The sequence below is a fragment of the Erwinia sp. PME.40.26/001 genome (assembly GCF_055556675.1).
Map to the genome: position 1 here is coordinate 400,191 of NZ_JBVHNP010000002.1, position 57,671 is coordinate 457,861.

At 56.9% G+C, this 57,671-nt stretch carries 53 protein-coding genes and 1 other RNA gene (1 of these 54 only partly in view); 40 read left to right on the top strand and 14 right to left on the bottom strand.

Annotation, left to right across the window (positions count from 1 at the left end; all coding sequences use genetic code 11):
* The 5 genes from rsmE to metK form a co-directional block, all read right to left on the bottom strand.
* On the bottom strand, positions 1-732 hold the full coding sequence (gene rsmE / locus ACZ3HG_RS09350) for a 16S rRNA (uracil(1498)-N(3))-methyltransferase (RefSeq protein ID WP_191933858.1): 732 nt from the start codon (positions 730-732) through the stop codon (positions 1-3).
* Positions 733-785: 53 nt separating this feature from the next.
* Positions 786-1,499, bottom strand: a complete 714-nt coding sequence (gene endA, locus ACZ3HG_RS09355) for a deoxyribonuclease I (RefSeq protein ID WP_191933859.1) — start codon at positions 1,497-1,499, stop codon at positions 786-788.
* A gap of 123 nt (positions 1,500-1,622) precedes the next feature.
* Positions 1,623-2,135 (bottom strand): SprT family zinc-dependent metalloprotease, encoded by a 513-nt coding sequence (locus tag ACZ3HG_RS09360; protein ID WP_465332732.1) that lies wholly within the window; start codon positions 2,133-2,135, stop codon positions 1,623-1,625.
* A gap of 184 nt (positions 2,136-2,319) precedes the next feature.
* Positions 2,320-3,717, bottom strand: coding sequence for a sugar porter family MFS transporter (locus ACZ3HG_RS09365; RefSeq protein WP_191933861.1), 1,398 nt, complete (start codon positions 3,715-3,717; stop codon positions 2,320-2,322).
* Positions 3,718-4,095: 378 nt separating this feature from the next.
* Complete coding sequence (gene metK / locus ACZ3HG_RS09370) at positions 4,096-5,250, bottom strand: methionine adenosyltransferase (RefSeq protein WP_191933862.1); 1,155 nt, start codon at positions 5,248-5,250, stop codon at positions 4,096-4,098.
* 810 nt (positions 5,251-6,060) lie between these two features.
* On the opposite strand from metK, the gene speA reads away from it, so the two are divergent.
* The 16 genes from speA (at position 6,061) to ACZ3HG_RS09450 (ending at position 22,553) form a co-directional block, all read left to right on the top strand.
* Positions 6,061-8,037, top strand: a complete 1,977-nt coding sequence (gene speA / locus ACZ3HG_RS09375) for a biosynthetic arginine decarboxylase (RefSeq protein WP_072277432.1) — start codon at positions 6,061-6,063, stop codon at positions 8,035-8,037.
* Between the two features lie 100 nt (positions 8,038-8,137).
* On the top strand, positions 8,138-9,058 hold the full coding sequence (gene speB / locus ACZ3HG_RS09380; protein ID WP_191927632.1) for an agmatinase: 921 nt from the start codon (positions 8,138-8,140) through the stop codon (positions 9,056-9,058).
* A gap of 777 nt (positions 9,059-9,835) precedes the next feature.
* Positions 9,836-10,159, top strand: a complete 324-nt coding sequence (locus ACZ3HG_RS09385) for a Rieske (2Fe-2S) protein (protein ID WP_191936264.1) — start codon at positions 9,836-9,838, stop codon at positions 10,157-10,159.
* On the top strand, positions 10,159-10,467 hold the full coding sequence (locus tag ACZ3HG_RS09390) for a recombinase-like helix-turn-helix domain-containing protein (RefSeq protein ID WP_465332733.1): 309 nt from the start codon (positions 10,159-10,161) through the stop codon (positions 10,465-10,467). The genes ACZ3HG_RS09385 and ACZ3HG_RS09390 overlap by 1 nt, the downstream gene beginning before the upstream one ends.
* Positions 10,468-10,481: 14 nt before the next feature.
* Positions 10,482-11,507 carry an aromatic ring-hydroxylating oxygenase subunit alpha gene (locus tag ACZ3HG_RS09395; RefSeq protein WP_191936263.1) on the top strand — a complete coding sequence of 342 codons (1,026 nt, stop codon included), beginning with the start codon at positions 10,482-10,484 and terminating at the stop codon, positions 11,505-11,507.
* Positions 11,507-12,256 carry an SDR family oxidoreductase gene (locus ACZ3HG_RS09400; protein WP_191933881.1) on the top strand — a complete coding sequence of 250 codons (750 nt, stop codon included), beginning with the start codon at positions 11,507-11,509 and terminating at the stop codon, positions 12,254-12,256. The genes ACZ3HG_RS09395 and ACZ3HG_RS09400 overlap by 1 nt, the downstream gene beginning before the upstream one ends.
* A gap of 15 nt (positions 12,257-12,271) precedes the next feature.
* Positions 12,272-13,060, top strand: a complete 789-nt coding sequence (locus ACZ3HG_RS09405; RefSeq protein ID WP_191933882.1) for an IclR family transcriptional regulator — start codon at positions 12,272-12,274, stop codon at positions 13,058-13,060.
* Between the two features lie 92 nt (positions 13,061-13,152).
* Positions 13,153-14,073, top strand: coding sequence for a VOC family protein (locus ACZ3HG_RS09410; RefSeq protein WP_191933883.1), 921 nt, complete (start codon positions 13,153-13,155; stop codon positions 14,071-14,073).
* Positions 14,070-15,269, top strand: a complete 1,200-nt coding sequence (locus tag ACZ3HG_RS09415) for an NAD(P)/FAD-dependent oxidoreductase (protein ID WP_465332734.1) — start codon at positions 14,070-14,072, stop codon at positions 15,267-15,269. The genes ACZ3HG_RS09410 and ACZ3HG_RS09415 overlap by 4 nt, the downstream gene beginning before the upstream one ends.
* 15 nt (positions 15,270-15,284) lie before the next feature.
* Positions 15,285-16,523 carry an MFS transporter gene (locus tag ACZ3HG_RS09420; protein WP_191936261.1) on the top strand — a complete coding sequence of 413 codons (1,239 nt, stop codon included), beginning with the start codon at positions 15,285-15,287 and terminating at the stop codon, positions 16,521-16,523.
* A gap of 13 nt (positions 16,524-16,536) precedes the next feature.
* Positions 16,537-17,073 (top strand): cupin domain-containing protein, encoded by a 537-nt coding sequence (locus tag ACZ3HG_RS09425; RefSeq protein WP_191933886.1) that lies wholly within the window; start codon positions 16,537-16,539, stop codon positions 17,071-17,073.
* Complete coding sequence (locus tag ACZ3HG_RS09430) at positions 17,070-17,852, top strand: alpha/beta fold hydrolase (RefSeq protein ID WP_191933887.1); 783 nt, start codon at positions 17,070-17,072, stop codon at positions 17,850-17,852. The genes ACZ3HG_RS09425 and ACZ3HG_RS09430 overlap by 4 nt, the downstream gene beginning before the upstream one ends.
* Positions 17,836-18,630, top strand: a complete 795-nt coding sequence (locus ACZ3HG_RS09435; RefSeq protein WP_191933888.1) for an SDR family oxidoreductase — start codon at positions 17,836-17,838, stop codon at positions 18,628-18,630. Before ACZ3HG_RS09430 ends, ACZ3HG_RS09435 begins: the two co-directional genes overlap by 17 nt.
* Positions 18,631-18,638: 8 nt before the next feature.
* Positions 18,639-19,418 (top strand): aspartate dehydrogenase, encoded by a 780-nt coding sequence (locus ACZ3HG_RS09440; RefSeq protein ID WP_191933889.1) that lies wholly within the window; start codon positions 18,639-18,641, stop codon positions 19,416-19,418.
* Positions 19,419-19,429: 11 nt separating this feature from the next.
* Positions 19,430-20,899 carry an aldehyde dehydrogenase gene (locus tag ACZ3HG_RS09445; RefSeq protein ID WP_191933890.1) on the top strand — a complete coding sequence of 490 codons (1,470 nt, stop codon included), beginning with the start codon at positions 19,430-19,432 and terminating at the stop codon, positions 20,897-20,899.
* A gap of 19 nt (positions 20,900-20,918) precedes the next feature.
* Positions 20,919-22,553 (top strand): thiamine pyrophosphate-binding protein, encoded by a 1,635-nt coding sequence (locus tag ACZ3HG_RS09450; RefSeq protein WP_465332735.1) that lies wholly within the window; start codon positions 20,919-20,921, stop codon positions 22,551-22,553.
* 95 nt (positions 22,554-22,648) lie between these two features.
* Here ACZ3HG_RS09450 and loiP read toward each other — a convergent pair whose 3' ends face one another.
* Positions 22,649-23,401, bottom strand: a complete 753-nt coding sequence (gene loiP, locus ACZ3HG_RS09455; RefSeq protein WP_191933892.1) for a metalloprotease LoiP — start codon at positions 23,399-23,401, stop codon at positions 22,649-22,651.
* 289 nt (positions 23,402-23,690) lie between these two features.
* Here loiP and tkt point away from each other — a divergent pair, with 289 nt between their 5' ends.
* On the top strand, positions 23,691-25,682 hold the full coding sequence (gene tkt, locus ACZ3HG_RS09460) for a transketolase (RefSeq protein ID WP_191936258.1): 1,992 nt from the start codon (positions 23,691-23,693) through the stop codon (positions 25,680-25,682).
* Positions 25,683-25,758: 76 nt separating this feature from the next.
* On the opposite strand, the gene ACZ3HG_RS09465 is transcribed toward tkt, so the two are convergent.
* Positions 25,759-27,627: a sulfatase-like hydrolase/transferase gene (locus tag ACZ3HG_RS09465; protein ID WP_191933894.1), complete on the bottom strand. Its 1,869-nt coding sequence runs from the start codon at positions 27,625-27,627 to the stop codon at positions 25,759-25,761.
* Between the two features lie 379 nt (positions 27,628-28,006).
* On the opposite strand from ACZ3HG_RS09465, the gene epd reads away from it, so the two are divergent.
* The 6 genes from epd (at position 28,007) to ACZ3HG_RS09495 (ending at position 34,194) form a co-directional block, all read left to right on the top strand.
* Positions 28,007-29,026 (top strand): erythrose-4-phosphate dehydrogenase, encoded by a 1,020-nt coding sequence (epd, locus tag ACZ3HG_RS09470; RefSeq protein ID WP_191933895.1) that lies wholly within the window; start codon positions 28,007-28,009, stop codon positions 29,024-29,026.
* A 49-nt stretch (positions 29,027-29,075) separates the two neighbouring features.
* A complete protein-coding gene (gene pgk, locus ACZ3HG_RS09475) occupies positions 29,076-30,242 on the top strand; it encodes a phosphoglycerate kinase (protein ID WP_191933896.1) in 1,167 nt (388 codons plus the stop codon).
* A gap of 81 nt (positions 30,243-30,323) precedes the next feature.
* Positions 30,324-31,403, top strand: a complete 1,080-nt coding sequence (gene fbaA, locus ACZ3HG_RS09480) for a class II fructose-bisphosphate aldolase (protein ID WP_062744306.1) — start codon at positions 30,324-30,326, stop codon at positions 31,401-31,403.
* A 182-nt stretch (positions 31,404-31,585) separates the two neighbouring features.
* Positions 31,586-32,461, top strand: coding sequence for a small-conductance mechanosensitive channel MscS (mscS, locus tag ACZ3HG_RS09485; protein ID WP_465332736.1), 876 nt, complete (start codon positions 31,586-31,588; stop codon positions 32,459-32,461).
* Between the two features lie 230 nt (positions 32,462-32,691).
* Positions 32,692-33,306 carry an arginine exporter ArgO gene (gene argO / locus ACZ3HG_RS09490; protein ID WP_191933898.1) on the top strand — a complete coding sequence of 205 codons (615 nt, stop codon included), beginning with the start codon at positions 32,692-32,694 and terminating at the stop codon, positions 33,304-33,306.
* 162 nt (positions 33,307-33,468) lie between these two features.
* Positions 33,469-34,194: an oxidative stress defense protein gene (locus ACZ3HG_RS09495; RefSeq protein WP_062744349.1), complete on the top strand. Its 726-nt coding sequence runs from the start codon at positions 33,469-33,471 to the stop codon at positions 34,192-34,194.
* Between the two features lie 79 nt (positions 34,195-34,273).
* Here the strand turns inward: ACZ3HG_RS09495 and ACZ3HG_RS09500 are convergent, their stop codons facing one another.
* Positions 34,274-35,173, bottom strand: coding sequence for a LysR family transcriptional regulator ArgP (locus ACZ3HG_RS09500; protein ID WP_062744303.1), 900 nt, complete (start codon positions 35,171-35,173; stop codon positions 34,274-34,276).
* Between the two features lie 202 nt (positions 35,174-35,375).
* On the opposite strand from ACZ3HG_RS09500, the gene rpiA reads away from it, so the two are divergent.
* Entirely contained in the window at positions 35,376-36,035 is a 660-nt protein-coding gene (gene rpiA / locus ACZ3HG_RS09505; protein ID WP_062744302.1) for a ribose-5-phosphate isomerase RpiA, read from the top strand.
* 335 nt (positions 36,036-36,370) lie between these two features.
* Positions 36,371-37,609, top strand: a complete 1,239-nt coding sequence (serA, locus tag ACZ3HG_RS09510; RefSeq protein WP_191933899.1) for a phosphoglycerate dehydrogenase — start codon at positions 36,371-36,373, stop codon at positions 37,607-37,609.
* A gap of 80 nt (positions 37,610-37,689) precedes the next feature.
* On the opposite strand, the gene ACZ3HG_RS09515 is transcribed toward serA, so the two are convergent.
* The 3 genes from ACZ3HG_RS09515 to zapA form a co-directional block, all read right to left on the bottom strand.
* Complete coding sequence (locus tag ACZ3HG_RS09515) at positions 37,690-38,277, bottom strand: 5-formyltetrahydrofolate cyclo-ligase (RefSeq protein ID WP_191933900.1); 588 nt, start codon at positions 38,275-38,277, stop codon at positions 37,690-37,692.
* 93 nt (positions 38,278-38,370) lie between these two features.
* Positions 38,371-38,555: non-coding RNA, 6S RNA (gene ssrS / locus ACZ3HG_RS09520), on the bottom strand.
* 41 nt (positions 38,556-38,596) lie between these two features.
* Entirely contained in the window at positions 38,597-38,926 is a 330-nt protein-coding gene (gene zapA, locus ACZ3HG_RS09525) for a cell division protein ZapA (RefSeq protein WP_062744299.1), read from the bottom strand.
* Between the two features lie 169 nt (positions 38,927-39,095).
* Between zapA and ACZ3HG_RS09530 the strand changes: the two genes are divergently transcribed.
* From ACZ3HG_RS09530 to ACZ3HG_RS09565, 8 genes are all read left to right on the top strand, one after another.
* On the top strand, positions 39,096-39,674 hold the full coding sequence (locus tag ACZ3HG_RS09530; RefSeq protein ID WP_062744298.1) for a YecA/YgfB family protein: 579 nt from the start codon (positions 39,096-39,098) through the stop codon (positions 39,672-39,674).
* A 57-nt stretch (positions 39,675-39,731) separates the two neighbouring features.
* Entirely contained in the window at positions 39,732-41,048 is a 1,317-nt protein-coding gene (gene pepP, locus ACZ3HG_RS09535; RefSeq protein ID WP_191936256.1) for a Xaa-Pro aminopeptidase, read from the top strand.
* Positions 41,045-42,223 (top strand): 2-octaprenyl-6-methoxyphenyl hydroxylase, encoded by a 1,179-nt coding sequence (gene ubiH, locus ACZ3HG_RS09540; RefSeq protein ID WP_465332737.1) that lies wholly within the window; start codon positions 41,045-41,047, stop codon positions 42,221-42,223. Before pepP ends, ubiH begins: the two co-directional genes overlap by 4 nt.
* A gap of 13 nt (positions 42,224-42,236) precedes the next feature.
* On the top strand, positions 42,237-43,439 hold the full coding sequence (ubiI, locus tag ACZ3HG_RS09545) for an FAD-dependent 2-octaprenylphenol hydroxylase (RefSeq protein ID WP_465332738.1): 1,203 nt from the start codon (positions 42,237-42,239) through the stop codon (positions 43,437-43,439).
* Between the two features lie 449 nt (positions 43,440-43,888).
* Positions 43,889-45,001 (top strand): glycine cleavage system aminomethyltransferase GcvT, encoded by a 1,113-nt coding sequence (gene gcvT / locus ACZ3HG_RS09550; RefSeq protein WP_191933904.1) that lies wholly within the window; start codon positions 43,889-43,891, stop codon positions 44,999-45,001.
* A gap of 19 nt (positions 45,002-45,020) precedes the next feature.
* Positions 45,021-45,404 carry a glycine cleavage system protein GcvH gene (gene gcvH, locus ACZ3HG_RS09555; protein WP_191933905.1) on the top strand — a complete coding sequence of 128 codons (384 nt, stop codon included), beginning with the start codon at positions 45,021-45,023 and terminating at the stop codon, positions 45,402-45,404.
* A 78-nt stretch (positions 45,405-45,482) separates the two neighbouring features.
* Positions 45,483-48,344: an aminomethyl-transferring glycine dehydrogenase gene (gene gcvP / locus ACZ3HG_RS09560; protein ID WP_465332739.1), complete on the top strand. Its 2,862-nt coding sequence runs from the start codon at positions 45,483-45,485 to the stop codon at positions 48,342-48,344.
* Positions 48,345-48,424: 80 nt separating this feature from the next.
* A complete protein-coding gene (locus ACZ3HG_RS09565) occupies positions 48,425-49,168 on the top strand; it encodes an SDR family oxidoreductase (protein ID WP_465332740.1) in 744 nt (247 codons plus the stop codon).
* Positions 49,169-49,269: 101 nt separating this feature from the next.
* Here ACZ3HG_RS09565 and ACZ3HG_RS09570 read toward each other — a convergent pair whose 3' ends face one another.
* Complete coding sequence (locus ACZ3HG_RS09570; protein WP_465332741.1) at positions 49,270-49,878, bottom strand: HD domain-containing protein; 609 nt, start codon at positions 49,876-49,878, stop codon at positions 49,270-49,272.
* A 209-nt stretch (positions 49,879-50,087) separates the two neighbouring features.
* On the opposite strand from ACZ3HG_RS09570, the gene trhA reads away from it, so the two are divergent.
* The gene (gene trhA, locus ACZ3HG_RS09575) at positions 50,088-50,741 is read left to right on the top strand and encodes a PAQR family membrane homeostasis protein TrhA (protein WP_191927638.1); all 654 of its coding nucleotides are present in this window, start codon (positions 50,088-50,090) and stop codon (positions 50,739-50,741) included.
* Positions 50,742-50,756: 15 nt separating this feature from the next.
* Here the strand turns inward: trhA and ygfZ are convergent, their stop codons facing one another.
* Positions 50,757-51,743 (bottom strand): tRNA-modifying protein YgfZ, encoded by a 987-nt coding sequence (ygfZ, locus tag ACZ3HG_RS09580; protein WP_465332742.1) that lies wholly within the window; start codon positions 51,741-51,743, stop codon positions 50,757-50,759.
* Positions 51,744-51,969: 226 nt separating this feature from the next.
* Here ygfZ and sdhE point away from each other — a divergent pair, with 226 nt between their 5' ends.
* From sdhE to creD, 5 genes are all read left to right on the top strand, one after another.
* Entirely contained in the window at positions 51,970-52,236 is a 267-nt protein-coding gene (gene sdhE, locus ACZ3HG_RS09585) for an FAD assembly factor SdhE (RefSeq protein ID WP_191933910.1), read from the top strand.
* Positions 52,217-52,630, top strand: a complete 414-nt coding sequence (locus ACZ3HG_RS09590) for a protein YgfX (RefSeq protein WP_191933911.1) — start codon at positions 52,217-52,219, stop codon at positions 52,628-52,630. The genes sdhE and ACZ3HG_RS09590 overlap by 20 nt, the downstream gene beginning before the upstream one ends.
* Entirely contained in the window at positions 52,623-53,318 is a 696-nt protein-coding gene (creB, locus tag ACZ3HG_RS09595; RefSeq protein ID WP_465332743.1) for a two-component system response regulator CreB, read from the top strand. Before ACZ3HG_RS09590 ends, creB begins: the two co-directional genes overlap by 8 nt.
* A complete protein-coding gene (gene creC / locus ACZ3HG_RS09600; RefSeq protein WP_191933913.1) occupies positions 53,318-54,742 on the top strand; it encodes a two-component system sensor histidine kinase CreC in 1,425 nt (474 codons plus the stop codon). The genes creB and creC overlap by 1 nt, the downstream gene beginning before the upstream one ends.
* A gap of 82 nt (positions 54,743-54,824) precedes the next feature.
* On the top strand, positions 54,825-56,186 hold the full coding sequence (creD, locus tag ACZ3HG_RS09605; RefSeq protein WP_191927641.1) for a cell envelope integrity protein CreD: 1,362 nt from the start codon (positions 54,825-54,827) through the stop codon (positions 56,184-56,186).
* A 97-nt stretch (positions 56,187-56,283) separates the two neighbouring features.
* On the opposite strand, the gene fldB is transcribed toward creD, so the two are convergent.
* Complete coding sequence (fldB, locus tag ACZ3HG_RS09610) at positions 56,284-56,802, bottom strand: flavodoxin FldB (protein ID WP_191934052.1); 519 nt, start codon at positions 56,800-56,802, stop codon at positions 56,284-56,286.
* A gap of 180 nt (positions 56,803-56,982) precedes the next feature.
* Between fldB and xerD the strand changes: the two genes are divergently transcribed.
* Positions 56,983-57,671, top strand: the 5' portion of a protein-coding gene (gene xerD / locus ACZ3HG_RS09615; protein ID WP_191933914.1) for a site-specific tyrosine recombinase XerD. Its footprint extends 205 nt past the window's final position; 689 of the gene's 894 nt are visible here — the first part of the coding sequence; the start codon lies at positions 56,983-56,985; the stop codon falls past the right edge of the window.

Genomic DNA, 57,671 nt, shown 5'->3' on the forward strand with positions numbered 1-57,671 from the left:
TTAGCCCAGGTCGCCAAAACGTACCTGCAGGGCGGTAATTGCCGTCAGTGCCGTTGTTTCTGTCCGCAGTACGCGCGGCCCAAGCAAAATATCGGTAAATCCGAACTGCGCCGTCATACTGATTTCATCAGCCGTCAGTCCCCCTTCGGGACCAATCAGCAGTCTGATCCGCTCTACCGGCAACGGCAGCGTGTTGATGCTGTGTTCAGCCCGGGGATGAAGATTTAATCTTAACCCGCGATCCGCTTCGGCACACCAGGCGTCAAGTGCCATAACGGGACGAATTTCCGGAATGACATTACGTCCGCACTGTTCGCAGGCGGCAATGGCGATTTTTTGCCACTGCTGCATTTTTTTTAACAGACGTTCTGCATCCAGCTTTACGCCACAGCGTTCAGAAAACAAGGGGGTAACGACATTTACCCCCAGTTCAACGGCTTTCTGGATGGTGAACTCCATCTTTTCACCGCGCGACATGACCTGTCCCAGATGCAGATGAAGCGGAGACTCACGGCTGTCGGCGCGGCTTGCGGTGATTTTCACGCGCACATTTTTTTTATCGGCCTGAGTAATCTCGGCGGCAAAAGTCAGATTTGTGCCATCGAACAATTCCAGGGGCTGGCCTGGCACCATGCGCAGTACGCGACCAACGTGATTGGCGGCGTCTTCGCACAGGGCCGTTTCGCGGCCTGTCTCTAACGGTTCAGGGTGATAAATGCGGGGTATACGCATGGCGATCCTGTCAAATGTAGTGCACGAATGCTGTGCAGTGTAGGTCAGTGATTTTACCGCTGGCAAGCCTGCTGTACATAGGGGTTATGATTCCCCTGCACGCGGGCAATACGCCGATCGCGTTCGCACTCCCAGGGCGTGGCCGGATATTGCTTGCTCCATGCGGTCATCAGCTGGGTCTGCTGTCTGGACATTTGCAGCTGGTACTGGTCGCGCATATAGAACCAGGTACGGGCAATGGCCCCACGGGCGCGAACCGGCGGCTCAGCCAGCTTGCTTTTGAAGTCGACTTTCATCGCGCACTGGCCATACTGGGGTTCGCCGCCGTTCCACTGGCTGTACATAAAGTTACCCCGGTCACCGTTCACTTCTCCGATGGACGGCTGCAGGTTGTGCAGGTCGGTTTCCATGCGGCGGTAGTCATCATCCTTCGCACAGTTTTTACGTCCGCCGTTTTGCCAGCACTGACGCTGATGGCCGAAACTCCAGGCCGGAACCACGTGCTCCCACTCAATGCGGCTGGCACGATTGGCATTTTTACGCACCTGATAACCGCACGAGGCAAGGTCAGGAACCCCTTTTTTTCCCTGCCAGTGAATTTTGCAGCCACAGTAGAACGTGCCGGGCGCGCCATTGTTAATCTGCGCGGCATAGGCTTTCGCCTGGCTGAAACTGTTCTGGTGATAGTTATCCAGGCTGAGGGCGTGGCTGAAAAAGGCGGGTAACAGCAGGGCAAGGGCCACAGTGGCCAAAATTTTGCGAGACATATTCCAGAAAATCTGTAATCCATGAAAGAGGCGTGGGAGAGTAACAGATATCGTGGATATTACGAATCACTGGCAGAGATCGATGGCTTAAATCGCCTGCTTTTCAGCCACTTTGCCGGTTTTTTAAGACTCCAGGAAGTCCCCGGCCCGAAGGATATCGCCGCAGTGCAGGCAGCGGTATTCGCTTTCACCGCGAACCACCCGGTTATGACGCCTGACGGTCAGCTGATGCTGCTGGCAGCGGCAGAAATAGGGGAAGGCCCGGCTGCGCACCGAGGCGATTTCAAACTGGTGAGTGCGGCGGGCCGGCACGTCCAGCACATTCTCCATCATCCATTTCCACTCTTTACCGTGCGGGGCGACGCGGCCGAAATGTTTCCATACCAGCAGGTGTGCCAGCTCGTGAGGAACAACCTCATCGATAAAGGCCTGCTGATTTTCCAGCAGCAGCACCGGATTCAGCCGGATTTCCCAGCGCTGAAGCCAGGCGGTGCCTGCTGCGGTGCCACGCTGCTGATAAATCAGGACCGGTTCAGGATAGTCGCGCTTCAGCCGCTGGTTGGCCTGCTGCAATTTTTCACGCAGCTGACGCATGACGGCCTGTTGCAGGGCGATAGGAAGTCTGAGGGATTTCATGCTGGCAAGAATACGGGCCGACAGCGGGCAATTCAAGGGGCAGGCGCATCACGCAGCGTGCCTTTTGCGTCACAGTTGCAGGCAGTCCGCTTACGCGTTGCAGGGATGACGACGAAGGCAGGGGAGTGACGGGGGCCTGAAGAACGTCGGTACGGTGAGCCCCGTACCGACGAGTGGTCATTACTTAGTTACGCTGACCGATGTTACGCAGTTTTTTACCGGCTAGCAGGTTACGCTCGATGTGCTCCAGCGAAACATTTTTGGTTTCCGGGATCAGCCACAGCGTCAGCACGATGAAGAACAGGTTCAGTGCGCCGTACACCCAGAAGGTGTTGGCATTGCCCAGGTTGTTCAACATGGTCAGGAAGGTTGCCCCGACAATCATATTCGCGATCCAGTTGGTGGCTGTAGAAACGGTAATACCGAAATCGCGTCCTTTCAGCGGCTGGATCTCTGAGCACAGTACCCAGATCAGCGGGCCGGCGCTCATGGCAAAGCCTACGATAAACATCAGCAGCATGGCTACCGCGAAGTACTGCGCGCTCTGAGAATGAATACCCACATGGAGCATGGTACCCAGAATGCCCATACCCGCAGCCATCACAATAAAGCCTAAGATCAGCGTTGGCTTACGGCCCCAGCGGTCCACCAGACCGATGGCGATAAAGGTCGCCAGCACGTTGATCAGACCAACAATTACCGTTCCCCACATCTGCTGAGTGGTGTTAGTGAAACCGGCAATCTCGAAGATTTTAGGCGCGTAATACATGATGACGTTCATCCCGGTGAACTGCTGCATCACCTGCAACAATACGCCCAGATAGACGGCACGACGGAAGTTGCTGTTGTCTTTAAACAGCGACCAGCCGGACTGTTTGATCTTCAGGCTTTCACGAATCTCATCCAGTTCACGCTTTGCCTGTTCACTGGTATCACGCAGACGATCCAGCACGCGCTGTGCGCTGCGGAAGTCGCCTTTCGCCGCCAGCCAGCGGGGGCTGTTCGGCAGGAAGAAGACGCCGACCAGCAGCAGCAAGGCAGGGATGGTGATCACGCCCAGCATCCAGCGCCACTCGCCGGTATAGCTGAAGGCCGTATCTGACAGGTAAGCCCCGAGAATACCGATGGTAATCATCAGCTGATACAGCGAGATCATGCTGCCACGGATTTTCTCCGGGGCAATCTCGGACAGATAAAGTGGGGCCGTATAAGAGGCGACACCGACCGCCAGGCCCAGCAGGACGCGGGCAACGATCAGCATTTCCGGGTTAGGCGCAAAGGCTGACCACAAGGAACCGATAACGAACAGCACGGCCCCGATCATCAGGCTTTTTTTACGTCCGAGATAGGACGACATCCAGCCGCTGCCGACGGCACCAATTGCCGCACCAAACATCATTGAGCTGACAATCCACTCCTGCTGGTGCGGTGTCACATTGAAGTCTTTGGCGATGAAGGGCAGTGCGCCGGCGATCACGCCGATATCGAGACCGAACAGCAGTCCCGCCAGTGCTGCGAGGAAACAGACAAACAGGGTCATAGCCTTGTTAGATGTCCGGCTCCGTTTTTTATTTTCAGGCATAGTTGCCTCCATTAAGTAGTCCCACTTGTTGTTGTTATAGATGTTAGGTAACCCTGGCGCAGCAGACTGTGCTTCAGATCACATTGGTGTAATCGCTTACACGCCTGAAATCGCAGAAAAACACTTTTTATCATGCTGTAACGCTTTGTAACCAGTAACTCATAGCAGTTTATAGCTTTAACTATTTTCCCCCTGAACCACTATCAGACAACGCTGAAAATAGCGCATTTTAGGAATAAGTTTATAAAGAGGGTTATCATAATATAATGAAATATAAAGATTTATTTAATGTAATCGTTATCATTCCCGGCCAGTTAGCACGTTGTTACACGCGTAAAAAAGGGCACCCGAAGGTGCCCTGATGCAACCGGCTGAAAATTACTTCAGGCCGGCGGCGTCACGCAGCAGTGCCGCTTTGTCGGTTTTTTCCCACGGGAAATGTTCGCGACCAAAGTGACCGTAAGCGGCGGTTTCGCGGTAGATCGGGTGCAGCAGATCCAGCATCTGGATCAGGCCGTAAGGGCGCAGGTCAAAGAACTCGCGCACCAGTAGCGTCAGCTGTTCAGTAGAGATTTTTTCCGTACCGAAGGTTTCCACCATGATGGAGGTCGGTTCAGCCACACCGATGGCGTAGGAGACCTGAATTTCACAGCGGTCAGCCAGGCCGGCAGCCACGATGTTCTTCGCCACATAGCGTGCCGCATAGGCCGCTGAACGGTCGACTTTTGATGGATCTTTACCTGAGAACGCCCCGCCGCCGTGACGGGCCATGCCGCCGTAGGTATCGACGATAATTTTACGTCCGGTCAGGCCGCAGTCGCCCATCGGGCCGCCGATGACAAAACGACCGGTCGGGTTGATGTGATATTTGGTGCTGGCGTTGATCCACTCTGTCGGCAGAACCGGCTTGATGATCTCTTCCATCACCGCTTCCTGCAGATCTTTCTGCGAGATATCTTCCGAGTGCTGAGTCGACAGCACCACCGCGTCAATACCGACGATTTTACCGTTGTCGTACTGGAAGGTGATCTGGCTTTTCGCATCCGGGCGCAGCCATGGCAGGCTGCCACTTTTACGCACTTCAGCCTGACGCTGTACCAGACGGTGTGCGTAAGTGATTGGCGCAGGCATCAGCACGTCGGTTTCATTGGTAGCATAGCCAAACATCAGGCCCTGGTCGCCTGCGCCCTGTTCCAGCGGATCGGTGCGGTCAACGCCCTGATTGATGTCAGGGGACTGCTTGCCGATGGCACTCAGTACGGCGCAGGAATTGGCATCAAAGCCCATATCGGAATGAACATAACCGATATCACGCACGGTCTGACGAGTGATCTCTTCGATATCAACCCATGCGCTGGTGGTGATTTCACCGCCGACCAGCACCATACCGGTCTTCACATAGGTTTCACAGGCCACACGCGCTTTCGGATCCTGCTCGAGGATGGCATCGAGCACAGCATCAGAAATCTGGTCGGCGATTTTATCAGGATGTCCTTCTGATACGGACTCGGATGTAAAAAGGTGTTTAGCCATTTTATTCTTTACCTTGACTCTAACGGGTTGAAAATCGACTGCATAGCGTGAAGACTGGGAACCAGCCTGGAAACTCAGACTTGACGCCCCCCACAGGCAAAGCCATGAGCAGTAATACAGGACGCTTGGAAGTTAACCAGTATAGACGGATTAACTTCTGGACGTCTATTTTAGGTTACTCAATAAGCGGATTGCCAGCGTTTTTTGCTCAATAAAGTTTTAAGTAATGTAAAGAGTGGCAAATTATCCTGACAGAGAGCCCATTCAGCACATTTAGATTTTGCATTTACCCCTTCCGGGCTGTATAAAACGCCGCTGCCCGTTGTTGTTCTCTCCCGGTGCAGCAGATGCCTGTCAGTGACGAACCCTTTCGTGCTGGCCTTCACCCTCAGTCTCAGGTTTTCCATACGCCACTGCGGTGTGTGTGGAGGTGATAGCAGTAATGAACCATGATGTCGTTTCATCCGGTCAGTTACGCCATTCGGGCGTGTTCAGTTTCCCCTCATTTATCACGACTCCTTGCCCTTTGAGCCGAAGCGATTGCTGCGTTGGTCATAATCCCGACACCTGCGGCGGTTAAGCTTTCTATACTCACAGCGGTGCTCTCAGATTATCCTGAGAGTGGTCCTTATTACTTCTCTGACCCGTTACCCGGAGTCCGCGACGTGTCTTACAATGTTATACTTAAGAATCCGCGCTTAATGGCCTTTCAAGCTCCAGGGCTGAAAATACCGGCGGGGAATGTGTTATTGCTGCAGGGGACGCCTGTAGCGGATTGCTGTTTTGCATCATTACAACTTGAGGTTCGCGATGTCTGACGACATGAAGACAATTAAGGGTTCGTCAGCAGGCGAACAGGGTGTACTACGCTCCATGCAGGAGGTCGCCATGAGCGATCAGGATGCCAGCAAAATGCTGCGTACCTATAACATCGCCTGGTGGGGTAATAACTACTATGACGTCAACGAGCTGGGCCACATCAGTGTCTGCCCCGATCCGGATGTACCGGAAGCCCGCGTTGACCTCGCCAAACTGGTTAAAGAGCGCGAGGCCGAAGGCCAGCGTCTGCCAGCCCTGTTCTGCTTCCCACAGATTTTACAGCACCGCCTGCGCTCGATTAACGCCGCCTTTAAACGCGCGCGTGAATCCTATGGCTATCGCGGTGATTACTTCCTGGTTTACCCGATTAAGGTTAACCAGCATAAGCGCGTGATCGAGTCGCTGATTAACTCCGGCGAACCGCTGGGCCTGGAGGCGGGCTCTAAAGCCGAGCTGATGGCCGTACTGGCTCACGCAGGTATGACCCGCTCGGTGATTGTCTGTAACGGCTATAAAGACCGTGAATATATCCGCCTTGCGCTGATTGGCGAGAAGATGGGCCACAAGGTCTATCTGGTGCTGGAAAAAATGACCGAAGTGAAGCTGGTACTTGAAGAAGCGGAGCGCCTGAATGTGGTGCCGCGTCTGGGTATTCGCGCGCGTCTGGCCTCCCAGGGTTCCGGCAAATGGCAGTCAAGCGGCGGTGAAAAGTCGAAGTTTGGTCTGTCAGCCACTCAGGTGCTGAAGCTGGTGGAGATCATGCGTGAAGCGGGTCGGATGGAAAGCCTGCAGCTGCTGCACTTCCACCTGGGTTCGCAGATGGCCAACATTCGCGATATCGCCACCGGCGTGCGCGAATCGGCACGCTTCTACGTTGAACTGGCAAAGCTGGGCGTGAATATCCAGTGCTTTGACGTGGGCGGTGGGCTTGGCGTTGACTACGAAGGCACGCGCTCCCAGAGCGACTGCTCGGTCAACTACGGGCTTAACGAGTACGCCAACAACGTCATCTGGGCGATTGGTGATGCCTGCGATGAGCACGACCTGCCGCACCCGACGGTGATCACCGAATCCGGTCGTGCCGTTACTGCACACCACACGGTGCTGGTGTCCAATATTATCGGGGTGGAGCGCAATGAGTTCAGCGAGCCTCAGCCGCCGCTGGAAGACTCCCCGCGTCCGATTGTCAGCATGTGGGACACCTGGCAGGAAATGCACGAACCGAGCAACCGACGTTCGCTGCGCGAATGGTTGCATGACAGCCAGATGGACCTGTTTGATATTCACACCGGCTACTCGCAGGGTACCTATGACCTGACGCAGCGTGCGTGGGCAGAACAGCTGTATCTGAGCATCTGTCACTATATTCAGCAGCACCTTGACCCGAGCAATCGTGCACACCGCCCGATCATCGACGAACTGCAGGAGCGCATGGCGGATAAGATTTACGTCAACTTCTCGTTGTTCCAGTCAATGCCGGATGCGTGGGGTATCGATCAGCTGTTCCCGGTGATGCCGCTGGAAGGCCTGAATCAGGTGCCGGAGCGTCGTGCGGTGCTGCTGGATATTACCTGTGATTCTGACGGCACTATCGACCACTATATTGACGGTGACGGCATTGCCACCACCATGCCGATGCCTGAATACGATATCGATAACCCGCCGATGCTCGGCTTCTTTATGGTGGGGGCGTACCAGGAGATCCTGGGTAACATGCACAACCTGTTTGGCGATACCGAAGCGGTTGACGTGTTTGCCTTCCCTGACGGCAGCGTGGAAGTCCAGCTTTCTGATGAAGGCGATACCGTCGCCGATATGCTGGAGTACGTGCAGCTGAATCCGGCAGAGTTGCTGACCCACTTCCGTAACCAGATCAAACAGAGCGATCTGGATGAAGAGCTGCGCGCGCAGTTCCTGGAAGAGTTTGAAGCGGGCCTTTACGGATACACGTACTTAGAAGACGAGTAAAAGCGGAGCGATAACCTCCGGCTCTGTTTCTGAACCAGCAAATCCCTTCCTCGTCGGGTTAACGACGCGGTGGGGATTTTTTTTAACTATAGGAGTTGCTATGAATAACACCCTGGGTAATCAGTACGATAACTCGCTGGTGTCTAACGCCTTCGGTTTTATGCGTTTCCCGGTCAATTTCCAGCCTTACGACAGCGATGCCGAGTGGGTGATCACCGGCATCCCGTTTGATGCCGCGACCTCTGGTCGTCCCGGTAGCCGTCTTGGGCCGGGCGCTATCCGTCAGATCTCCACCAACCTGGCGTGGGAAGGTTGCCGCTGGCCGTGGGAGTTCAACCTGCGTGAACGCCTGAACGTGATTGACTGCGGCGATTTGGTTTATGCTTTTGGTGATTCTCAGGATCTGAGCGATAAACTCCAGGCGCACGCCGAGAAATTGCTGGCCAGCGGCAAGCGGATGCTGACCTTCGGCGGGGATCACTACATCACGCTGCCGCTGCTACGCGCCCATGCAAAAACTTTTGGTAAAATGGCGCTGGTTCACTTCGATGCGCATACCGATACCTATTCAAATGGCCCGACCTTCGATCATGGCACCATGTTCTATACGGCGCCAAAAGAGGGATTGATCTCACCTGAACACTCCGTTCAAATTGGTATCCGTACCGAGTTTGATAAGTCGCTGGGCTTCAACGTGCTGGATGCTGCGCAGGTCAACGACCGCAGCGTAGAGGACATCCTCGCTCAGGTGAAGCAGATTGTGGGTGACCTGCCTGTCTACCTGACCTTTGATATCGACTGCCTCGATCCGGCCCATGCGCCGGGAACCGGTACGCCGGTGATCGGCGGCCTGACCAGCGACAAAGCCAGCAAGCTGGTACGTGGCCTGCAGGGCATGAACATTGTCGGGATGGATCTGGTGGAAGTGGCTCCGGGCTACGACCAGTCTGATATTACCGCGCTGGCGGCTGCCAGCCTGGCGCTGGACATGCTGCACGTTCAGGCAGCCAATAAGGGCTGATGAGCTGACATTCCGACGCCGCTACCGACGGCGTCGGGATATTTCCCGATGTCAGCCTTGCCTCTCACCTGACGTACTTCGCAGGGTAAATGTTTACCGTCACATCTAGTAATTAACTTCCAGAAATTATCTCAATATAATCAATAAAAAATAACAGACATGACGTTATCGCCTGTCTGCTACAGATAACATCACGTAATATAAGAATAATCCCGTCAATCATGAAGCCTGATACTTCCCCTTCTTCATAAAGCTAATGTGAATCTAATACCAATAAAAAACCAAAAAAGCCAGTAGTGATCATTTAATGAACAATGTGAGCGTTAGTTTTATGGGTGAAACTTTTTTAATTTTTTTTTAGTATTATTTACAGTTTTTTTTAAATTATTTTTTAATCCTTCTGATCTGATTTTTGTTTTAAGTAATTGATTTTATTATTTTAATTATTGGGTTTTAATCGATTACTACATCTCATAACACATTATCCCTATTGTTTTTTAATTGTTATTTGTGGTGCGTCAGTTTTTCTCTGTTGTTCTGGTGGAGTCTGAATTCAATCTGAGAGGATATTCTTTGTTTTTCTTGCAAAAGGATTCTTATCAAATTTATAGTAAATCTTATTTTTCGTGATCGTCTGCACACTTACCCTAAATAAAATGATATGCAAATCCATTTCGCCAATATCGCCTATTGACGCATTGATTATCACTTCTATATTGAGCGTATTAGATAAGGAACAAAGTTTCATATTTGAAACAAATGGCAGGAGTAATGTGAATGAGCTGGAATAATGTCTGTAATATTTCGCAGATACAGGCTGACTTTCCTTTCGCCGCTAATATCGAAGGCCGTGAAATAGGGGTTTATCTGGTCGACGGAGAGTATTACGCGCTGGAAGATGTCTGCCCGCATGCGTACGCCCTGCTGAGTCAGGGTTTTGTTGAGGATGGCAAGGTGGAATGCCCGCTGCATGAGGCGGTCTTTGATATTAAAACAGGTCGCTGTCTGCGTGAACCTGGCGAACGAGATTTGACGCGTTATCCCCTCCGGGTGGTGGACGGGCAGATTCAAATCAATGTGGTGACAGAGGACCAACCGTAATGAGCAATCAATCCGCGTTTAATCCGCAGCTGCCTGAAAGCCGCCAGTTTACACCGCCCAAAGAGGGCGGGAATGGGGCCATCCATGTCCCGGGCCAGTACCAGAATATTATCTGGCAGACGCGCCGCCGGGAGCCGGACCCTTTTGAAGTGACGTTAATTACTGAGCTGGAAGCGCTGTTCAGCCAGGGCATCGCCACGCTGGCACAGCTGGTGCCAGCGCTTAATCAGCAGCGGGTCTTTGACCGCAGCGGCACGCCATGGACGGAAGAGAGCTTCCGGGATTTCCTCCGGGTCAACGGCTACTGAACAGGGAGTGAATAATGAATGTAAAACAGTATCTTGATGAAGGTCTGCGCGGGCTGTGGTATCCGGTTTTGGCCAGCTGGGAGGTGCATTCCGCCCCGGTAGGTATTACCCGACTGGGGCAGCAGATTGTGGTATGGCGTGATGCACAAGGTCGCCTGCAGGCGCTGGAAGACCGCTGTCCGCATCGCGGTGCACGACTGTCGATGGGCTGGAATCTGGGGGACCGCATTGCCTGCTGGTATCACGGAGTCGAAGTCGCAGGAAGCGGAACGGTGACCGATGTTCCGGCGGTGGATCGCTGCCCACTGGTCGGCCAGAAATGCGTCCGCACCTATAGCGTGCAGGAAGCGCATGGGGCGATTTTTATCTGGTTTGGGGTGACCCATGACGAGGCTGCTTCCGAGCTGGTGTTCCCGCAGGAGCTGGCTGACAGCGAGCACTACAGCCATTTCCTCTGCACGGCCGCATGGAACTGCAACTATCAGTATGCGCTGGAAAATGTGATGGACCCGATGCACGGTACCTATCTGCATTCGTCGTCACACTCGATGGCCGAAGGCGATCGGAAAGCGGATATGGTCCTGGCGCTGACCGACACGGGGTTCCTGTTCCAGAAAGAGGGACAGAAAGGCGTCAACTTTGACTGGGTGGAGTTTGGCGAAAGTGGTGCCCAGTGGATGAGGCTGTCCATTCCCTATCAGAAGCGTTTTGGGCCGGGTGGCCCGTTCTGGATTGTAGGGATGGTGGTGCCGGAAGACACTGACCACTGTCGGGTATTCTTCTGGCGTATTCGTCAGGTTGACGGCTGGCAGCGTGATATGTGGCGCTTCTTCTACCGCAACCGCCTGGAGGGGCTGCACTGGGACGTGCTGGAGCAGGACAGAGTGATCCTCGAGTCGATGGCTCCGGCAGCCCGCGATCATGAGTATCTCTACCAGCACGATGTCGGGCTGTCGCGCCTGCGCCGTCTGATGCAAAAGGCGGCGAAACAGCAGCTGGCAACGCTGGCAGAGAACGCTGCCGCACCGGAGCCGCGCTGATGGCCGGGCTGTTGGCCGGCCGGCGTATCGTGGTGACCGGTGCTGCGCGTGGACTGGGCTGGCAGTTTGCCCGGGATATGGCTGCGCAGGATGCACGAGTGGTCATGCTGGATATCCTCGCGGATGAGCTTGAGCAGTGCGCCACCCAGCTGCGTGAGACCGGTGCGCAGGTGGAGCACCGGGTACTGGATATTGCCGATCCGCAGGCGATTGAACGCACCTTTACCGCACTGGGTCAGAGCGGGCCCATTGATGGATTAGTCAATAACGCCGCCCTCGCCACCGGTGTGGGTGGCAAAAATATGCTGGAGTACGACATTGATCTCTGGGATCGCGTGATGCAGGTCAACGTGCGCGGCAGCTGGCTGGTGTCAAAAGCCGCCGTGCCGCTGATGCCCCCGGGGGGGAAAATCGTCAACGTGGCATCCGATACTGCCCTGTGGGGCGCGCCGAATCTGATGGCCTACGTGGCCAGTAAGGGGGCCATTATCGCGATGACGCGCTCAATGGCGCGTGAGCTGGGCGAGCGGGGACTTTGTGTCAACGCTATTGCGCCCGGGCTGACGCGGGTGGCGGCGACAGAGTATGTGCCGGCCGCCCGCCATCAGCTTTATGAGCAGGGACGGGCGCTGCGCGGAGCACAGCATCCTCAGGATGTCAGCGGTAGCGTGATCTGGCTGCTGTCCCCGCTGGCGGACTTCGTTACCGGGCAGCTGTTGCCGGTCAACGGTGGTTTTATTTTTAACTGATGTTCGGGAGTGAGTATGTCTGACGAAACCGGCTGCCGTTACCTGATCCCTGGACTGGATCGCGGTTTGCAACTGCTGTTGGCGTTTGGGCAGCAGCAGCGAGAAATGACGTTTACCGAACTGCACCGCCTGGTTTCGATGCCTAAGGCGACGGCTTACCGGGTGGTTCAAACGCTGGAATATCTGGGCTTCCTGGAGCGTAACCCCCGGACGAATACCTTCAGTCTCGGCATGATGGTACTGAGGCTGGGATTTGAATATCTTGCCTCGTTGGATGTGGCACGCGCCGGTCAGCCGGTGATTGAGCAGCTTCGTGATGCCAGCCTTTGTAGCAGCCATCTTGCGATTCGCGACGGGTCCGATCTGGTCTACATCGCCCGTGTCAGTGCGGCGGGAACGCAGATCAATCAGGTGAGTATCGGTACGCGACTGCCCGCGCACTGCACGTCGCTGGGCAGAATGTTGCTGACCGACCTCAACCGTAGCGAGTTTGAGCAACTTTATCCTGACCCCATACTGCCGGGCAGTGAGCAGGGGACCTTACAGGATCGTGATGCACTGTGGGAGATGGTCCAGCTTGACAGGCAACGCGGCTACGTGGTGGGTGAATCCTTTTTCCGCTGGGGGATCTCGTCGATTGTCTATCCCGTTTTCGACCGCAACCGACGCGTTTGCGCCGTTGTCAGCATCCTGGTTCCTGCAGGAGAGATCCCTGACGCTGACCGTAAGCGACTACAGCAAATGGTGGCTGATGCAGCAGCAAAAATCTCCGGTTATTTAGGGCACCGTTTAAAAGCGGGCTAATGCGTAAAACAGGTAAGGGTGACGCCGCGACCGTTGCGGTGGGGCATCTGCACGCCAAAATTCAGAAAATTGACCAAAAAAGAGGCAGGATCATGAGCGTATGCGGAATTGAGAAGCTGGAGTTTGGCGTGGAGGACCTGGCGCTGTGCAGCAAGTTTATGGTGGATTTCGGGCTTTCCGCGCGTGATGCCAGCCATTTTCAGACGCTGAGCGGGGCAGAGGTGGTGCTGCACCCTGTCGATTGTCAGGATCTGCCGCCCCCCTTTGAACCCGGTTCTACGCTGCGGCGTGTCACCTGGGGCGTCAGCGATCGTGCTGCACTGGAGGCTATCGCGGATAAGCTGAGTGGCCGGGTGCCCTTTGAAGAAAAGCACGGCGCGTTGCACTGCACTGACCCAAACGGTATGGCGTTATGTATCGCCATCAGCCAGCAGCAGGCGGTCACGCTGGACGTTCCTCCGATGAATCAGTGGGGCGATATACGCCGGGTCGATTGCCCCAGCCCGGTCTACAGCCAGGCGACCCCGATTAACATCGGTCATGTGGTGTTCTTTGTAAATGACCTTGCCGAAACCGAGCGCTTCTATCGTGAGGTGCTCGGTTTCCAGGTATCAGACCGTTACATCAACCGTGCAGTATTTTTGCGCACGCAGCCGTGCGGAGGCCATCACAACCTGTTCCTGCTGCAATTACCCACCGGTAAGCGTGGCCTGAATCACGTGGCTTTCAACGTTCGTGATATTCACGAGGTGGCTGGCGGTGGGCTGGCGATGAACAAACAGCAGTGGAGCACCTTTATTGGCCCAGGCCGCCATCCGGTTTCCTCCGCTTATTTTTGGTACGTCAACAGTCCGACCGGCGGTGCTTTTGAGTATTACACCAATGATGACTGGCTGACAGAGAACTGGCAGCCGCGTGAACTCGAGCACTCGCTGGTTTCGTTCACCGAATGGGCCGTGGAGGGTGGCATAGACTACACCACCCGCCGTCAGCAAAAGCAGGGGGCAGTATGAGCGCCGGAATTGTCATTATTGGCGGTGGCCAGGCCGCAGGCTGGGCGGCGAAAACGCTGCGTGAGGGCGGATACGATCGGCGTATCAGTATCGTGGCAGATGAACCCTGGGATTTTTACGAACGTCCGCCGCTGTCGAAAAGTGTGCTGCTGGACAATGACCCCTCACTGACCCGCCTGTTTAGCGAGGTATCGCAGGCGGCGCTGGATCTGACCTGGTATCGACCGCTGCGGGCAGAAATGATCGCGCGGTCAGAGCAGCGCGTGATGCTCAGTAACGGGCAAACCCTGCCTTACGATCAGTTGCTGATTGCGACCGGCAGCCGCCCACGTATGCCAGGCCGTGAATGGCAAAACCATCCGCGTATTCATACGCTGCGGAGCTGGCAGGATGCACTGACACTGAGGGCCGGCCTCAGCGACTGCCGGCGGCTGGCTGTCGTCGGTGGGGGATGGATTGGACTGGAGATTGCGGCATCCGCACGTCAGAAAGGCATCGATGTGACGATTTTTGAGCGCCAGCCCGCACTGTGTCAGCGCAGTGTCGACCCGGGGGTCTCTGCCGCCCTGCTGGCGCTACATCAGCAGCATGGCGTTGAGCTGCACACCGGCTGCGGTGAGATCCAGCTCTCTTACCGGCAGAGTCTGCCGCAGATCAGCAGTACGCGCACGGCGGTGCAGATATTTGATCGCGTTGTGGTGGGCATCGGCGTTGAGCTGAATCTTGAACTGGCCCTGCAGGCCGGGCTGAACGTCGATAACGGCATTGTCGTGGACGGGCAGGGACGAACCAGCGATCCGCTCATCTTTGCGGCGGGCGACGTGGCACGTCATCCCCAGCTTGGCATTTCTCTTCAGTCCTGGGCCTTTGCCCAAAATCAGGCCATAGCCACCGCACGGGCAATGCTTGACCCGCAGTCCCCGCCTTATCAGGCGATCCCGTGGCTGTGGTCGGATCAATATGACGTCAATATCCAGATCCTCGGTCTGCCCGCCGAGACGGGAACCCCCGTCACCCGTTCACAGGGGGACAGTACGCTGTGGTTCCGACTGGGAGCGGACTGCTGTCTGCAACAGCTGGTGGCATTTAATGACGCGCGCAGTATCAAACTGGCCAAGCGCTGGATGGCGGCGGGAACCCGGCTGGAGGCTGAACGGCTCGCCGACCCTGATTTCCCGCTGATGTCGCTGCGCTGACCGGAGGCGACACTGATGAGCATATCTGAATATCAGCCTGCCACGGCGGCCGTGGATGCGCAGTGCAGCGGGGAGGTTCGCTGGTCGATCCCGCTGGCCCTGTTTGCCTGCGTACTGCTGGCCTTTTTTGACAAGGTGAGCATTGCTGCGCTGTTTTCTGACCCGATCTTCCAGCAGGCGCTGGGGATTGATTTTGATACCACCCGACTCGGGCTGCTAATGAGCGCCTTTCTGCTCAGTTATGGCTGCTCGTCGGTGCTGTTAAGTGGGCTGGGCGACAGGATTAATCCGCTGCGCTTACTGACCATCATGATGCTGTCGTGGTGTCTGCTGATGATCGCGATGGGCTTTTGTCATTCCTACAGCATGATGCTGGTGCTGCGCGTGGCACTGGGTGTGGCAGAAGGCCCCCTGTTCCCGCTGGCTTTTGCCGTGGTTCGCCTGAACTTTCCGCAACATCTACAGGCACGGGCCACCATGCTGTGGCTGCTGGGTACCCCCATCGGGGCGGCCATCGGTTTTCCACTTTCCCTTTTTCTACTGACGCGTTTTGGCTGGCAGAGCACCTTCTGGTTTATGGCGTTGCTGACGGTGCCGGTCATGGTCTGGGTCTGGCTGGCGCTGCGAAATCTGCGTCAGATGCCTGCGGGATCGCGTCAGGTCAGTCTGCCGCGTAAAGCGGCGCGCAGGCGTCTGTTCCGCAGCGTTCATTTCTGGATTATTTGCGTGACGAACATCGCTTTCTTGACCTACCTCTGGGGGATTAACGGCTGGCTGCCGAGCTATCTGGTGGAAGGCCGTGGCATCCATCTCAGTGATGTGGGCTGGCTGTCGTCACTGCCCTTTATCGCCATGCTGTTAGGGGAAGGGGCAGGCGCATGGCTTTCCGATCGCTTCGATCGCCGTGCGCTGGTCTGCTTTATCTCCCTGGGCGGCGCGGCGGCTGGCCTGCTGGCGGTACTGCATCTGCAACAGACCTGGATGGTGATCGCCGCCATGAGCGTCAGCACGTTTATGTGGGGGGCGGGAGCACCCAACATGTTTGCGTTACTGGCAAAGGTTACGCCGTCCAGTGTGACGGCAACCGCCGGGGGAATTTTCAACGGTCTGGGTAATTTTGCCGGGGCGCTGGCACCTGTGCTGATGGGGGCGCTGATTGCCTCTACGCACAGCATGGACAGTGGCCTGCTTTTTCTGGTGGTGATGGCCGTGCTGGGTTGCATGCTGTTACTTCCGATGCTGAAACGTTACTGAGGAGAGTTAAACCATGTCAAATACTGGAGAAAAAGCGGCTGTCAAACCTGCCAGCCTGCCCATGGATCAGTGGATTGAGTCCCGCATTGCTCGTTTTTCCGGGCGTAAATATGACTGGGAGGCGCTGAAGTTTCAGGCCGATTTTGACCCCAAATACCGACGGGCACAGATGCGCTATATCGGTACGGGGGCGACCGGGGTTGCCGCCGATGGTAATACCGTCCCTGCGGAGAATTTTACCTTCTCGACAATGGTGTTACCGGCAAAATGTGAAGGCCCGCTTCATCTGCATGACGATGTGGAAGAGGTGTTTTTTATGCTGAAAGGGTGCATCACGCTGATGGTGCAGGACGGCGACGGCTATTACGAAACCGTGCTGAACGAGCGCGATCTGATATCCGTTCCGGCGGGCATTTATCGCGGCCTGTTTAACCACGGCGAGGAAGAAGCGCTGATGTGCGTGATGCTGGGCACGGCGAAGCCGCATATTCCGACCTACCCCGCCGGACACCCCCTGTCACGGGTTAAGCGCCAGCCGGTATCGTCATGATTGCGTGGCATGAAGCGGGAAGCGGCCCGGCGCTGGTTCTGCTTCATGGCATCAGTTCAGGCAGCAGCAGCTGGCATAAACAGCTGAACGATCCGCGGTTGCAGGGCTGCTGTCGTATCCTGGCCTGGGACGCGCCAGGCTACGGAAAGAGCCTTGCCCTGACGGAGGCGGAACCCGCCGCCGAACGGTATGCCGGGGCGCTGGCACAGATGCTGGATGATGCCGGAGAGCAACAGGTGGTGCTGGTGGGGCATTCGCTGGGGGCATTGATCGCCAGCGCCTTTGCCGTGAGCTATCCGCAGCGGGTTAAGCATCTGGTGCTGGCCGACCCTGCGCAGGGCTATGGGCGGGCGACGGTGGAAAAACAGCAGCAGGTGCTCATCCAGCGTCAGCAGCAGCTGGCAGGAGGTCTGGAGAAACTGGCTGCCACCCGGGCGGTCAGGTTGTTGCGGCCCGATGCTGATGAACGCGATGTGGCTACCGTTGCCGCCGGGATGCGGCGGCTTAACCCATCGGGTTTTCTGCAGGCGGTATCCCTGCTGGTGCATGAGGATATCCATGGCTGGCTGGCGAAAAACTCCCGCCCGACCGAAGTGTGGTGTGGTGAGATGGATACGATAACGCCGCCGGTTCAGGCTCAGGATCTTGCCCGCGGTCAGGGCTTCCCCTACCTGCCGATCCCCGGGGCCGGCCATGCCAGTTATCTCGACAATGCGGCCTTTTTTAACCGCCAGCTGCGGCGGGTGATCACAGGAGAGGAAAATGGATCTTCACATTAGAGGACGGGTCGCGGTAGTGACGGGCGGGTCGTCGGGCATCGGATTCGCCACGCTCAAACTGTTGCTGGCGGAGGGGGCCCGAGTCGCGTTCTGCGGCCGCAATACCACCCGACTGGCCAGTGCTCACGCCGCACTGCGCGAGGCCTACCCCGAAGCCGACATGCTGGCACAGCACTGTGATGTGCTGGATCAACAGGCAGTAGAGCGGTTTGCTCAGGCGGTCAGTCAGCGATTTGGGGCTGCAGACATGCTGATCAACAACGCCGGGCAGGGCTATGTGGCTAATTTTAGTGATACGCCACGTTCCGCCTGGTTACAAGAGGCGGAACTGAAGCTGTTTGGCGTGATTAATCCGCTTGAGGCGTTTTTACCGGCGCTGGAGCGTTCGGATATTGCGTCAGTGACCTGCGTTAATTCACTGCTGGCCCGTCAGCCGGAAGAGCACATGATCGCCACCTCGGCGGCCCGTGCGGCCCTGCTCAACCTGACGCTGTCGCTGTCGAAGGCGCTGGTCCACAAGGGCATCCGTGTTAATGCGATTTTGCTGGGCATGGTGGAGTCCGGCCAGTGGCGACGGCGTTTTGAACAGCGAGAAGACCAGCAGCAGAGCTGGGAGCAGTGGGCCACGGCCCTGGCGGAAAGACGCGGTATTCCCCTCGGGCGTTTAGGTAAACCGGAGGAAGCGGCGCGGGCATTACTTTTCCTTGCGTCTCCCCTGGCCTCTTTTACCACCGGTGCGGCACTGGATGTTTCCGGCGGATTCTCGCGGCAGCTATAAGGATACCCATGAAAAAAATTATGTTGATCGGCTTTGGTGTCATGGCGCAGGAGGTGCTTGCGCGCCTGCCGGCAGGCGTCACTCCCGGCTGGATCCTCGCACGCGAACATCATCATCCCGCTATTCTTTCCCGTTTTGACGGGCAGGTTAAGGCTATCGTTTCTCCTGAACAGTGCGACGGGGAGCCTGACCTGGTGCTGGAGTGTGCCAGCCAGCAGGCCGTTGGGGAGTATGCAGAGGCGATCCTGCTGCGTGGCTGGCGGCTGGCCATCGTCTCAACGGGGGCGCTGGCGAATGAGGTGCTGCATCAGCGTCTCCGGCGCGCCTGCAGTCAGGGCGGGCAGCTGATCCCGCTTTCCGGGGCCGTGGCCGGACTGGACGGGCTGGCAGCCGCAAAGGTCGGTGGGCTGTTGAGCGTGATGTACCAGGCCTGTAAAAGTCCGGAAAGCTGGCGCGGCAGCCGGGCGGAAACGCTGCTCGACCTCAATACCATTACTACCCGGCAGGTGTTTTTTCGCGGCAGCGCCCGGGAAGCTGCACAGCAGTTCCCGGCCAATGCCAACGTGGCGGCCACGATTGCGCTGGCGGGGATGGGGATGGATCTGACTCGCGTTGAGCTGGTGGTGGACCCTGACACGTTGCGCAATACGCATACTCTTCATGCCGCCGGCAGTTTTGGTGAGCTGTATCTGGAACTTCGGGGGTGCCCGTTAGCCCGCAATCCGAAAACCTCGTTACTGGCGGCGCTCAGTGCCGTGCAGATCTGCCGTCAGCTGATTGACGCGTGAAGGAAAAAGAGATGGAAACAGTAAAGCTGTACCTTGCCGGAGAGTGGCGGGAAGGGCGCGGGGAACGCTTTTGCAGTACTTTCCCCGCTGACGGGACGGTGAATGCCTGGCTGAATGCAGCCAGTCTTGACGACGTAGAGCTCGCCGTCAGCGCGGCTGAATGTGCCTGGCGTCAGCCTGAATGGCGCTACATGCTGCCGCACCAGCGTGCGGCGATCCTGCACCGCGTCGGCGATCTGATCCTTGCCCGACTGGAATCACTGGCAGTATTACAAACGCGGGATAACGGTAAGCCGCTGGCGGAAACGCGTGGGCTGGTGGCCAGTGCAGCGGCCACTGCCCACTACTTTGCGGCCGCCTGTGAGGTAATGGAAGGTGAACTGCCGCCGCCGCGCAGCGCTGATTTCATCACCTTAAGCCATTACGAACCGATCGGCGTGGTCGCCGCCATCACCCCGTGGAACTCCCCGATTGCCAGTGAAATGCAGAAGGTCGCCCCGGCACTGGCAGCGGGTAATGCTGTCGTGCTGAAACCGGCTGAAGCCACGCCGTTAATGGCACTGCAGCTGGCTTCGCTGTTTGAAGAGGCCGGTCTGCCGCCCGGCCTGTTAAGCGTACTGCCAGGGAAAGGGTCGGTAGTGGGAGAGGCGCTGGCACGACATCCGCTGGTGAAAAAGATCTCGTTCACCGGCGGCACCCGCACCGGACGTCTGCTGGCACACGTGGCGGCTGACAGGCTGATCGCCACCTCGCTGGAACTGGGGGGGAAGTCGCCGACCATCGTGCTGGAGGACGCTGATATTGAGCAGGCCGCGCGCGGCATCTGTTATGGCATCTTCAGCTCTGCCGGGCAGGCCTGCATCGCCGGAGCGCGCCTTTTCGTTCACCGTTCGCTGTATCAGCCACTGCTTGACCGGCTGCTGACCCTGACGAGGGGATTATCTCTTGGCGATCCGTTACAGCCCGGTACGCATATAGGCCCGCTGATCAGCGCTGCACACCGTCAGTCAGTGGCGGAATATGTGGCACTCGCACGGGCAGAAGGGGGGGAGATCCTCTGCGGCGGCAGGGCTCCGGACGATGCAGCTTTCGCGCAGGGAAACTGGTTCGAACCGACGATTATTGCCGGACTCAATAACCAGGCGCGGGTGTGTCAGGAGGAGATCTTTGGGCCGGTGCTGGTCGTGATGCCCTTTGATGATGAGGCCGGATTGATCGCCCAGGCGAATGATTCGATCTATGGCCTGGCGGCAGGGATCTGGACGCGGGACATCACCCGTGCGCTGCGGCTGGCCGGGCAGCTGGAGACCGGTACGGTATGGATCAATACCTACAAAGTGTTCTCGGTGGCGACCCCCTTTGGCGGCGTAAAACAGAGCGGTCTGGGACGTGAAAAAGGACTCCAGGGGCTCAAAGCCTGGATGCAGCAGAAGAGTATCTATCTGGCGACGACCCCGGCCATTAATGGCTGGAGCGACTAACTTCGGACGGAAGAGCATTATGAGTGAGACGATAACGGTAGGGGAAGCTCTGGCGCGTACGCTGGAACAGTATGGCGTAACCACGCTGTATGGCATTATTTCTATTCATAATTTACCGATTGCTGATGCGATCGGCCAGCGGGGTAAGCTGCACTTTGTTCCGGCACGCGGCGAGGCGGGGGCGGTCACCATGGCCGATGCTCACGGTCGTTTTAGCGGGCTGGGTGTTGCATTAACCAGTACTGGTGCCGGGGCAGGGAATGCGGTGGGCGCACTGCTGGAAGCGATGAATGCCGGCACGCCGCTGCTGCATCTGACCGGCCAGGTGGAGAAAGCCTGGCTTGACGCCGACAGCGGGTTTATTCATGAGGCCCGCGATCAGCTGGGTTTCCTGCGTGCCAGCAGTAAAGCTGCGCTACGGGTGCATTCCCCGCAGCAGGCGGTGGCGGTAGTCCATCGTGCTATTCAACTGGCACAAACCCCACCCTGTGGACCGGTCTCTGTGGAGATCCCGATTGATATTCAGAATAGCCAGATACCCGTAACGCTGGTCACGGCTGCGGTGGGGCCATTATCACCTCCGGCTGCGCCAGACAGGGTGATCAACGACCTGGCAGAGAGGATCAGAGGCGCACGCCGTCCGCTGTTGTGGGTGGGCGGCGGGGCACTGGGCTGTGAGGCGGCGGTTTCGCGGCTGGCCGATGCGGGCGTGATGGTGATTTCCAGCGCGCACGGGCGTGGTATTTTGCCCGATGCACATCCGCGCAGTCTGCGGGCCTTCCATAATTCTCCCCCGGTCGAGGCGCTGATGGCGCAGAGCGATCTGACGCTAATTGCAGGATCGCGCCTGCGCAGTAATGAGACCCGCAGCTGGACGCTGACGCTGCCGCAGCCGAGAATTCAGATCGACCTCGATCCCGCCGCCGCCAGCCGTAATTATCAGGCGGATGCGGTGCTTAACTATGACTGCCGCTCGCTGCTGAATGCGGTGGCGGAGCGGCTGTCGCCACGGGTGGATCCGGCGCTGGATAGCGCTATTGCTGATGCGGTAGCCCGGTCAGAGCAGAGGCTGCGTCAGGAGTGCGGCGTGTATGCCGCGCTGAATGATGCCGTGGCAGCGGCATTACCGGCCGACGGTATTCTGGTGCGTGATATCACCGTTTCCGGCAGCCTGTGGGGCAGCCGTCTGCTGCCTGCCAGCGGACCGCTGCAGAATATTCACTCCCTGGCCGGTGCCATTGGTATGGGGCTGGCGATGGCCATCGGCACGGCGCTGGCGAATCCACAGCGCAAAGTGGTGGGGCTGGTCGGCGACGGGGGGCTGGCGCTGGGCCTGGGGGAACTGGCGACGCTGGTGCAGGAGCGGGCTAATGTCACGCTGCTGGTGATGAACGACGGGGGCTACGGAGTGATGCGGGGGATTCAGGATAAATACTTCGCCGGACGGCAGTATTATAACCAGCTGCACACCCCGGACTTTACCCTGCTAGCGCGGTCGATGGGGCTGCGGGCGTGGAGCGTCGATGCTGCCACTGACTTTGCCGGTGTGCTGGCAGAAGCGGTCGCCCTGCCGGGGCCGTCGTTAGTCGTGGTCAATATGAAGGCGATCGGGCCGCTGCACTTTGCCGGGCCACCGCAGAAAACACTGTATTGATACGGCGGGTGGGAGGGGGCTGACCAGAACAGAAGGTCAGCCCCTACAGACCGGGGCGACCTGCGTTTCAGTCGCCCTGTGTCACCGGTCAGGCATTATTTACCGGCGGCAATACGCTGTTTGATATGGTCAGCACGCGCCTGGGAAGCCGGGTGTGAATCAAACATGCTGCTTTCATGCGTCCCTTCCAGTTTGGCTAACTTCTCAAAGCTGGTCACCAGCCCCTGCGGGTTGATGTTACGTTTCTTCAGCAGATCGAAGGAGTAGTCATCCGCCTGGGACTCCTGGCTCTGAGAGAACTGGGCATTGACCAGCTTCTCACCGATATCGCCGAGCTGTGACTGCGACAGCGAGGCCGCCACGCCACCGGCTGACGCAGCGGCAGTACGGATTGCCGTGGTGGAGTAAGCCAGCTGCATCGCTTTACGGGAGTGGCCCAGCGCCACGTGACCCATTTCATGGCCCAGTACGCCTTCAACTTCATTATCGGTCATCAGATCCATCAGGCCGCTGTAAACGCGGATACAGCCGTTTGCCATGGCCCAGGCGTTGACGTCTTTGGTCAGGTAAACTTTATAGTTCGCCGGGGTGCCGTTGATATTGTCGCCGAGTGCGGCTGAGATTTTGCTCAGGCGTTTGGCATAAGTGCTGCTGGCCGGGGCGATCTGCGCTTCGCTGTCCATCTGCTGACAGGATTTATCACTTAACTCTTTAACCTGTGCATCGCTCAGTGTGGCGGCCTGCCAGGCCTGCGTACCCGACTGCATCAGCGTGTTTGCATCAAAATTCTGACAGCCGGTCAGGGCAGTCGCCAGCGCCAGCGCGGCAAAAGAAAAACGTTTGTTCATTCCAGTTCATCCATTAAGGTAACAAGGTATTTAAAATCAGAAAGTTGCAAAATTACGCCGGGCGAAAAATCGCCGGCGCGAGATGTGTTATAGCGCGTGTTCACGTGGTTGCATAGTCACCATCCTCTCAAACGGCAACATATGTGATTCTTTTTACATCCCGCGCCATGTACATGTTACCCGTATTTCATGTACATTGATGGTCGACTTTCCTTCGGCTTTGCCTGATAACTCATTCATTACAATAGGTTAAGGACGGCGAAGCGTTAAATCCGACCTGGAGTAGAAAATGTCTTCTCGTAAAGAGCTTGCCAACGCCATTCGCGCATTAAGTATGGATGCGGTGCAAAAAGCCAAATCCGGCCACCCGGGTGCCCCGATGGGGATGGCCGATATCGCCGAAGTTCTGTGGCGTGACTTCCTCAACCACAACCCAGAAAACCCACTTTGGGCCGATCGTGACCGCTTCGTGCTGTCTAACGGTCACGGCTCAATGCTGATCTACAGCCTGCTGCACCTCAGCGGATACGATCTGCCCATCAGTGAACTGGCTAACTTCCGTCAGCTGCATTCCAAAACCCCAGGTCACCCGGAATACGGCTACACCGTCGGTGTGGAAACCACCACCGGTCCACTGGGCCAGGGCATCGCCAACGCAGTGGGCTTTGCCATTGCTGAACGCACGCTGGCCGCGCAGTTCAACCGTCCCGGCCACGATGTGGTTGACCATAACACCTACGTGTTTATGGGCGACGGCTGCATGATGGAAGGCATCTCCCACGAAGTCTGCTCGCTGGCTGGTACGCTGAAGCTGGGCAAACTGGTGGCGTTCTATGATGACAACGGCATCTCTATCGACGGCCACATTGACGGCTGGTTCACCGACGATACGGCGACACGCTTTGAGTCTTACGGCTGGCACGTCGTGCGCGGCGTGGACGGACACGATGCAGACGCCATCAAAAAAGCGGTGGAAGAAGCCAAAGCGGTGAGCGATAAGCCTTCTCTGCTGATGTGCAAAACCGTGATCGGTTTCGGTTCACCGAACAAAGCCGGTACGCACGATTCCCACGGTGCACCGCTGGGTGATGACGAAATCGCCCTGACCCGTAAACAGCTGGGCTGGAACCACGCGCCGTTTGAGATCCCTGCCGATATTTATGCACAGTGGGATGCGAAAGAAGCTGGCCGTGCAAAAGAAGCGTCATGGAACGAGAAGTTTGCCGCTTACGCCAAAGCCTTCCCGGAGCTGGCGGAAGAGTTCTCCCGCCGCGTGAAGAACGAACTGCCGGCCAACTGGGAAGCCGAGTCGCAGAAGTTCATTGAACAGCTGCAGGCTAATCCGTCTAAAATTGCCAGCCGTAAAGCGTCGCAGAATGCCATCGAAGCCTTCGGCAAACTGCTGCCGGAGTATCTGGGCGGTTCCGCTGACCTGGCACCCAGCAACCTGACGATGTGGTCCGGTTCTAAGCCGATCAACGAAGATGCGGCGGGTAACTACATCCATTATGGCGTGCGTGAATTCGGTATGACTGCCATCGCGAACGGTATCACCCTGCACGGCGGTTTCCTGCCGTACACGGCGACCTTCCTGATGTTTGTCGAATATGCCCGTAACGCGGTGCGTATGGCCGCGCTGATGAAAATCCGCCAGGTCATGGTCTACACCCATGACTCCATCGGTCTGGGTGAAGATGGCCCGACTCACCAGCCGGTCGAGCAGATGGCCAGCCTGCGTGTGACGCCAAATATGAGCCTGTGGCGTCCGTGTGACCAGGTGGAGTCAGCCATTGCGTGGAAATACGCGGTTGAACGTCAGGACGGCCCTACGGCCCTGATCCTGTCCCGTCAGAACCTGGCCCAGCAGGACCGTACGGCAGAACAGCTGGCAAACGTCGCCCGCGGTGCTTACGTGCTGAAAGATTGCGCCGGTACGCCTGAGGTGATCCTGATCGCCACCGGTTCAGAAGTTGAACTGGCCGTCGGTGCGTATGACCAGCTGACTGCGGAAGGCCGTAAGGTTCGCGTGGTGTCTATGCCATCGACTGATGCGTTCGACAAGCAGGATGCGGCTTATCGTGAGGCTGTGCTGCCAAAAGCGGTCAGCGCACGCGTCGCGATTGAAGCCGGTATTGCGGATTACTGGTACAAATACGTCGGCCTGAACGGCGCTATCGTCGGCATGACCAGCTTCGGTGAGTCTGCTCCGGCTGAGAAGCTGTTCGATCTGTTTGGCTTCACGGTAGAAAACGTGGTGGCCAGGGCGAAAGGCCTGCTGTAACCGTCCGGCATCGCCCTTCGGGGCAGTAAGCTGCCAAAAAGGCATCGCATTGCGATGCCTTTTTTTATGGCGGCAGTCAGTCGCGCACGATGTCAGCCAACTGCGCTGCATCCAGATCCCAGCCTGCGGTGCCTTCCTGCGGCAGGAAATGACCGTCATCCGTGCCAATTTCCTGCTGATACAGGGTATTCAGTTTCTGATTAAGCCACATGATTAACGGACGTGATGCCTGTGGATCGCGGGCGAGGTTATTCATTTCCTGCGGATCGTTTTCCAGGTCATACAATTCCAGATCGTTCAGCGCCAGCAGCTGATCCCAGGTCTGCGGCATATTGTGCTGGCGCAGAGAGAAGTAGCGGGCAAATTTGTACCGCCCGTCAAAAATCATCCGTATGCCCGTGCGTCGCCTGAAATCAGGGGAGAGGGCTTTCATTGCAAAATGCTTTTCATCCGGGGTCAGCGCCTTATCGTCGCGCAGGCGAAACATCTTACGCAGATACTCGCGGTCGATATACAGCATCATGTCGTAACAGTAGAGGGTGGCGTTGCGTATCTGGTGCAGTGTTGCCTGCTCAGGCTGGCGGATCAGCGGGCTGAAATCCACACCCTTGCGGTCCTGCAGCAGTGAGGCGCGCTGCGCCTGGGGCCGCCCGGTCAGCCCCAGCAGGGTGGGAACCAGATCCAGGTGGCTGGTCAGTGCCTGACAGCGTTTACCGCCAGGATAGTCCGGATGGCTGACGATCATCGGCACGTGCACCTGCTGGTTGTAAACGCAGGTGCCCTTACCGTGCATCTGATGATAACCCTGCAGCTCCCCGTGATCGGAGGTGAATACCACAATGGTTTTCTGCCGCAGGCCCAGCGCGTCCAGTTCTTCCAGCAGGCGAACCAGGTGGCTGTCATGATCGCGGATGCAGTTAAAATAGTAGTCGCGCAACTTCTTCCAGCGGCGATCCTCATCAGGGAACTGTCCGACCAGCATGGCTCTGGCCTGCTGATAGTCCCACTGGGCAGCGGGTCTGCCGGCCTGATCAAAAGGCTGATGACGGCTGTCGGGCAGGGGGCTGGTATCCCAGCGGGCAGCATAGAGGGTATTTTCCGGCGGTTGCGCCGGACTCATCGGCTGATTCTCATTCAGCGCCTGATGCCACTGCACCCTTTCCCCCGGGGCATCGGTATCGATAAACATGACATCGTGCGGGTTAACCAGGTTGACGGCGAGCAGCCAGGGCTGCTGCGCATCGGCCATATTTCGCCCTTTGCCGCGTAGCCAGCTGACAGCCTGCGCCGTGGTCAGACTGTCATAGACGTAACCGCCCTTGCGCAGGCCAATCAGGTCACCGATGCCGGAATAATCGTCAAAGCCATATTTCTGCATCTGCTGATGCAGCGGCGCATGATCCATATCGTCGATGTTGCCGGAAGGAACGCTGTTCAGCGAGTGATCGAGCAGAGTAGAGAGGTGCCACTTCCCTTTGTAAGCGGCATAGTAGCCTAACGGCTTTATCAGCGAGGCGAGGGTACCCAGTTCCGGGGAGAGACTCCAGGGCATCCACGGCATGCCGGCATTATCAAACATCCGCGTCTGTGGCATATGCAGACCGGTATACATCACCGAGCGCGATGAGGTGCAGACGCAGCTGTTGATATAATGACGGGTGAACGTGGTGCCGGTGTTCATCAGGCGCTCACGGCCCGGCACGGGAAAAGGGTAGTGGTCGAAGTAACGTTCCTGATCGGAAGTGACAAACAGGATGTTATAACCCTCTGGGAGTTGCTGCGGTGCCCGGGGAGGAGGGGAAGCCGGGACGGGGACGGGGACGGGGGCGTTGGCTGTGCCGGCGGCCAGGGCCGGGGGAAGTAACTGGCTGCTGGCGAGGACCCCGGCACCTTTCAGCAGGGTCCGGCGCGAAATGCCGGATTTATCTGGATTGTGTTCGGCCACGGGAGGCTCCTTTCTCTGGTGTGTTAATCAGACGTTAAAAACAGAAAGTAAGCGCTTCCCCAGACCGCAGATAGACATAAGGTGTGATCTGACTAAAAAATGGCCAGTGGGGGTGCCGTGTGGCGGAAAGTCCGGGATTTTTTAACAAGTTTTGTCTGATTTTGTGACGTAGATCGAAAGTTGAGGGGCGTAATTGATCCCGATCATTCCTATTATTCCTGACATCAATTATTCTAGCTGAAGCGTTTCAGTTAGCTGTTCCGCCACGACCCGCTTGCCAGCAGACACGGGTAAGGGGGCAAGAATGTCCTGTACAAATCGTGGTGGCTGGCTCAGGCTAATCCTCCGATTTCATAGTGAATTCTGATGCAGGAGTGATATGACGGTTCGCATTGCCATTAACGGATTTGGTCGTATAGGGCGCAACGTATTGCGTGCCCTGTATGAAACCGGTCGCCGTGCTGAAATCACGGTGGTGGCCATCAATGAGCTGGCAGAGGCCGCCGGTATGGCGCATCTGTTAAAATACGACACCAGCCACGGGCGGTTTGCCTGGGAGGTCCGCCAGGAGCGCGATCAGCTGTCCGTCGGTGATGACACCATCCGTCTGTTACATCATGCTGATATTGACGCGCTGCCCTGGCGTGAGCTGAATGTGGATATTGTGCTGGACTGTACCGGGGTTTACGGCAGCCGTGCGGATGGCGAAGCTCATCTGCAGGCCGGGGCGAAAAAAGTGCTTTTCTCCCACCCCGGCGGCAACGATCTGGATGCCACCGTGGTGTTTGGCGTGAATGAAAAAGATCTCCTGCCTGAGCACAGACTGGTGTCTAACGCCTCGTGCACCACGAACTGCATCATTCCCATTATTAAATTGCTGGATGATGCCTGGGGCATTGAATCAGGAACGGTCACCACCATTCACTCGGCGATGCACGACCAGCAGGTGATTGATGCGTATCACCCGGATTTACGCCGCACGCGTGCCGCCAGCCAGTCGATTATTCCTGTTGATACGCGACTCGCCGCCGGGATCACGCGTTTCTTCCCAAAATTTAATGACCGCTTCGAAGCGATAGCCGTGCGCGTGCCGACCATTAATGTGACGGCCATTGACCTTAGCGTCAGCGTGCGGGATGCCGTCAGTGCCTGCGAGGTTAACGCGCTGTTGCAAAGTGCGTCAGAAGGGGCATTTAGTGGTATAGTTGACTACACGGAATTGCCGTTAGTCTCCATTGATTTTAACCATGATCCGCACAGTGCCATTGTTGATGGCACCCAAACGCGGGTCAGTGGTCAGCACCTGATCAAGACGTTAGTCTGGTGCGATAACGAATGGGGCTTTGCCAACCGTATGATCGATACGACCTTGGCGATGGCCACAAGCGGTTTCAGGTAAGGCGCGTACAGCGTCTGTAAAACTTTGAGAATCAACGAGAGGGTTCACCATGTCTGTAATTAAGATGACCGATCTGGATCTGGCTGGTAAACGTGTTCTGATCCGTGCGGATCTGAACGTGCCAGTTAAAGAAGGGAAAGTGACGTCAGATGCACGTATTCGCGCTTCACTGCCGACAATTGAAGCGGCGTTGAAGCAGGGCGCAAAAGTGATGGTTACCTCTCACCTGGGTCGTCCGACCGAAGGTGAATACAACGAAGAGTTTTCTCTGCTGCCGGTAGTCAACTACCTGAAAGACAAGTTGGGCGCAGACAACGTGACGCTGGCCAAAGATTACCTGGAAGGCGTTGAGCTGACCGCCGGTAAACTGGTGGTGTTGGAAAACGTGCGCTTCAACAAAGGCGAGAAAAAAGACGACGAAGCCCTCTCTAAAAAATACGCTGCACTGTGCGACATCTTTGTGATGGATGCGTTCGGTACTGCTCACCGTGCGCAGGCCTCTACGCACGGCGTGGGTAAGTTCGCGCCGATTGCCTGTGCCGGTCCGCTGCTGGCCAATGAGCTGGAAGCCCTGGGCAAAGCCCTGAAAACCCCGGCGCGTCCGATGGTTGCCGTAGTGGGTGGCTCTAAGGTCTCCACGAAGTTCGACGTGCTGAACTCGCTGGTGAACATTGCTGATACCGTGATCGTCGGTGGCGGTATCGCCAACACTTTCGTGGCTATCGATAACAACGTGGGTAAATCACTGTACGAGCCTGATTTTGTTGAAGCCGCAAAAAAACTGCGTGATGAATACAAAATCCCGGTGCCGACTGACTCCCGCGTAGGCACGGAATTCTCTGAAACTGCCCCGTCTACCGTGAAGAAAGTGTCTGAAGTTCAGGACAACGAAGAGATCATGGACTTCGGTGATGAGACTGCGCTGGCCATGGCTAAGTTACTGAAAGAAGCCAAGACTATTCTGTGGAATGGCCCGGTCGGCGTGTTTGAATTCCCGAACTTCCGTAAAGGCACTGAAATTATTGCCAACGCCATTGCAGACAGCGACGCATTCTCCATTGCAGGCGGCGGTGATACGCTGGCGGCTATCGACCTGTTCGGTATCGAAGATAAAATCTCCTATATCTCTACCGGTGGCGGTGCGTTCCTTGAGTTCGTGGAAGGCAAAACCTTACCTGCGGTTGCTATGCTGGAAGAGCGTGCGAAGCAGAAGTAATTAAACCTCAGTGCGGGGTGCATGACGCCCCGCATGAGAACCGAATCCTTTAATACGACCGAAGAAACAGGACAAGCTAACATGTCTAAAATTTTTGATTTCGTAAAACCTGGCGTTGTCACCGGTGATGACGTGCAGAAGATCTTCAAAGTGGCGAAAGAGAACAAATTCGCCCTGCCAGCCGTTAACTGCGTCGGCACTGACTCCATCAACGCCGTACTGGAAACTGCTGCGAAAGTAAAAGCACCAGTGATCATTCAGTTCTCCAACGGTGGCGCTGGCTTCATCGCGGGTAAAGGCCTGAAATCAGACAAACCACAGGCTGCTGCCATCTTTGGCGCAATCTCTGGCGCACACCATGTGCACCTGATGGCTGAACATTACGGCGTGCCGGTGATCCTGCACACCGACCACTGCGCGAAGAAACTGCTGCCGTGGATCGACGGTCTGCTGGACGCGGGCGAAGAGCACTTCGCTAAAACTGGTAAGCCGCTGTTCTCTTCTCATATGATCGACCTGTCTGAAGAGTCACTGGAAGAGAACATTGAGATCTCCAGCAAATACCTGGCGCGCATGGCGAAAATCGACATGACTCTGGAAATCGAACTGGGTTGCACCGGTGGTGAAGAAGACGGTGTGGACAACAGCCACATGGATGCTTCAGCCCTGTACACTCAGCCAGAAGACGTTGATTACGCCTACACCAAGCTGAACGCGATCAGTCCACGTTTCACCATCGCTGCCTCTTTCGGTAACGTACACGGCGTGTACAAGCCAGGCAACGTGAAACTGACGCCGACCATCCTGCGTGATTCTCAGAAATACGTCAGCGAGAAACATGGTCTGCCAGAGAACTCCCTGGACTTCGTGTTCCACGGTGGTTCCGGTTCATCTGCCGCTGAAATCGAAGAGTCTATCGGTTACGGCGTGATCAAAATGAACATCGATACTGATACCCAGTGGGCAACATGGGACGGTATTCTGCAGTACTACAAAAAGAACGAAGGCTATCTGCAGGCGCAGCTGGGTAACCCGGAAGGCGCTGATAAGCCAAACAAGAAGTTCTACGATCCTCGCGTCTGGCTGCGTGCTTCACAGTCTTCGATGATCGTTCGCCTGGAGCAGGCATTCAAAGAGCTGAACGCAGTCGACGTACTGTAATCTTCCCTTTGGTTAAAAAAGGCCCTGATGGGCCTTTTTTTATACGCAAAATCCGGAATTTTTAAGTAATTGTGTGACTTGTTTGGCACAACAACAAATGTTGTTTACCCTTAACTCCACCGGTTGTCGTTACAGCGGCAGTGAATTGAACGCCCGCTCAGGGCAAACAACAGGACAGGGTAATGGACGAGTTAAATGTGGTAAACGGCCTGAATAATGCAGGCGGATGGCTGGTACGTAACCAGGCATTACTGTTGAGCTATGCAGTCAATATTGTTGCGGCTATTGTCATTGTTATCATCGGGATGATTGGCGCCCGCTTCATTTCAAATGCTGTTAATAAACTTCTGGTAACACGAAAAATCGACCCGACCGTGGCGGATTTCCTTTCCGGTCTGGTGCGTTATGGCATCATTGCTTTTACGCTGATTGCCGCTATGGGCCGCGTTGGCGTACAGACCGCATCGGTGATTGCCGCGCTCGCTGCCGCAGGCTTTGCCTTTGCGCTGGCACTGCAGGGGTCGCTGTCTAACCTCGCCGCCGGCGTACTGCTGGTGACCTTCCGTCCCTTCCGTGCGGGTGAGTTTGTCGACCTCGGCGGCGTCATGGGGACCGTGCTCAACGTGCAGATTTTCTCCACCACGCTGAGAACGGCAGATGGCAAAATCGTGGTAGTGCCGAACGGCAAAATCATCGCCGGAAACATCATCAACTTTTCGCGTGAGCCGGAGCGCAGGAACGAATTTATTATCGGCGTGGCTTACGATGCTGACGTGGACCAGGTACTCAAACTGCTGCGTGAGGTGGTTGATGCCGAACCGCGCGTGCTGCAGGAGCGTGGCGTGCAGATCGGCCTGAATGAGCTGGGCGCATCCTCAGTGAACTTTGTGGTGCGCTGCTGGAGCAAGGCGGGCGATCTGCAGGACGTCTACTGGGACCTGATGAAAAACTTTAAGCGCGCGCTGGATGCGAATAATATCGGCATTCCTTATCCGCAGATGGACGTGCATCTGCATCAGGTGAAAACAGCGGAGCAGGCGACTCACGCTCAGGAGTGAACCCGCACCGTGAAACCGGCCCCCTGACTGAGCCAGCCAGGGGGCTTTTTTTGCCCCAAAATGGTGATGATCGGGCGGGGATACGAACGCCGGGGCGTGACGTTATTCCTGCAGGCACCGGTTTTGCGCGCATTATTAGCATTATTTATGCAGCATTAAATCTTTCAATTTCCCCTAATAATTGAGTCGCTATACACTTTGCCGAAATCGTAAAGGGTGAGGTGATTATTGTGTTATCCATTTTTTTTCAGGGCGTTGCCATGGGTGCCGCGCTTATTCTTCCGCTGGGCCCGCAAAACGCGTTTGTGATGAACCAGGGCGTACGCCGTCAGTATCATCTGATGACCGCTGCGCTCTGCACCCTGAGCGATATTGTGCTGATCTGTGGTGGCATCTTTGGCGGTAGCGCATTGCTTAATCAGTCTGCGCTGCTGCTGAACGTGGTGACCTGGGGTGGCGTCGCCTTCCTGCTGTGGTACGGCTGGGGCGCGCTGCGTACCGCATTCAGCGGCGACGTGCAGCTGGCCTCTGCGGCCGCGCTGAAGCAGGGGCGCTGGCGCATTGTGGCCACGATGATGGCGGTCACCTGGCTTAACCCGCACGTTTATCTGGATACGTTTGTAGTGCTGGGGAGCCTGGGCGGACAGCTACCGGAAGAGGCCCGCCGCTGGTTCGCCCTCGGCTCTGCCAGTGCCTCCGTGCTGTGGTTTTTCGGCCTGGCGCTGCTGGCGGCCTGGCTGGCACCGCTGCTCAATACCGCGCGCGCCCAACGAATAATTAACCTGCTGGTCGGGCTGGTCATGTGGGGGATTGCGCTGAAACTGGCGTTGCAGGCACTCTCCTGAAGTTAACAGGAACTCACTATCAGAATTGATGTCCTAGTGTGACGCGCCAATGCGCACTAAAATATCTTGTACCGCCAGATTTTGACGGAACAATACGCTACCGGAACCCGCTTTTTACCCGGTGGCGTTCTCGCTGATGATGATGACCCCATGGAGGATGCTTTGAAGCTCACTAAACTGGCTCTGGCCGCAATGATTGGATTGGGCACGTTGCCACTGGCTGTACAGGCAGATGAACTACCGAATGGCCCACACGTGGTGACCTCCGGTCAGTCCAGCGTGGATGCTGCGCCGGATATCGCCACCCTCGCGATTGAAGTCAGTGTGTCTGCTAAAGATGCTGGCGAAGCGAAAAAGCAGGCTGACAGCCGCGTACAGCAGTATTTTGACTTCCTGGATAAAAGCGGTATTGAGAAGAAAGATATCAATGCGGCTAACCTGCGGACCCAGCCAGAATATGACTACCTGAAAGACGGTAAGTCAGTGCTGAAGGGCTACCGTGCCGTGCGTCAGGTTCAGGTGACGCTGCGTCATCTGGATAAGCTGAATGAGCTGCTGGACGGCGCGCTGAAATCAGGCCTGAATGAGATCCGTTCGGTGGAACTGGGCGTTGCCAATCCGGAAGAGTACAAAGCGAAGGCACGTAAAGCCGCCATTGATGATGCAGTGAAGCAGGCCGGGGATCTGGCGCAGGGCTTCGGCAGCAAGCTGGGGCCGGTATACAGCATCCGCTATCATGTTGCTAACTATCAGCCAATGCCGATGGCCCGGATGTACAAGGCCGCTGACGCGGCACCGATGACCTCTGCCGCGCAGACTTACGAACAGCAGAGTATTCATTTTGACGATCAGGTCGATGTGGTGTTTGAGCTGCAGCGTAACCCTTAATGCCGGATGGGCTGACCGATACTGACGGTCAGCCCCTGAGCAGAATTCCACCGGGGCCGGGTCCGACCCTGACAGATCGTTATTCCGTATCCTGACGCAGTACGCGATGGCCGTGCGCCAGCAGTGCGTCAGTCACCTTACGCATCAGGCGGCTTTCCGGAGCAAAGCGGTGCCAGTACAGCATCCGGCGCTGCAACAGGCCCGGGGTTAAATCAATCAGCTCCCCTTCCGCCAGTTCGCGCTCGATTTGCAGGTGCGGGATCATACAGCAGGTGGTGCCCTGACGGGCCAGCTGGACAAAGGCTTCTGACGAGTTAACGATGTGGCAGGGCACGCTGCCCGGCGACAGGTCAAAGTTCTGCTGTAAAAATGCCTGATGCATATCATCCAGATGATCGAAGGCCACTGCCGGGGCTTTCAGCAGCGCCGAGCGCGTCACACCGTTCGGGAAGTAGCGGGCGGCAAACTCCTTCGACCCCACAAAAAGATAGTCGAGCGCGCCGAGCTGATCGACCAGACAGCTGGGCAACGGCTGCGGCTGAATACTCACGGCACCGACCACTTCCCCGCGTCGCAGGCGTTCCTGAGTGCGGGTTTCATCTTCCACCTGAAGATTCAGACGCACCGGGGAATCGGTCAGTACCGTTTTCAGCGCGGGCAGCAGCCAGGTTGCCAGACTGTCGGCGTTCACTGCCAACGACAGCAGCAGGGGCGTGGTGCCGCTGATATCGTCACCCAGCCACTCTTCTTCCAGCAGCTCCACCTGGTGCAATAAGGCCAGCAGCTTCTGACCCTGCTCCGTCGGGCGCGGCGGTACGGTCCGCACCAGCAGAGGCTGGCCGAACATATTCTCAAGCTGCTTGATACGCTGCGAGACCGCTGACTGAGTAATACAGAGCTTTTGCGCGGCACGTTCAAAGCCGCGTTCACGAATCACTGCATCCAGCGCCTGAAGCGTTCGATAATCCGGGCGTTTCATTAATCGTTGTACTCTCTTTCAGGTGTGGTTCTGCACTATGCCATATTTTTCGTGTTTTGCCTTTGGCTGGCATCACTGACCTGTCCGCCACTTTGTGGGGTGGGTTCCATTCCTGTCAATCAAAGACCCTGTTAGGCGGTTTTTTTTCTCAGCCTTGCTTTATACTACGCGCACACAGTGACTGACAGGTTTTAAACATACCATGACACAGGATGAACTGAAAAAAGCCGTAGGCTGGGCAGCTCTGGATTATGTCACGCCGGGCACCATCGTTGGGGTGGGAACGGGGTCGACTGCTGCGCATTTTATTGATGCTCTGGCCTCGATCAAACACCAGATTGAAGGGGCTGTCTCCAGTTCGGAAGCCTCCACGGCTAAGCTGAAAGAGTATGGCATCCACGTTTTTGATCTGAACGAAATCGATGAGCTGTCGGTGTATGTTGACGGCGCAGACGAAATTAACGGTCAGATGCAGATGATCAAAGGCGGCGGCGCGGCGCTGACGCGCGAAAAAATTATTGCTGCCGTGGCCGATCGCTTTATCTGTATTGCCGATGCCTCTAAGCAGGTCGATGTGCTGGGGCGCTTCCCGCTGCCGGTCGAAGTGATCCCCATGGCGAGGTCGTATGTCGCCCGTGAGCTGGTCAAGCTGGGTGGGCAGCCTGAGTACCGTCAGAACGTGGTGACCGACAACGGCAACATTATTCTCGACGTGCATAATCTGAAAATTATCGACCCCGTGCGTCTGGAAACCGCGATTAACGCGCTGCCTGGTGTGGTCACTGTCGGGTTGTTTGCTGCCCGCTGCGCCGATGTTGCGCTGATCGGTACGGCTGACGGCGTGCAAACCATTCAAAAATGATCTGCCCGCTGGCGGTTATTTTTACCTAAAAAACATCTTTTCTTTTGCAGGCAATATTTAGTGACTTATGTCACATTCAGGCTGCCTGAAGCGCGATCCTCCTGATGGTTCGCGCTGCACCACGATTTTCTATCGCAATGTTCTGGCCGACCGTGTTGCCATGCTGGCAGCCAGGCAATCGTTTGTATTGCTGCGGGCGTAAATTTTGTTATTTTGACAGAAGGCTATCTTATATCCCCGCTGTTTTTACCCTTTCTGCAGGCTGACGTTACGCCTGTAAACGGGAAAGCCCGGGGGTGAAGCCACATCTGAAGTCAGCTAAATAGGGTCGGGAAATGGCAAAAGTATCACTGGAGAAAGACAAGATTAAATTCCTGCTGGTGGAAGGCGTTCACCAGAGTGCAGTTGATAATCTGCGTTCTGCTGGCTACACCAACATTGAATTTCACAAGGGCGCACTGGACAGCGAAGCACTGAAAGAGTCCATCCGCGATGCCCACTTCATCGGGCTGCGTTCGCGTACTCACCTCACCGAAGAGATCTTCGCCGCGGCAGAAAAACTGGTCGCAGTTGGCTGTTTCTGCATCGGCACCAACCAGGTGGATCTCAATGCGGCGGCGAAGCGCGGCATTCCGGTGTTTAACGCACCTTTCTCCAACACCCGATCCGTGGCTGAACTGGTTATCGGTGAACTGCTGCTGATGCTGCGCGGCGTGCCGGCGGCCAACGCTAAAGCACACCGGGGCCAGTGGCATAAGCTGGCAGTGGGTTCCTATGAAGCTCGCGGCAAAAAGCTGGGGATCATTGGTTACGGTCACATTGGTATGCAGCTGGGCGTGCTGGCGGAAAGCCTCGGGATGCACGTCTTCTTCTATGATATCGAAAGCAAACTGCCGCTCGGTAATGCGACCCAGGTGCAACATCTCTCCGACCTGCTGAATATGAGCGATGTGGTGAGCCTGCACGTGCCGGAAACCCCATCTACCCAGAATATGATGGGGCCGGACGAACTGGCGCTGATGAAGCCGGGTGCGCTGCTGATCAATGCCTCGCGCGGGACCGTGGTCGATATCCCGGCTCTGTGCCACGTCCTGGCCACCGGGCACCTGGCCGGTGCGGCGATTGACGTCTTCCCGGAAGAGCCGGCGACCAACAGCGATCCGTTCAACTCGCCGCTGTGTGAGTTTGATAACGTGATCCTGACGCCACATATCGGGGGCTCCACGCAGGAAGCACAGGAGAACATTGGTATTGAAGTGGCAGGCAAGCTGGCGAAGTACTCAGACAATGGATCGACGCTGTCTGCCGTTAACTTCCCGGAAGCCTCACTGCCGATGCACGGCGCAAACGCCAGTCGTCTGATGCACATCCATGAGAACCGTCCCGGCGTGCTGACGGCGATCAACCTGATCTTTGCCGATCAGGGGATCAACATCTCTGCTCAGTATCTGCAAACCACGCCGCAGATGGGCTATGTGGTGATCGACGTCGATGCACCGCAGGATGTGGCTGATAAAGCCCTGCAGCTGATGAAGGCTATTCCGGGCACTGTACGCGCACGTTTGTTGTACTGACAGACGGGCTGACCGGATAAGAAGGTCAGCACCGGTACAATACCTTTGAGGGGCGACTTTTTGAGTCGCCCCTTTTGCTTTCACCACTGCCACAGCCTGGACGGCGTGATCAGCGCCGGTAATGGGATATCCCACTCCGCGACGGGTAAGCGCTCCACCTGCTGACAGTCATGCGCCAGACCCACCGGCAGAAAGCCGTGCTGCTGCCAGTTCTGCAGTGTTCTGTCATAAAACCCGCCGCCCATACCCAGACGCTGGCCGCTGGCATCAAACGCCACCAGCGGTACCATCAGCACGTCCAGCTCACTAAGCGGCAGCAAATGACGGATATCCAGCGGCGGTTCGGGTATGCGCAGGCGGTTATTGCGCAGTTCGGTGTGTTCATCGTAATGCAGGAACAACAGCTGACCGCGAGAGAAAGGGTGCAGAACCGGAAGATAAACCCGCTGCTTACGCTGCCAGAGTTTGGCAATGAGCGGCCGGGTATTGATTTCACCGTCGACAGAGAGAAACAGCGCGATATTCTTCGCCTGCTGTACCGGGGCAAAATTCAGGGCATGGTCAGCGACCTGTACGGCAGCAAGCTGCTGCTGTTCATGGCTGAGTTCTCGCCGGAGGTGGCGGATATGGGTGCGGATGTCCTGACGGTCGCAAAGAGGGAGGCTCATAGCTGGCCACTCCAAAAGCAAAAGGTGTTTTTCAGATTGCCGGGTCTTGCAGAGAGTGTAAATAGCAGAAAAAAACAGTGGAGATAAAACGTGGGAATCTCCGAGATGCCGCCGCAGGCTGTAACCCTTGAACCCATGGTTCAAGGTGAGTATGCCGTCGTAACCATCAGGCTTCTCGGACGAACCGAGCTTGCGCACAGGTTACAGAGCGTCACACTCTGTTTGGTATTAATTATCGGCTCAGGGGACGGGCCCGCTTGCAAACATCTCAGAGAATTTTTTACTTCACCGTCACTGTATCACAGCTAACGTTGAAGTGTTATTCGAACTTCGCACCCGTACGTTCAGTTATGCGACCTTGCTCAAGCAATGCCTGTTCAATGGTCTGTTGCAGCATCCGAATTCGTTGTTCCATGTTCGACGCATAGTCACGGGTTTTGACTTTTTCCTGCGCCAGTTCATGGCAAATGTTCAGTGCAGCAATAAATACCAGTTGCTCGGTATTAGTGACTCTAGTGCGAACTTTTAAGTCTTGCAACCGTTGATTGAGGTCTTCGGCAGCCAGATTCAGCGCATCTTGCTGTTCGGGCGGACAATTTACTCTTAATGAACGGCCAAAAATTTGAATATCTACCGGTTGTGCAGACATGCCACCTTCCTGACTGATTACTGCGCCCGCCATCACCCTTACCGCTCAGGGCTTGGGAGGGGCGCTACTATAACTACCCCTAATATAAGAAACAACCCCTTTCTGGAATCGTTGAGGCACCTGGTGGTAGCATACCACGAACTTAACCAGCCAACGACGAACAAAACCCATGTCACTAACGAACATTATGCCGGGCTACAACACGCTGGCTTCAGTACTGACGCAGCAGGGCGTAGGAATGACCCCTGCCGAGATGCATGGCCTGATCAGCGGATTGATCTGCGGCGGCAACCATGACAGCAGCTGGCAAACGCTGATGCACGACCTGACTAATGAGGGTATGGCGTTTTCGCAAACGCTGGCGCAACCCCTGCAGGAGATGCACGAAGCGATTGGCAACACGCTGGAAGATGAAGGCTTCCTGTTCCAGCTTTACCTGCCGGAAGATGACGACATCACCGTTTTTGATCGTGCCGATGCGCTGGCAGGCTGGGTGAACCATTTCCTGCTTGGCCTGGGCGTTGTACAGCCAAAAATTGGGCAGGTGAAAGGGGAAACCGGAGAAGCCATCGACGATCTGCGCACCATTGCCCAGCTGGGTTATGATGAAGATGAAGATCAGGAAGAACTGGAACAGTCGCTGGAAGAGGTGATTGAGTACGTGCGCGTGGCTGCACTGCTGTGTCATGACACCTTTACCCGCGCTGTTCCGACCAATGTCGTGATGAAAAAGCCGACGCTGCACTAACCCGCGGTCAGTCAGGCCGCTCGTGGTGATTTAACGGAACAGCATTCAGGAGGTCAAATGACCCAGCAGGAGTTTTTGCGCCGTCGTCAGGCGCTGTTAGCGAAGATGGCCCCGGCAAGCGCGGCGGTTATTTTTGCCGCCCCGGAAGCAACGCGCAGTAATGACAGTGAGTATCCGTATCGGCAGAACAGTGATTTCTGGTATTTCACGGGTTTTAACGAACCCGAGGCGGCGCTGCTGCTGATCAAAAGTGCGGATAACCACAGCCACAGCGTCTTGTTTAATCGCGTACGTGATCTTACCGCTGAGATCTGGTTCGGCCGCCGTCTGGGCCAGGATGCTGCGCCAGAAAAGCTGACGGTCGACCGGGCGCTCCCCTGGGGAGATATTGGCGAACAGCTGCACCTGCTGCTGAACGGGCTGGATGTGGTTTATCATGCGCAGGGGCAGTATGCCTTCGCTGACACCATTGTCTTCAACGCGCTGGACGTGCTGCGTCGGGGGTCGCGACAGAACCTGTCTGCGCCCGCGACGCTGACCGACTGGCGTCCGTGGGTCCACGAGCTGCGTCTCATTAAATCACCTGAAGAGCAGGCCGTGCTGCGCGAAGCCGGGCGAATCAGTGCGCTGGCACATACCCGCGCCATGCAGAAAGCCCGTCCCGGAATGTATGAATACCAGCTCGAAGGGGAAATTCATCACGAATTTAACCGTCACGGAGCGCGCTTCCCGTCCTACAACACCATTGTGGGCGCGGGGGATAACGGCTGTATTCTGCACTACACCGAAAACGAGAGTCAGATGCGTGACGGCCAGCTGGTGCTGATTGATGCCGGGTGCGAACTGCAAGGCTATGCCGGGGATATAACCCGTACCTTCCCGGTGGGGGGGAAATTTACCGCGCCGCAGCGTGCCCTCTACGATATCGTGCTGGCCGCTCTGCATCGTTCACTGGCGCTTTACCGTCCGGGTACCAGCATCCGTGAAGTGACGGCGGCAGCGGTGGAAGTGATGGTCACGGGGCTGGTTAAGCTGGGCATTCTGCACGGTGATGTCGACGTCCTGATCGCAGAAAATGCGCACCGACAGTTCTTTATGCACGGACTGAGCCACTGGCTGGGGCTGGACGTGCACGATGTCGGCCATTACGGCGTCGACCGCGATCGTCTGCTCGAACCCGGCATGGTGCTGACCATTGAACCCGGCCTGTATATTGCCCCGGATGCCGATGTGCCTGCTGAGTATCGTGGTATTGGTATACGTATTGAAGATGACATCATTATCACCGCAGAGGGTAACGAAAACCTCACGGATACGGTGGTGAAAGATGCCGATGATATTGAAGCATTAATGGCAGCAGCGAAACGCTCATGAGCATAATTATTGCAGGCGGGGGGATGACTGGCGCGACGCTGGCGCTGGCCATCTCACATCTGACACAGGGGCAGCTGGCGGTGACGTTGGTGGAAGGAACCGAACCCGCCAGTCGCACACATCCGGGCTTCGATGGCCGGGCAATTGCGCTGGCGGAGGGGACCTGCCAGCAGCTGTCGGCAATTGGTCTCTGGCCACTGCTGGCCTCCGCCGCGACGGCCATCACCGATGTGCATGTTAGCGATCGCGGTCATGCCAGCTTTGTCTCGCTGACTGCGGCCGATTACGGCGTGTCGGCGCTGGGCCAGGTGGTTGAGTTGCATGAAGTGGGTCAGCGGCTGTTTTCCCGCCTGAAAAAAGCCCCGGGAGTGACCCTGCGCTGCCCGGATAAAGTCGCCAGCGTCGAACGTACCCGGGATCGGGTGAGCGTGATACTGGAAAGTGGTGAGCGGCTGTCGGGCGATCTGCTGGTCGCGGCAGACGGTTCGCACTCCCGGGTCGCTGCGGCCTGCGGTGTCCAGTGGCAGAGTGAGGACTATCAGCAGGTCGCCGTGATTGCCAATGTGTCGACGCAGGTTGCCCATCAGGGGCGTGCGTTTGAGCGTTTTACTGAATTCGGCCCGCTGGCGCTGTTGCCGATGTCCGCTGGCCGCAGTTCGCTGGTTTGGTGCCATCCTCTGGCACAAAAAGATGCAGTGGACCGCTGGAGTGACGATCGCTTTATCGCTGAATTGCAGCGTGCCTTCGGCTGGCGGCTGGGCCGCATTACGCAGGTGGGCCAGCGCGACAGCTATCCGTTACGGCTGCAAACCGCCTCGCAGCATATTGCTCACCGGCTGGCGCTGGTTGGCAATGCCGCACAGACTCTGCACCCGATCGCGGGGCAGGGGTTTAATCTGGGGATTCGGGATGTCATGTCGCTGGCCGAAACGCTGGCAGCGGCCTGGCGTGCCGGACGCGAAACAGGCGCTTACGCCACCCTGCAACACTATCAGCAGCGCCGGCAGCCGGATGCACAGGCAACGATTGGTATTACCGACGGGCTGGTCCGACTGTTTGCTAACCGTTATACGCCGCTGGTCGCAGGGCGAAATCTGGGACTGATGGCGATGGATCATCTGCCGCCATTACGTAATTTGCTTGCCGAGCGCACGCTGGGCTGGGTTAAGCGTTGAGGAGAAAGCAGTCATGCAAACCTATGATGTGATCATCGCCGGTGGCGGAATGGTCGGACTGGCAGTGGCCTGTGGCTTACAGGGCAGCGGCCTGCGCATCGCCGTGCTGGAGCGTGAAGCCCCGCAGGTGCGTGATACCAGCGCGCCCCCGGCGTTACGCGTGTCTGCGATTAACGCCGCCAGCGAACGGCTGTTGCAGCACCTTGGCGTCTGGGATGCCATCCTCAGCGTACGGGCCAGCGCCTATCACGGCATGGAGGTGTGGGATCGCGACAGCTTCGGGCGCATTGTGTTTGACGATGAGCAGCAGGGTCTGGCCCATCTCGGGCATATTATCGAAAACGCGGTGATCCATCAGGCGCTGTGGCAGCGGGCAGAGAGCCTGAGCGATATCACGCTGATAGCGCCTGCGGAACTGCAGCAGGTGGCATTCGGTGATAATGAAGCCTTTGTGACGCTGCAGGATGGCAGCATGATGACGGCCCGCCTGCTGGTGGCGGCAGACGGTGCCAACTCCTGGCTGCGTAACAAAGCCGATATCCCGCTGACTTTCTGGGACTACCAGCATCATGCGCTGGTGGCGAATGTTCGTACGGAACAGCCGCATGAGTCGGTGGCCCGTCAGGTGTTTCATGGTGACGGTATTCTGGCGTTCTTACCCCTGAGCGACCCGCATCTCAGCTCTATCGTCTGGTCGCTCCCGCCGCAGGAGGCAACTCGTCTGCAGGCGATGCCGGAAGCGGTATTTAACCAGCAGCTGTCGGTGGCTTTCGACCTGCGCCTGGGGCTGTGTGCGGCAGAAAGTGAACGTAAAGCTTTCCCGCTGATGGGCCGCTATGCGCGTAATTTTGCCGCGCATCGTCTGGCGCTGGTGGGGGATGCTGCACATACCATTCATCCGCTGGCCGGGCAGGGCGTTAACCTCGGCTTTATGGATGCGGCAGAGCTGATCGGTGAAGTGAAGCGCCTGCATCAGCAGGGTAAAGACATTGGTCAGCACCTGTATCTGCGGCGCTACGAGCGCAGCCGTAAACACAGTGCCGCAGTGATGCTGGCCAGTATGCAGGGGTTCCGCGAGCTGTTTAACGGTAACAATCCGGCGAAGAAACTGCTGCGAGATGTGGGGCTGGCGCTGGCCGATACCCTGCCCGGCGTGAAGCCACGGCTGTTAAAGCAGGCGATGGGACTGCACGATCTGCCGGCATGGCTGCGGTAAGCCACCACAGGAAAGGGGGAGCGCTTCGCTCCCCCTTTTTTTTAACCAGGCGGCCTGTCGGCGACGCTGCGCGTCTCTGGTGCAATCGCTGCCTCTTTTTTGCCCGTCGTTTGAAAAATTCTAATCTTACCCTCTCCTTCGCATTACTTTTTATAATGTTACCTGGTGCTGGCCTTAGCCTTTTTACGCCGGGTGCCTGTTTGAGCTGTATGTTTAAACCAGGTTTGCGGCAATGAATTGCCATTTCTGTGTGTAATAACGCATTTTTTTAGTGAAAAAAACCAGAAAATCAACGGTGCCCCATTTTGATGCGGGGCAGATTCGACCTCGTTTATCTTATGGTTAAATGACGAGTTCGGTGGTAAGTTCATAGTGAAGGTAACGATTGCGTCGGCCGTCCCGGGCGGTAAAAGACGCGCGTCAGCAACCGACTCAGGCACAGGAAAACTATGGTTCAGCAAAGCGAGATTCAGCAAACCCCGTTGTTTGAACAGCACCAGGCCAGTGGTGCCCGTATGGTCGATTTTCATGGCTGGATGATGCCGCTTCACTACGGCTCTCAGATGGATGAACATCACGCGGTGCGCAAGGATGCCGGGATGTTTGATGTTTCCCACATGACCATTGTTGATCTGCACGGTGTCCGCACCCGCGAGTTTCTGCGCTATCTGCTGGCCAATGATGTCGCCCGCCTGACCCAGCCAGGCAAAGCGCTCTACACCGCCATGCTCAACGCTTCTGCCGGGGTGATAGACGATCTGATTGTTTACTTTATGAACGAAGAGTTTTTCCGACTGGTGGTCAACTCTGCCACCCGAGAAAAGGATCTGGCGTGGATAGGTGAGCATGCGGTGGCGTTCGGCGTTGAGCTGATCGAGCGTGACGATTTGGCGCTGGTGGCAGTGCAGGGCCCCAATGCCCAGCAAAAAGCGCAGACACTGTTTAATGACCAGCAGCGTCAGGACGTCAGCGGCATGAAGCCGTTCTTTGGCGTGCAGTCAGGGGATCTCTTTATTGCCACGACCGGTTATACCGGGGAGGCAGGCTACGAAATCGCCCTGCCCAACGAACAGGTCGCCGGGTTCTGGCAGCAACTGCAGGCCGCCGGGGTGAAACCCGCCGGACTGGGCGCACGCGATACGCTGCGTCTGGAGGCCGGTATGAATCTGTATGGCCAGGAAATGGATGAGAGCATCTCACCTCTGGCAGCCAATATGGGCTGGACCATCGGCTGGGAACCCGCAGATCGTGAATTTATTGGCCGTGAAGCGCTGGCGTTTCAGCGTGAAAAAGGCACCGATCAGCTGGTGGGGCTGATCATGACCGAAAAAGGCGTACTGCGTAACGAACAGCCGGTTCACTTCAGCGATGCCGCAGGCAACCAGCTGGCAGGCGTCATTACCAGCGGTTCATTCTCGCCGACGCTCGGGTGCAGCATTGCTCTGGCACGGGTCCCCGCCGGAATTGGCGAACACGCCGTGGTGCAAATCCGCAACCGTGAAATGCCGGTTCGCGTCACCAGGCCCGTTTTTGTCCGCGCCGGAAAACCGGTAACGAAGTAATCTTTTGGAGAGCAATTTAATGAGCAATGTACCAGCCGAATTGAAATACCGTGACAGCCATGAGTGGGTGCGCAAAGAAGCTGACGGCACCTATACCGTGGGCATTACCGAACATGCGCAGGAGCTGCTGGGAGACATGGTCTTTGTTGACCTGCCGGACGTAGGCAACACCTACAGCCAGGGCGAAGACTGCGCAGTAGCGGAGTCCGTCAAAGCCGCATCGGATATTTATGCGCCCCTGAGTGGCGAGATCGTGGAAGTGAACAGCGGGCTGGATGCTGAGCCTGAACTGGTTAACAGCTCTCCGTATACCGATGGCTGGCTGTTCCGCATTAAAGCCACGGATGAGACCGAATTTGAGACGTTGTTAGATGCCGCAGGCTACCAGGGAACAATTGAATAACAGCCCGCTCACTTGTCATTTCGGGACTGGCTCTCTGCCTGTCCCGCCTCTTTGTGCCTGATGCAGGATTGACCACCCATGACCCAGAAACTCAGCCAGCTTGAACACCACGGTGCATTTATTGAGCGCCATATCGGCCCTTCGCAGGAACAGCAGGATGCCATGCTCAACGCCATCGGCGCGACATCGCTGGCCGAACTGATTGCCTCGATTGTGCCTGCCGACATCCAGCTTCCCAGCCCGCCTGCGGTAGGCGATGCGCTGACGGAGCACCTGGCGCTGGCCGAGTTAAAGGCGATTGCGTCACAGAATCAGCGTTACAAATCCTTTATCGGCATGGGCTATACGCCGGTGCTGACGCCTCCGGTGATCCTGCGCAATATGCTGGAAAATCCCGGCTGGTACACCGCGTATACCCCTTATCAGCCAGAAGTGTCTCAGGGGCGTCTGGAAGCCCTGCTGAACTTCCAGCAGCTGACGCTGGACCTGACCGGACTGGATATTGCCTCCGCCTCCCTGCTGGACGAGGCGACGGCCGCTGCAGAAGCCATGGCGATGGCAAAACGCGTCAGCAAGCTCAAAAATGCCAACCGCTTCTTTGTCGCTGACGATATTCATCCGCAGACGCTGGATGTGGTGCGCACCCGAGCGGAAACCTTCGGCTTTGACGTGCTGGTGGACAAAGCAGAGAAAGTGCTGGAGCTGGACGATGTGTTTGGTGTGCTGTTGCAGCAGGTCGGCACCGGGGGGGAAGTGCACGATTATACGGACCTGATCTCCCGGCTGAAAAGCCGCAACGTGGTGGTCAGCGTGGCGGCCGATATGATGTCGCTGGTACTGCTGCAGGCACCGGGCCAGCAGGGAGCTGATATCGTCTTCGGTTCTGCCCAGCGCTTCGGCGTGCCGATGGGCTACGGTGGGCCTCATGCCGCCTTCTTCGCCGCCCGCGATGAGCACAAGCGTTCAATGCCTGGCCGAATTATTGGCGTATCCCGCGATGCGGCAGGGAATATCGCGCTGCGTATGGCAATGCAGACGCGTGAACAGCATATCCGTCGTGAGAAAGCGAACTCCAACATCTGTACCTCACAGGTATTGCTGGCCAACATCGCCAGCCTCTACGCGGTATTCCACGGGCCGGCTGGCCTGAAGCGCATTGCCAGCCGCATTCACCGGCTGACCGATATCCTGGCGCAGGGATTACAGCAGCGCGGCCTGAAACTGCGCCATGACACCTGGTTCGATACCCTGACCGTGGAAGTCAGCGACAAAGCTGCGGTACTGGATCGCGCCCTGAGCTTCGGTATGAACCTGCGCAGCGATATTCTCAATGCGGTGGGTATCACTCTGGATGAAACCACCACCCGTGAAGACGTAGTGGCGCTGTTCTCGATCCTGCTGGGAGAGGAGCACGGCCTGAATATTGATGCGCTGGATAGCGATGCCAGCGCCATCCCGTCAGCGATGATCCGCACAGCACCGATCCTGACTCATCCGGTATTTAACCGTTATCACAGCGAAACCGAGATGATGCGCTACATGCACAGCCTGGAGCGGAAAGATCTGGCGCTGAATCAGGCGATGATCCCGCTGGGGTCGTGCACTATGAAGCTGAATGCAGCGGCAGAGATGATCCCTATCACCTGGCCGGAGTTTGCAGAACTGCACCCGTTCTGTCCGGCAGAGCAGGCGGGCGGTTACCTGCAGATGATTGGCCAGCTCTCGCGCTGGCTGGTCCAGCTGACCGGGTATGACGCACTCTGTATGCAGCCCAACTCTGGCGCCCAGGGTGAATATGCAGGTCTGCTGGCGATACGCCGCTATCACGAAAGCCGTAACGAAGGGGGACGTCACATCTGTCTGATCCCTGGCTCGGCGCACGGCACTAACCCGGCCTCGGCACAGATGGCGGGGATGACCGTTGTGGTGGTCGCCTGTGACAAACAGGGCAACATCGATCTGCACGATCTGCGTGTGAAAGCCGGTCAGGCGGGTGAAGCCCTCTCCTGCATCATGGTGACTTACCCGTCCACGCACGGCGTCTATGAAGAGACGATCCGTGAGGTGTGCCAGATCGTTCATCAGTTCGGTGGACAGGTATATCTGGACGGAGCCAACATGAATGCGCAGGTGGGGATCACCACGCCGGGTTACATCGGGGCGGATGTCTCACACCTTAACCTGCATAAAACCTTCTGCATCCCGCACGGCGGCGGTGGGCCGGGCATGGGGCCGATTGGCGTCAAAGCTCACCTTGCCCCCTTTGTACCGGGCCACAGTGTGGTAGAGATTGAAGGCATGCTGACCGGCCAGGGTGCAGTATCAGCAGCGCCGTTTGGCAGCGCGTCGATCCTGCCGATCAGCTGGATGTATATCCGCATGATGGGCGCTGAAGGTTTGAAACAGGCCAGCTCAGTGGCGATCCTCAATGCCAACTACATTGCGCATCGTCTGCAGTCGGCCTATCCGATCCTTTATGCCGGCCGTGATGGCCGGGTGGCGCACGAATGTATCCTGGATATTCGGCCGCTGAAAGAGCAGACCGGTATCAGTGAGCTGGATATTGCCAAGCGCCTGATCGACTACGGTTTCCATGCGCCGACCATGTCATTCCCGGTGGCGGGTACGCTGATGGTGGAGCCAACCGAATCGGAAAGTAAGTCCGAACTGGATCGCTTTATTGATGCGATGCTGGCTATCCGCAGTGAAATTGATCGGGTGGCAGACGGCGAGTGGCCGCTGGAAGATAACCCCCTGGTCAATGCACCGCATACCCAGATGGAAATCGTCGGCGAGTGGGGCCATCCTTACAGCCGTGAACTGGCGGTATTCCCGGCAGGCAGCGCGAATAAATACTGGCCCACGGTGAAACGCCTTGATGATGTTTACGGCGACCGTAATCTGTTCTGCTCCTGCGTACCGATGAGCGAATACGAGTAACCTTTCGCGTTATCGCCCGCGTGGGTTATGTCGGGGCTGACCTTCTTTTGTGGTCAGCCCTTTTTTATGGGAGAGACGAGATGAACATCGCATTAGTCACCGGCGGCAGTCGGGGCATTGGTCGTGCGACAGCGATTCTGCTGGCCCGACAGGGCTGGCGGGTCGCGGTTAACTACGTGCATCGTACCGCTGAGGCGGAGTCGGTGGTGGCAGAGATCGAACGACATGGCGGCAGCGCTTTTGCCGTGCAGGCGGATATTGCGGACGAAGCTCAGGTCGTGGCGATGTTTGCTGATATTGACCGCCAGCCGGAGCCGCTGAAAGCTTTGGTCAATAACGCCGGCATCCTCTTTCAGCAGGCCACACTGGAGCAGTTAACCGCAGAGCGTATTAACCGGGTCTTTGCCACCAACGTCACCGGCTGTTTTATCTGCTGCCGCGAAGCGGTGAAACGCATGGGGCACCATTACGGCGGCGGCGGAGGGGCGATTGTTAATGTCTCCTCGGCAGCGTCGAGAACCGGTGCGCCGGGGGAATACGTCGATTATGCCGCGTCAAAAGGGGCAATGGATACGCTGACCCGGGGACTGTCGCTGGAGGTGGCCGCGCAGGGCATCAGGGTTAACGGCGTCCGTCCCGGATATATCTATACCGATATGCACACTGACGGGGGCGAACCGCAGCGGGTGGACCGCCTGGCCTCTGCGATCCCTATGCAGCGCGGCGGGCAGCCCGGGGAGATTGCCAGTGCGATTGCCTGGCTGCTGAGTGACGAGGCATCCTATATTACCGGTACGTTTATTGATGCGGCGGGCGGCCGTTGAAAGGAGCGAACAAAACGTCTTTTTTGGCGCAGAGGTTGCCCCTGATTTCTGATACAAAGGCTGACCTGTTTTTTTGGTCAGCCTGCCGTGGGTTTCTGGCCCTACAGTAGCCAGCCCTGCGCATATGCGCAGTCCAGGTGCTGCTCCAGGTACTGCCATAACTCAGGCCACTGCTGCGCCAGCGCCACATTACGCGCCTTCACCTGTGTCAGGTGGATGCCGTTCTCTTTCCAGCTCTGCCCCTGATTGTGCAGGTTAAGCATGATAGGCAGCGCGCGGTCCAGCATATTGGCAAAGCGCGACTCTGCGGTGTCTCCCGCCTCGTACTCGTCCCACAGCGCACGGAAATGCTCACCCTGCGCGCCCGGCAACAGGCCAAATATACGGCGTGCCGCAGCAATTTCTTCCGCCTGAATCGCATCACGGGCGGCAGTGTCATAAACCATCACATCACCGGCATCGATCTCGACCACGTCATGCACCAGCGCCAGCTTTATCACATGCGGGACGTCTATCGGGGCCGGGGAGAAGGGGGCCATACTCATAACCGCCATGGCCAGATGCCAGCTGTGTTCTGCCGAGTTCTCCTGGCGCGCATTATCGAGCAGCCGGGTACGGCGCTCCACGCTTTTAAGCTTGTCGAGCTCCATTAAAAACTGCACCACTTCCGTCATCGCGCCGAAATCTAAGGCTGCTACCCTGTCTGACATCGCTGTCTCACTTATCGCTAAAAAAGGTGTCTGTATTGTAAGGTAAACGATTGCGTATTTCGCGCAGGAATGTGCGTGCAGGATGTCGCAGTATATTTTAGCTTACATGTGTACTCTGAAATTATTCTCAGTTACGCTAGGTCTGATGAGATTTCCGTCATGGCATTTTGTGATGGTGGTGGCGGGTAAACCGGGGACAGTAATTGATTATGGTGAAGCAAAAAGTACCGACGGCAGGCTATTCCGTCGCAGAAGAGTGGGCGAACAGCATCAGCCACGGACTCGGCTGCCTGCTGGGGATTATTGGTCTGGTGCTGATGCTGGATCAGGCGATTAATAACAACGCGGGGACGCTGGCTATCGTCAGCTACAGTCTGTACGGCGGCAGCATGATCCTGCTGTTTCTGGCCTCGACGCTCTACCACTCAGTACCGGGTGAACGGGCTAAATTCTGGCTGAAAAAACTCGACCATGCCGCGATCTATCTGCTGATTGCCGGAACCTATACGCCGTTCCTGCTGGTGGGGCTGCGGTCGCCGCTGGCACACTGGCTGATGGTGGTGATCTGGGGGCTGGCGTTGGTCGGAATTATCTTCAAGCTGGTGTTTGCTCACCGTTTTGAAGCCATCTCCCTGATCACCTATATGCTGATGGGCTGGCTCTCAGTGATTGTGCTGTATCAGATGGTAATGCGCCTGCCTGCGGGCAGCGTATGGCTGCTGGCCGCAGGCGGGATCACCTATTCCCTTGGGGTGATTTTCTACGTGTCGAAACGTATCCCTTACAATCATGCCATCTGGCACGGTTTCGTGCTTGGCGGCTCTTTCTGTCACTTCCTGGCGATTTATCTCTACGTGAGGTAGGTGGCAGCGCCCCGCTCATCCTGCAGCGATATCGTAGGGCAGCGGCCGTATGGCTAACTGCCCACCCTCATCGCCCTGCACGCGCAGAACCGTGTCCGGCTCCAGGTCGTTATTCATCACCGCCTGCACCCAGACCTCACCGTTGTCCAGCTGGCAGGCCGCCAGAATGGTTCCGGTGCGACGCCAGTTTTCACCCATCTTCATTTCCAGCGCGCCGTTGGCTGCCGGGACGGTACCCGCTTTACCTGCCAGCCAGTAGAGCGCACGTTTATTTGCGCCACGGAACTTAGCCCGCGCCACCATCTCCTGTCCGGTATAGCAGCCTTTTTTAAAGCTGATGGCATCCAGTGCCTGCAGGTTGGTGGCCTGCGGGATCAGCTGGGCGCTGGTCTCGCTGTCAATCACCGGAAAACCGGCTTCAATATCCAGCGCCAGCCACTGTGAGCTGTTGGTCAGCTGTGCGGCGTCCGCCAGTGCGGTACGCAGCGCTTCGGCTTTTTCTGCGCTGGTAACCACTAAAAAACGCTCGGCGGGCAGGTCGAACCACAGCAGGGTGCTCTCGCCATCCTGCACCACCTGCGTCTGTGCGTCAGGCAGGGCGCTGAACAGATGGGTCAACGCGGCCCTGGCCTGAAAACCGGCTACGCCCAGCAGGACGGACTCATCATCGGGCGTCAGGGCAACTTTGGCAAAGACCGCATATTTTTTCAGCTCTGCCAGCTGGTTATCACGCAGGCTGCGGCGCTCAATAAAGGCCAGTCCGTCGGCGCGGTGGAACAGGCGCAGATTGCTCCACATCTTTCCTTTTGCATCACAGTGCGCAGCAGGGCGGTGCTGATCGGCAGCCAGGGCGGCCACATCCAGGGTGACCTGCCCCTGCAAATAGCTGACACGATCGGCACCGGTAGCCGTCACCAGCGCCCACTCTTCCAGTGACATCAGGGTCAACGGCAGACGCGCCGAGGCAGTGGGTTGACGTGGCGGGAAAGAAATCGTCGGCATAATTCAGTCCTAAAGTCAGCAAGGGATGAAAATTTGTTTCTCATGTTAAAAGAGCCGCCCGGCTTTGCAACCTGTTTCCGGAAATTGCGGCACAAAACGTGTGATAACCCTGCAACCTATGTCGCTGTTTTGTGTCGCAGCCCGCAGGGGAAAAATTGCTGCATCAACAGTGAAGCAAAAAAGCGGTACACTGAGCGCCCTGTTTGGTTAACCGACGCAGAGTGACATGGATATTACAAATAAATCTCGAATTCACTGGGCATGCCGTCGCGGTATGCGTGAACTGGATATCTCTATCATGCCGTTTTTTGAGTATGAATATGACTCGCTCAACGATCAGGATAAACGACTTTTCGTTCGCCTGCTGGAGAGTGACGATCCCGATCTGTTTAACTGGCTGATGAATCACGGCGAACCGGCCGATGACGAGTTAAAACGCATGGTCGCACTGATCCAGCACCGAAACAGAGAACGTGGTCCGGTGCCACTGTAACCTGCGCATTTCGCGGCATGCGCAGGGTATCTCCCTGCTGCTGCACGGTGGTGTGATGCTGGTACTGCTGCTGGTGCCCTGGCCGGCGAGTGCCTCGCTGGCAAAAGTGGCCCTGCTGTTGCTGACGCTCAGGGAGTGCCTGCGCAGCCGTCGTCGTACCCGGCGCTGGCAGGGGCTGTTTGTCTTGCTGAGTGGTCAGCGGGTCCAGTGGCAACAGGCACAGTGGCAGCTGGTTTCACCGCCGTGGATGACCCGTCAGGCCGTACGTCTGTCATTACGGGATAGCCAGGGGCGGCATAAGCGGCTGTGGCTGTTTGCCGATGGCATGGATAACAGCGAATGGCGGCTTTTACGCCAGCAATTGCTGAGTAAAAAGGAATGGCGTGATGAGTAGCGCGACCCTGTGGCTGGTAGAAGATGAAGCAGCCATTGCCGATACCCTGCTGTATATGCTGCAGCTAGAGGGATTTTCTACCCGCTGGTTTCCACGCGGGATGCCAATGCTGGACGCATTGCAGCAGGAAGTGCCCGATCTGGTGATCCTTGATGTCGGACTACCGGATATCAACGGTTTTGAGCTGTGTCGCCGTCTGCTGGCGAGCCAGCCCGATCTGCCCGTGCTGTTCCTTACCGCCCGCAGCGAAGAAGTTGATCGCCTGCTGGGGCTGGAGATTGGGGCGGATGATTACGTCGCTAAACCTTTTTCGCCGCGTGAAGTCTGTGCCCGGGTGCGTACTCTGCTGCGTCGTTTGCAAAAACAGCAGCGCATTGCGCAGTCGCCAAAGTATAACGTTGGTCACTTTACGCTGGATGAAGCCTCCGCCCGCGTGGAGTGGTGCCAGCAGCCGCTGGCCCTGACGCGCTATGAATATCTGCTGCTGAAAACCCTGTTGCTGTCCCCCGGGCGGGTTTTTTCCCGGCAGCAGCTGATGAATGTGGTATGGAAAGAGGCGGAAGATAGCTTTGACCGTACCGTCGATACCCATATTAAAACGCTGCGCGCCAAGCTGCGTGACATCAATCCACATGAGCAGGTGCTGCTGACGCATCGCGGCCTCGGCTACAGCCTGGTGGCTGGCTGATGCGCATCGGGATGCGTTTGCTGCTGGGTTATTTCCTGATCGTTGCCGTTGCCGCGTGGTTTGTGCTGAGTATCTTTCTTAAAGAAGTTAAACCCGGCGTGCGGCGTGCCACCGAAGGCACACTGGTGGATACCGCCACGCTGCTGGCACAGTTTGCCCGGGCCGATATTCTGAGCGGCCAGCCGCAGAACGGGCAGCTTGCCGCCGCTTTTTCACAGCTGCGCGGCTATCCGGTCAGGGCGGATATTAGCGGCATCGCCAAGCGTCGTAATGAGTACCGTGTCTATCTGACCGATGAGAAAGGCAGGGTGTTGTTCGATTCTGCGGGTGTTGCCCTGGGCCAGGATTATTCCCGCTGGAACGATGTCCTGCTGACCCTGCGGGGTGAATACGGCGCACGTAGCTCGCGCAGTAATCCCGATGATGATGCCAGTTCCGTGATGTATGTCGCGGCACCGGTGCGTGACGGTGCCAGGCTGCTGGGGGTCCTCAGCGTCGGTAAGGCCAACAGCACCATGGTGCCGGTGATACGCCGCAGTGAACGTCGCATCCTGTGGGCAGGGGCGGCGCTGCTGGGGATCGCGCTGCTGATCGGTCTGATTTTTGTGCTGTGGATAAACCGTTCCGTGGGGCGTCTGGTGCGTTACGCCGACTCGGTCACTCAGGGAGAGGCTCTGCCCCTTCCCGCCATGAACAGCAGTGAGTTGCGCAAGCTGGCACAGGCGCTGGAAAGTATGCGTCTGAAACTGGAGGGTAAACGCTATATTGAGCATTATGCTCATGCGCTGACCCACGAGCTGAAAAGCCCGCTGGCGGCGATCCGGGGGGCGGCAGAGATTCTGCATGAATGTCCCCCTGCGGCGGTGGTTCAGCGCTTCTCGGCCAATATCCTGCAACAGAATATCCGGATGCAGCGGCTGATTGACAACCTGCTTCGCCAGGCAACGCTGGAAAACCGCCCGGAGATCCAGCGGCAGACCGTCAGCCTGCTGCCGCTGGTCACGGGACTGTGCGACAGCCGGGCGGTTCAGGCTCAGGGCAAACGACTGACTTTTGATGCTGACGCACTGGAGGGGCTGTCCGTTCGGGCAGATCCGCTACTGCTGGAGCAGGCGCTGGCCAATTTACTTGATAACGCCCTTGATTTTACGCCGCTGGCGGGAGAGGTTCGTATTGAGGTTAGCCAGAGTGCGGACGAAATGATTTTTCAGGTGCTGGACAGTGGCAGCGGTATTCCTGACTATGCACTGCCTCATATTTTCGACCGGTTCTATTCGCTGCCGCGCAGCAATGGTGAAAAGAGCAGCGGACTGGGGCTGGCCTTTGTCCGCGAAGTGGCGCGACTGCATCAGGGGAGCATCACGTTAACCCCCCGGGCGGAAGGTGGCGTCTGTGCGCAACTAACGATAAAAAATAACGCCTGACTTCACCGTCTCTTCACATAACTTCATTTTCTCCCCATTCAGAGGGGCTATCTTCTGCGTCATACACACAGGAGAATCGCCCATGAATAAATCCCCCGTATTATGGAAAATGTTAACGCTTATCGGCTGCCTGTTACTGCTGCTGGTGCCGCTGAGTATGCTCAGTACATTGATCACCGAGCGCAGCGTATGGCGCGACAACGTGGCAGACAAGCTCAGCCAGAGCACCAGCGGTCCGCAGCGCCTGTTCGGGCCGCTGATTGCCATTCCCTGGAGCGAAATCGTCACGGAAATGCGTGAGGGAAAGGAGGTCACGGTAAAGGTCACCCATCTGCGCTATTTTCTGCCTGAAAGCCTGAAAGTGACGGGCGATCAGAAGGTGGAAGAGCGCAAGGTTGGCATTTACAAGGGGCAGGTCTGGCGCACGGGGGTCAACATTAATGCCACCTTTAATCGGGATCAGCTGGCCGATATTACCCGTCCTGGGGTCACTCTGGGCGATCCGCTACTGGTGATGGGCGTTGGCGACCCACGCGGGATCAGCAGCGTGACGTCGCTGAATATTGGCGATAAGCAGTTCGATTTCCAGCCGGGTAGCCAGCTTCCGGGCAATAGCGAAGGGTTACACGTTGAGCTGCCGCCAGAAGTTTTACAGGAGAAAAGCCTGGCGCTGAATTTCTCGCTTAAACTGCTGGGAACACAGAAGCTGGAAGTGGTGCCTCTGGGTAAAAACAGCACCTTTGATCTGAAGAGCAACTGGCCGCATCCGGGCTTTACCGGCAGCTTCCTGCCGGAACAACGCCAGATCACGCCTGAAGGTTTTACGGCGCGCTGGCAGAGCAGCTGGTTTGCTAACAACATCAACTCGCTGGTGCGGGATGATTTTACCGTCAGTACAGAAACGCTCCCGGCCTTCAGCGCGATGGTGGTCAATCCGGTTGACCAGTATCAGCTGACCCAACGGGCGGTAAAATATGCCATTCTGCTGATCGGCCTGACCTATATGGCGTTTTTCCTGTTTGAAACGCTGACCGCACTGCGCGTTCACCCGATGCAGTATCTGCTGGTGGGGCTGTCGCTGGTGATGTTCTTCCTGGTACTGCTGGCGTTGTCTGAGCATATTGGCTTCAACCTGGCCTGGCTCACCGCAAGTCTGACCTGTGCAGCGATTAACGGCTTCTACCTGCAGGCGGTATTGCAGGGATGGCGGCGCAGCCTGCTGTTCGTCGGCGGTGTACTGGCGCTGGATGCGGTACTGTGGCAGCTGTTGCAGTCGGAAGACAGCGCGCTGCTGCTGGGCACCGGCGTGTTGATGGCGGCACTGGCGGCGGTGATGGCGCTGACGCGTAATATCGACTGGTACCGGCTGTCCGCAGCGGCTAAACCGCAGGAAAGTAGCGAAGCAGGGCAGGACGGGAAGGGACGTTTCGGTCTGTGGAAATAAGCGGCTGAACATGACAGGGCGGACCGTGACAGACGGTTCGCCCTTGCGCAGGGGCCGGTCATTACGTCGACCGGCCCTTTTGCATTATGGGCCAGGATTACAGCAGTTCGGCCATCTCCGTCAGGATCTGTTCACACCACTGTGCAATGCGTTCGTCAGTCTGCTCAAACTGGTTAATATCATCCAGCGCCAGGCCGACAAACTGCTTCCCGTCGGCGGTCAGCGGTTTTTTACTGGTAAACTCATAGCCTTCCAGCGGCCAGTAACCGACAAACTGCACGCCCAAGGGAGCCAGTACCTCATGCAGCATCCCCAGTGCATCCAGGAACCATTCGCTGTATTCCCCCTGGTCTCCCATGCCATAAAGGGCCACTACCTTGCCCTGTAAATTTAGCTGCGGAAGCGCTGTCCAGATTGCTTCCCAGTCTTCCTGCAGTTCGCCAAAATCCCAGGTCGGAATACCCAGGATCAGCAAATCGTAGTTTTCCATCAGCGCCGGAGGATCGTCTTTCAGGTTATGCAGCGTGACCAGATCGTCGCCGATAAAGTCACGGATCTTCTCGGCGGCCATCTCGGTGTAACAGGTACTGGATCCATAAAACAGACCAATATTCATGGTAGTGGCACTCATTTTTCCTAAAGTCTGCCGGCGATTATATCAGAAGCAGGCAGGAATAAGGCATAATGGGCGCACTTTGTACGGCAGTGTGATATGTCATCGTGCTGTTTTTAAAGCATTAAATGGGTTTTAGTCGCGCACTCAGCGTCATGATAACGGCAGACTGGAGAGGTTGAGGTGCAGGATAACGATCTGATTGAGCAGTTTCTTGATGCACTGTGGATCGAGCGCAATCTGGCGCAAAATACCGTGGCGTCTTATCGTCTTGACCTGCGTTCACTCTGCGGCTGGCTGGCGCATCAGCAGCTGTCACTGCTGACGGTAGACGCGGTGGCGCTGCAAGGCTTCCTGGCGGAACGGCTTGAGGGGGGCTATAAGGCCACCAGTTCGGCACGCCTGCTCAGTGCCATGCGCCGTCTGTTCCAGTATCTCTACCGTGAAAAGCAGCGGGCGGACGATCCCAGTGCGTTGTTATCGTCGCCCAAGCTGCCGCAGCGCCTGCCGAAGGATCTGTCTGAGGCGCAGGTGGAAAGACTGCTTCAGGCTCCCTGCCTTGACCAGCCCATTGAGCTGCGCGATAAGGCGATGCTGGAGCTGCTTTACGCCACCGGGCTGCGCGTGACCGAGCTGGTGGGTCTGACTCTCAGTGATATCAGCCTGCGGCAGGGGGTGGTGCGTGTCATCGGCAAGGGAAATAAAGAGCGGCTGGTGCCGATGGGCGAAGAGGCGGTTCACTGGATCGAACAGTTTATTGAGTATGGCCGCCCGTGGCTGCTTAACGGCCAGACGCTGGACGTGCTGTTTCCCAGTAACCGTGCGCAACAAATGACCCGGCAAACTTTCTGGCATCGCATTAAACATTACGC

Bases quoted from the DNA above. Each gene is read 5' to 3' on its own strand.
- rsmE (WP_191933858.1), bottom strand. From the start codon at position 732: ATGCGTATACCCCGCATTTATCACCCTGAACCGTTAGAGACAGGCCGC.
- endA (WP_191933859.1), bottom strand. From the start codon at position 1,499: ATGTCTCGCAAAATTTTGGCCACTGTGGCCCTTGCCCTGCTGTTACCC.
- ACZ3HG_RS09360 (WP_465332732.1), bottom strand. From the start codon at position 2,135: ATGAAATCCCTCAGACTTCCTATCGCCCTGCAACAGGCCGTCATGCGT.
- ACZ3HG_RS09365 (WP_191933861.1), bottom strand. From the start codon at position 3,717: ATGCCTGAAAATAAAAAACGGAGCCGGACATCTAACAAGGCTATGACC.
- metK (WP_191933862.1), bottom strand. From the start codon at position 5,250: ATGGCTAAACACCTTTTTACATCCGAGTCCGTATCAGAAGGACATCCT.
- speA (WP_072277432.1), top strand. From the start codon at position 6,061: ATGTCTGACGACATGAAGACAATTAAGGGTTCGTCAGCAGGCGAACAG.
- speB (WP_191927632.1), top strand. From the start codon at position 8,138: ATGAATAACACCCTGGGTAATCAGTACGATAACTCGCTGGTGTCTAAC.
- ACZ3HG_RS09385 (WP_191936264.1), top strand. From the start codon at position 9,836: ATGAGCTGGAATAATGTCTGTAATATTTCGCAGATACAGGCTGACTTT.
- ACZ3HG_RS09390 (WP_465332733.1), top strand. From the start codon at position 10,159: ATGAGCAATCAATCCGCGTTTAATCCGCAGCTGCCTGAAAGCCGCCAG.
- ACZ3HG_RS09395 (WP_191936263.1), top strand. From the start codon at position 10,482: ATGAATGTAAAACAGTATCTTGATGAAGGTCTGCGCGGGCTGTGGTAT.
- ACZ3HG_RS09400 (WP_191933881.1), top strand. From the start codon at position 11,507: ATGGCCGGGCTGTTGGCCGGCCGGCGTATCGTGGTGACCGGTGCTGCG.
- ACZ3HG_RS09405 (WP_191933882.1), top strand. From the start codon at position 12,272: ATGTCTGACGAAACCGGCTGCCGTTACCTGATCCCTGGACTGGATCGC.
- ACZ3HG_RS09410 (WP_191933883.1), top strand. From the start codon at position 13,153: ATGAGCGTATGCGGAATTGAGAAGCTGGAGTTTGGCGTGGAGGACCTG.
- ACZ3HG_RS09415 (WP_465332734.1), top strand. From the start codon at position 14,070: ATGAGCGCCGGAATTGTCATTATTGGCGGTGGCCAGGCCGCAGGCTGG.
- ACZ3HG_RS09420 (WP_191936261.1), top strand. From the start codon at position 15,285: ATGAGCATATCTGAATATCAGCCTGCCACGGCGGCCGTGGATGCGCAG.
- ACZ3HG_RS09425 (WP_191933886.1), top strand. From the start codon at position 16,537: ATGTCAAATACTGGAGAAAAAGCGGCTGTCAAACCTGCCAGCCTGCCC.
- ACZ3HG_RS09430 (WP_191933887.1), top strand. From the start codon at position 17,070: ATGATTGCGTGGCATGAAGCGGGAAGCGGCCCGGCGCTGGTTCTGCTT.
- ACZ3HG_RS09435 (WP_191933888.1), top strand. From the start codon at position 17,836: ATGGATCTTCACATTAGAGGACGGGTCGCGGTAGTGACGGGCGGGTCG.
- ACZ3HG_RS09440 (WP_191933889.1), top strand. From the start codon at position 18,639: ATGAAAAAAATTATGTTGATCGGCTTTGGTGTCATGGCGCAGGAGGTG.
- ACZ3HG_RS09445 (WP_191933890.1), top strand. From the start codon at position 19,430: ATGGAAACAGTAAAGCTGTACCTTGCCGGAGAGTGGCGGGAAGGGCGC.
- ACZ3HG_RS09450 (WP_465332735.1), top strand. From the start codon at position 20,919: ATGAGTGAGACGATAACGGTAGGGGAAGCTCTGGCGCGTACGCTGGAA.
- loiP (WP_191933892.1), bottom strand. From the start codon at position 23,401: ATGAACAAACGTTTTTCTTTTGCCGCGCTGGCGCTGGCGACTGCCCTG.
- tkt (WP_191936258.1), top strand. From the start codon at position 23,691: ATGTCTTCTCGTAAAGAGCTTGCCAACGCCATTCGCGCATTAAGTATG.
- epd (WP_191933895.1), top strand. From the start codon at position 28,007: ATGACGGTTCGCATTGCCATTAACGGATTTGGTCGTATAGGGCGCAAC.
- pgk (WP_191933896.1), top strand. From the start codon at position 29,076: ATGTCTGTAATTAAGATGACCGATCTGGATCTGGCTGGTAAACGTGTT.
- fbaA (WP_062744306.1), top strand. From the start codon at position 30,324: ATGTCTAAAATTTTTGATTTCGTAAAACCTGGCGTTGTCACCGGTGAT.
- mscS (WP_465332736.1), top strand. From the start codon at position 31,586: ATGGACGAGTTAAATGTGGTAAACGGCCTGAATAATGCAGGCGGATGG.
- ACZ3HG_RS09500 (WP_062744303.1), bottom strand. From the start codon at position 35,173: ATGAAACGCCCGGATTATCGAACGCTTCAGGCGCTGGATGCAGTGATT.
- rpiA (WP_062744302.1), top strand. From the start codon at position 35,376: ATGACACAGGATGAACTGAAAAAAGCCGTAGGCTGGGCAGCTCTGGAT.
- serA (WP_191933899.1), top strand. From the start codon at position 36,371: ATGGCAAAAGTATCACTGGAGAAAGACAAGATTAAATTCCTGCTGGTG.
- ACZ3HG_RS09515 (WP_191933900.1), bottom strand. From the start codon at position 38,277: ATGAGCCTCCCTCTTTGCGACCGTCAGGACATCCGCACCCATATCCGC.
- zapA (WP_062744299.1), bottom strand. From the start codon at position 38,926: ATGTCTGCACAACCGGTAGATATTCAAATTTTTGGCCGTTCATTAAGA.
- ACZ3HG_RS09530 (WP_062744298.1), top strand. From the start codon at position 39,096: ATGTCACTAACGAACATTATGCCGGGCTACAACACGCTGGCTTCAGTA.
- pepP (WP_191936256.1), top strand. From the start codon at position 39,732: ATGACCCAGCAGGAGTTTTTGCGCCGTCGTCAGGCGCTGTTAGCGAAG.
- ubiH (WP_465332737.1), top strand. From the start codon at position 41,045: ATGAGCATAATTATTGCAGGCGGGGGGATGACTGGCGCGACGCTGGCG.
- ubiI (WP_465332738.1), top strand. From the start codon at position 42,237: ATGCAAACCTATGATGTGATCATCGCCGGTGGCGGAATGGTCGGACTG.
- gcvT (WP_191933904.1), top strand. From the start codon at position 43,889: ATGGTTCAGCAAAGCGAGATTCAGCAAACCCCGTTGTTTGAACAGCAC.
- gcvH (WP_191933905.1), top strand. From the start codon at position 45,021: ATGAGCAATGTACCAGCCGAATTGAAATACCGTGACAGCCATGAGTGG.
- gcvP (WP_465332739.1), top strand. From the start codon at position 45,483: ATGACCCAGAAACTCAGCCAGCTTGAACACCACGGTGCATTTATTGAG.
- ACZ3HG_RS09565 (WP_465332740.1), top strand. From the start codon at position 48,425: ATGAACATCGCATTAGTCACCGGCGGCAGTCGGGGCATTGGTCGTGCG.
- ACZ3HG_RS09570 (WP_465332741.1), bottom strand. From the start codon at position 49,878: ATGTCAGACAGGGTAGCAGCCTTAGATTTCGGCGCGATGACGGAAGTG.
- trhA (WP_191927638.1), top strand. From the start codon at position 50,088: ATGGTGAAGCAAAAAGTACCGACGGCAGGCTATTCCGTCGCAGAAGAG.
- ygfZ (WP_465332742.1), bottom strand. From the start codon at position 51,743: ATGCCGACGATTTCTTTCCCGCCACGTCAACCCACTGCCTCGGCGCGT.
- sdhE (WP_191933910.1), top strand. From the start codon at position 51,970: ATGGATATTACAAATAAATCTCGAATTCACTGGGCATGCCGTCGCGGT.
- creB (WP_465332743.1), top strand. From the start codon at position 52,623: ATGAGTAGCGCGACCCTGTGGCTGGTAGAAGATGAAGCAGCCATTGCC.
- creC (WP_191933913.1), top strand. From the start codon at position 53,318: ATGCGCATCGGGATGCGTTTGCTGCTGGGTTATTTCCTGATCGTTGCC.
- creD (WP_191927641.1), top strand. From the start codon at position 54,825: ATGAATAAATCCCCCGTATTATGGAAAATGTTAACGCTTATCGGCTGC.
- fldB (WP_191934052.1), bottom strand. From the start codon at position 56,802: ATGAATATTGGTCTGTTTTATGGATCCAGTACCTGTTACACCGAGATG.